This window comes from Sphingopyxis indica, assembly GCF_900188185.1.
GTDB classification, from domain to species: domain Bacteria; phylum Pseudomonadota; class Alphaproteobacteria; order Sphingomonadales; family Sphingomonadaceae; genus Sphingopyxis; species Sphingopyxis indica.
Genome location: NZ_FZPA01000009.1, coordinates 1 through 54,632 on the forward strand (window position 1 = coordinate 1; position 54,632 = coordinate 54,632).

Below are 54,632 nucleotides of genomic sequence, written 5' to 3' on the forward strand. Positions count from 1 at the left end.
ACAAAGGCCAGCAGGCAAAGAAGATCGAGCGCCGCGTGAAGCGCCGCCGAAAGAAACAGGATTAGGAGAATGGGGAGTCAAGTATATAATTCCCATCCCGAATGGATGGCCGAATGGGCCGAGGCCGAGGGGCTGCCGAAAGACCTCGCCCGGCTGCGCGAGCACGAGAAATTCCGCACCGCGATCCGCGAAGCGGTCGACCGGGTCAACGGCCAGCTGTCGGTGATCGAAAAGGTGCGCAAGTTCGACTTCGCCGACGAAGCCTTCAGCATCGAGAATGAGCAGATGACGCCGTCGATGAAAATTCGTCGGCACATCCTGCGCGACGTCTATGCCGACAAGATCGCGGCGCTCTATCGGGGGTAGGGGCCGTCCGGGACGGGCTATTTGCGGGCGATGTCGGCTTTCGGGCGATTGCGGCCGTTCCTAAGCCCCTCCTCTTCAGAGGAGGGGTTGGGGGTGGTGGCGCGCGACAGCGCGCAAGACTTCGAGCACCACCCCGCTGCGACTAACGCGCAAAGCGCGTAAGTCTCGCTGCCCCTCCTCTGAAGAGGAGGGGTTTGGTCAAACGTCCGCTACCCACCCCAAAGCCGACACAAGGCAAACCGCTGTCCGGCGGAGGAAGACCGGCACTTGATCAATGACGGGCGGGGATGCGACCCGAAGAGCTCGGCGCAAACCGGAACCCCGCCCGTCGCCGAGCCATGGGCTCAGCCAGCGTCCCCCGCCGGTTTGCGATAGGGGACGAAGTCGCCAAAGACGCAGGTCGGGCCGCGGATGCCGCTCGACCGGTCGACCAGATGGAAAAAGTCGCCGTTGCACACCTGCGACCCATATTGCTCGATCACCATGATGTCGCTGTCGCGCGCAAGGCCGGGGCAGCTGCCTTTCAGGTCGTTGCGATAGACGAGGTTTCCGCCCGAGCGATAGAGGAGAATATTGTCCGACACGCGGATCACGTCGTTCGAGCGATAGCTGGGCAGGCAAGTTTCGGGCTTGCCTGCGACCTTGCCGGCCAGCTGCTTGTCGAGCGTCTCCGCCTGTTTGGGCGTCAGTGCCGCGGCGCCGGCCTCGGCGGTGCCCGACGGCGCGCAGCCGGTGAGGAACGGGGCTGAAGCCGCCAGCAGGGCGGCGGTGCAGAGGAATGTCGGCCTGGCCATGATCATACTCCTTGCAGTCTGACGTTCGTTAGACGGACTCCGATGAACGCAGCCTTACGCGGCCGCTCACGCCGCGTCCTTGAGCGCGCGGATGCGTCCGAGTTCGGCGGCGCTCGGCGCGCGGAGGAAGGGGTTCGTCGCGCGTTCGGCGCCGATCGTCGTCGGCACTGTCGCTTCGCCGGCTGCGCGCGCGGCCTCGACCTCGGCAAGTCGCGCCGCCAGCGCCGCATTGTCCGGTTCGACCGTCACCGCGAAGCGCGCGTTCGACAGCGTATATTCGTGCGCGCAATAGACGCGCGTCGCATCGTCGAGCGTGCCGAGCCGCTGCATATTCGCGAACATCTGGTCCGCGGTGCCCTCGAACAGCCGGCCGCAGCCCATCGCGAACATCGTGTCGCCGACGAAGATCGCGCCGTCGCCCGCGAAATAATAGGCGATATGGCCCGCGGTGTGCGCGGGCACGTCCCACACCTCGGCGACGTGCGCGCCGAGCGTCACCGTGTCGCCGCCCCCGACCAGCCGGTCGGCGGTCGGGATGCGTTCGCGCTCGGCGGCGGGCGCGATGATCTCGCAGCCGGTCTTCGCCTTGATGTCGGCGTTGCCGCCCGTGTGGTCGGGGTGCCAGTGGGTGTTCCAGATCGCGGTGATCGGCCAGCCGCGTGCCTCCGCCTCGGCCAGCACCGGATCGGCGACCGCGGGATCGACAACCATCGTCTCGAAGCTGCCCGGATCGTGAACCAGCCAGACATAATTGTCGCTGAGCACGGGGATGCGGACGATCTCGAGCTTGGCCACGTCGGGTCTCCTCTCTGCGCCGGCCTCCGCGTTTCCCGATGGAGTCGTTCGCGCGCGCCGCGATTATGCCGCGCGTCCGGCGTTCTGGCTACCAGCTACCCGTATTCGGCATCGAGGCCCAGGGTTCGGCGGGGTCGAGATAGCCGTCCTGCAGCAACTCGACCGAAATGCCGTCGGGCGAGCGCACGAAGGCCATATGTCCGTCGCGCGGCGGGCGGTTGATCGTCACCCCGGCGTCCATCAGCCGCTGGCAGGTGTCATAGATATTCTCGACCCGATAGGCGAGATGGCCGAAATTGCGTCCGCCGGAATAGGTTTCGGGCGCGCTGCCGTCCTCGGGCGGCCAATTATAGGTCAGCTCGACCTCGGCGACGCCTTCCTGTCCGGGCGGGGCGAGGAAGATCAGCGTGAAGCGGCCGCCTTCATTGTCGAAACGGCGCACCTCTTCGAGCCCGATCAGCTTGAAGAAGTCGATCGTGGCGTCGGGATCCGACACGCGGATCATCGTGTGGAGATATTTGGTCATGGAGCTATATTAGGCGCGAAGGCCGCACCCTTCAAATGCTTCGAACAAAGATACGAATTCATCGGGGACCGGCGCCGGCGCGCCGCGCGCTTCGCCGACATGGACGTTCACCAGCAGCCCGCCCGCGCGCAGATCCTCGCGCCCCTTGCCGTGCAGTTCGAACAAATAGGTCATCGACGAGCGGCCGACGCGCGATGCGCGCACGCAAATGTCGATCTCTTCGTCGAGCAGGATCGGCGCCTTGTAATCGACCTCGGCCCGCGCGACGTGAAACTCGGGGCTTGCATGGTGCGGCCAGCGATCATGGACGCCCGCCGCGCGCCAATATTCGGTGATGCCGATGTCGAAATATTCGAGGTAGCGGCTGTTGAAGACGACGGCCTGCGCGTCGATTTCGGCGTAGCGCACGCGCTTGGTGACATGGAAACGAAAGTCGTTCCGGGCCATGGATGATCCTCTGGTTCAGCTAAGCGGCGTCGCGAGGCGCGCGACGGTGTCGATGAGCAGCGCGATGTCGCTCTCGCGCGAGAGCCGGTGGTCGCCGCCCTTGACGAGCGTGACCTGCACATCCGCGCTCGCGAGCGCGGCCGCCAGCGTCAGGCTGATTTCGGGCGGGACGTCGCCATCCTCCTGCCCGTGGAGCAGGCGCACGGGGCAGGCGAGCGGGATTTCGGTGCCGAGCAGGCGGTTTGCTTCGCCCGACTGCCAGAAGCGCCGCGTCGTGACATAGGGCTGGTCGCTATAGGGCGTCGCTTCGCTGAGTTCGCCTTCGGCCTCGATGATCGCCTTTTCCTCGCTCGTGAAGCCCCAGTCGGTGAAGTCGGGCGCCGCGGCAATGCCGACGAGCCCCGCGACGCGCGCCGGCCCGTCGCGCTGCACAAGCGCCAGCGCGGCGAGCAGCATCAGCCAGCCGCCGAGTGACGATCCGACGAGCAGCACCGGACCTTCGGCCTTCGCGTCGATCAGGTCCAGAATGTCGCCGCGCCAGTCGAGCAGGCTCTGTTCGGCGAACAGCCCCTCCGACGATCCGCAGCCGGCATAATCGAGCAGCAGGCAGGCGCGCCCCTCGGCCGCCGCCCAGGCGAAGAGCGCGGTCGCCTTGCCGCCCTCCATGTCGGACATATAGCCGGGCAGAAAGACGATCGTCGGCCCGCTGCCCGCGACATGGCGATAGGCGAGCCGCGGTCGGCCCGGCCGCTCGAGATAGGCGGGAGGCGTTATATCGGCCACGGCGCGGTCAGATGACCCAGTCGACGGTCTGCATTTGCGCGACCGCCCGCCCTTTGGCGCGGCGCTGTTCGACCATGATCCGGTTGAGCCGCTGGATCGTGTCGCTGCCGGTGGTGATGCACCAGCCGGGGACGAGCGCATGGACGAGCGCGCACAGCCCGCCCCAGATCATCGTCAGGCCGAAGCGCGAGGCGACCCCGAAATGCTCGAGGTAATTTTCATCGACGCTCTTTGGATGGTCGACGAACAGGCGCTTGAACATGGCGGCTCCTTTCCGGTTGCCGCCGCCCTAGCGGGGAGGGGCGATTCCGGCAAGGGAGGCTGCCGGGCTGTGGCGGGGCGCGTCGGACATGGCGCGACTTTAGTCGTGGCTCCCACCGCCGCCAATGATCGTTTTTGTACCATGCCGCAGCCGCCAGTTGGCAAGATGCGCCGCCGCGAGGCTGAGCGCGCCGGCCGAGGTGAACCAGCGGTCGGCGGCTTCGGGATCGAGCGTGCCGAGCCAGCCTGCGTGACCGGCGAGACCGAGGCCGAGCAGAATCAGTCCGCCCGCCGCGAGCAGCGCCGGTCCTGCCCGCCGGTGCCGCCGCCAGCCGCCCGTCATGGCAACGAATGCCGCGGGCGTGGCGAGCAGCAGGATCGCGGCGTGGATCCACTCGGGCAGCGACAGCCAGGCGGCGAGCGCGGGCGCGAGCAGCAACAGCAGCGGCAGCGCGAGGCAATGGACCAGGCAGGCGAAGGACAGGCCGACGCCGACCGCGTCGAACAGGCGCGCGCGGGAGGAGGGGAGGCACATGCGACAGGGGCTTTCCGAAAGAGGATCGCCCGCCCAGATAATGATATAGTGTATCATTGCAAGGGGTGACTGCGAAACCACCCCTTGCCGCTCCTGTCGCATACTGGCAAAGGGGCGCAGTTTTAGCCCGCCAGAAAGGCCCCTTTTTCGATGTCCGAGATGATCCGCGTCACCCTTCCCGATGGCTCTGCCCGAGAAGTCGCGCGCGGCACCACCCCGGCGCAGATTGCCGCCGACATCGGACCCGGCCTTGCCAAGGCCGCCCTCGCGGCGAAGGTCGACGGCGAGGTCCGCGACATCCTGCGCCCGCTCGAGGCCGACACCAACCTCGCGCTGATAACGAGCCGCGACGAGGCCGAGGCGCTCGAGCTCGTTCGCCACGACTATGCGCATATCCTCGCCGAAGCGGTGCAGGCGTTGTGGCCGGGAACGCAGATCACCTTCGGTCCCGCGACCGACGACGGCTTCTATTACGATGTGAAGGCGCCCGAGAGCCGCGATCCCTTTTCGATGGACGACCTGCCCGCGATCGAAGAGAGGATGCGCGAGATCATCCGCGCCGACAAGCCGCTGCGCCGCGAGGTGTGGAGCCGCGACGCGCTGATCGCCAAATGGGAAAAGGACGGCGAGGTCTTCAAGGCCGAATGGGCAAAGGAATTGCCCGAGGGCGAGGAACTCAGCGTCTATTGGTCGGGTGATGACTGGCTCGACATGTGCCGCGGCCCGCACCTCGCGAGCACGGGCAAGGTCGACCCGCAGGCCTTCAAGCTGATGCGCGTCGCGGGCGCCTATTGGCGCGGCGACCAAAGGAATGCGCAGCTGACGCGCATCTATGGCACCGGCTGGCTGAACAAGAAGCAGCTCGACGCGCATCTTCACCGGCTGGAGGAGGCCGCGAAGCGCGACCATCGCAAGCTCGGGCGCGAAATGGACCTGTTCCACTTGCAGGAAGAGGCGCATGGGTCGGTGTTCTGGCACCCGCACGGCTATATCGTCTGGCGCGAGCTCGAAGCCTATATGCGCCGCGCGATCGACGGTGCGGGTTACAAGGAGGTCAAGACGCCGCAGGTGATGGACGCGCGCCAGTGGGAGGCGTCGGGCCACTGGGGCAAATATCGCGAAAATATGTTCGTCATCCCCGACGAGGTGCCGAATATCGAGGACGAAGGCCCGCTCGTCTCCGACGCCGCCGAATGGATGGCGCTCAAGCCGATGAATTGCCCCGCGCACGTCCTGATCTTCCGCCAGGGGATCAAGTCGTATCGCGACCTGCCGCTGCGCATCTACGAAAATGGCTGCTGCCACCGCAACGAGCCGCACGGCGCGCTCCACGGGCTGATGCGCGTGCGCCAGTTCACGCAGGACGATGCGCATATCTTCTGCCGCGAGGACCAGATCGTCGAGGAGGTGCAGGCCTTCTGCAAGCTCGCCGACCGCATCTATCGCGACATGGGTTTCGACGGCTATGCGATCAAGCTCGCCCTGCGCCCCGACAAGCGCTTCGGCAGCGACGAGATGTGGGACCAGGCCGAGGCCGAGCTGCGCGACGCGGTCGTCCGCGCGGGGCTCGCGACCGAGGACTATGGCTGGGAGGAACTGCCGGGCGAGGGCGCCTTCTATGCGCCCAAGCTCGAATGGCATCTGACCGACGCGATCGGCCGGACGTGGCAGGTCGGGACGATCCAGTCCGACCGCGTCCTTCCCGACCGCCTCGACGCCTCCTATGTGGGTGAAGATGGCGAGCGTCACCGCCCGGTGATGCTCCACCGCGCGATTTTCGGCAGCTACGAACGCTTCATCGGCATTTTGATCGAACATTTCGCCGGCCGCTTCCCGACCTGGCTTGCGCCGGTGCAGGCGGTGGTCGCGACGATCGTCAGCGACGCCGACGATTATGCAAAGGATGCGGCGGCACGGCTCGAAGCCGCGGGCATTCGCGTCGAAACCGACCTGCGCAACGAAAAGATCAACTACAAGGTGCGCGAACACAGCCTCGCCAAAGTCCCCTATCTGCTCGTCGTCGGCAAGCGCGAGGCCGACGAAGGCACGGTCGCGATCCGCACGCTCGGGCAGGAAGGGCAGCGCATCATGCCGCTCGCCGAAGCGATCGCGATGCTGAAGGGCGAGGCGACCCCGCCCGATCTGCGCGAGCCGTGAGTCTGCCCGGCATAGGCCGGCACGCGGCGGGCGAGGCATTGCCGCGTCACCGCCATGCCGAACCCTATGTCGCGGTGGTGCTGAGTGGCGGTTATGTCGAGGCGGGGGATCAGGGTCGGATCGACGCCGACGCGGGCACCGTCGTCGTCCACGACCGCTGGACGGCGCACCGCGACCTGTTCGGGCGGCGCGGGGCCGAGGTGCTCAACCTGCCGTTCGTCGTCGGCATGAGACCGGGGGCGGGGCGGCTCGCCGATCCCGATTTCGCCGTGCGCTTGTGCGAGCGCGATCCGGTCGCGGCGGCGCGTCATGTGCGCGACCATATCGTGCCGATCGTTTCGCCCGTCGACGACTGGCCCGACCTGCTCGCTGCGGCGCTGCGCGATGACCCCGATCTTCGATTGACCGATTGGGCGCGCGGCGCGGCGCTCGACCCCGCGTCGGTCAGCCGCGGCTTTGCTCGAGCCTATGGCGTGACGCCGAAGCGCTTCCGGCTCGAGGCGCGGGTGCGGCGCGCGCTTGCGGCGCTCGATGGCTGGCAGGGAAGCCTCGCCGATCTCGCCGCGGCAGAGGGCTTTGCCGACCAGGCGCATATGACGCGCGCCGTCGCTATAATGACCGGCATGCCCCCAGCGGCGATCCGGGCAAAGTCCGTTCAAGCGGGAAACTCCGCCAACCGTTAAGCCGCGGGGCATGGATCGCCGCTTCTTTCTCGCCGCTTCGCTCGGCAGTCTCGCTCTTCCCGCGCTCGTCCGGGCGCAGGAGGTTTCGCAACGCACGCGCTGGAAGGTCCGCGCCTCCGAAGGCTTCGACGCGCTCGCCTTCCTCGGCCCGCTCGCCGGGCGCGAACTCTATCTGAAATATTATCAAAACGACGCCGAGGCGTTCGCGCCGCGCCTGTCGGAGCCGCTGCGCGCCGACATCAAGGCGCTGTGGCAGGAAGCGGAGGATTCGGGCTTCGGACTGCTCGGTCCCGGTCTGTCGGTCTTCTTCTCGGGGAACGACGACAGCAGCATGGCGGCGCTGATCGAGTCGGCGGCCGCGCCCGAGGCGCGATTGCTCGCGTCCTATAGGGGCAGCGACAAATGGGATGAAAAGGACTGGCGCTGGTTCCTCGGCGTCGCGCCGCGGCTGAAGATGATCTTCGAGGCGATGCAGGGCGCCGGTTTTGCCGCCTTCCGCGCGGAACGCATCGGCGATCTCGATCGGCGGATCGTGCAGCTTCAGAGCGATCTTGGCGCCTATGATGTCATTCACTGGCACGAAAAGCTGACCGGCCGGACCTTCGATCCCGAAATCGAGGTCGTCCTGCTGCAATTCTGCAAGCCGCACGGGATCAGCGTGCAGGGGCAGACCTTCCTTCAGGCGGCCGACTGGAACACGCCGATCACCGTGCGGGTCGCGGCGCACGAGATGCTGCATCCGCCGGTGCCGATGGACGGCGCGGCGGCGATCGCCGCACTCGCGGTGCTGGCGCGCGATCCGCTGATCCCCCGCATCGTCCGCGAACATGACCCGCAATGGGGCTATACGACGCTCGAAGGCCTGCTCAACGAGGATATGGCGCAGGCGCTCGACCAGCTGATCAGCGAGGCGCTGGGCGTCGGTCGCAATCCCGCCGACCGCTGGCGCAAGGCCGACGACGGCATCCATGTGCTCGCGGGGGCGATCTATGGCATGTTGCGCGACGATCATTGGATCGACACCGGCGGGTCGATCGAGGATTGGCTCGCGGCGGCGGTGAAGGCGGGGCGCTTCGCGCCGCCGCGGCTCCATGCGGTCGCGGCGCGGGTGCTCGAACGGCCGATCGACGCGCTCTGGCCGCTGCCGGCCTGATCTCTCCGCTGGCCGTCGCGCCTATCCTTCGGTATCGGGCGCGGACCACCAGGTGAGGGGACGTCCGATCGCCAGCCACAGTCTTCTCGGCGTTGCGCCGCTCACGCTCCTCGGCGCAGCAGCGATGACCTTTGCCGCGGCCTATGTGCGCGGGCTTACCGGCTTCGGCATGGCGATCATCCTTGTGCCGCTGCTCGGCCTGATTATCCCGCCCGCACAAGCGGTGGTGCTCGGCATTCTGCTGCAATTGCTGATCGGCCCCGTCGGGATCGGATTGATCCACGCCGACGCCGACCGCGCGACGGCGATCCCGATCGGCCTGACCGCGATGGCTACGACGCCGTTCGGGATGGCGGTGCTCGACGTGACGCGGCCCGATGTCGCGCGGCTGCTGATTACCGCGGTCGCCGTCGGCGCCTTCGTCGCGGTGTTGCTGCCCAAGCAGCCCGAGGGGCACAGGCCCGGCCGCGGGGCGGTGTTTGGCACCGGGATCGCTTCGGGCCTGCTCACCGGCTTTGCCGCGATGCCGGGGCCGCCGGTCGTGCCCTTCTATCTGCGCCGCTCGCTCGACCCGAAGGTGTCGCGCGCGTCTATGCTGCTCATCTTCTTCCTGACCGCGATCGCCGGGACGCTCGCGGCGTTATGGGTCGGAATTGCGACCGCCAGGCTGTTCCTGTTCGCGCTGCTGCTATTTCCGCCCATGTGGCTCGGCAACCGCGTCGGCGGCGGCCATTTCGGGCGCGTGCCGCCGCATGTCTGGCAGGCGATGGTGGCGGTCGTGCTCGGGTTGGCCGCGATCTCCGCAGTCGTGCGGCTGATCGACTAGAGGCTCCGCAGCGCGCGCGCCGGGCGCGCCGACAGGAGCGGCCAGCTTCCCGCGATCCCGATCATGAAGGACAGGCCGGCGCCGCCGAGCAGGGTCAGGCCGACGACCAGCGGGTCGGGGGCGAAGGTGAAGTCGAATATCTGCGTCACGACATACCACGCCGCCGCGAGCCCCAGCCCGAGCGACAGCAGCGCAAGGATCGCCGCGAGCAGGCCATATTCGACCCCCTGCGCCCCCAAAATCTGCCCGCGCGTTGCGCCGAGCAGCTTCAGGATCACGCTGTCATAGACGCGGCGTTCGCGGCTCGCGGCAATCGCGCCGATAAGCACCGCGATGCCGGCGAGGATCGCGATGCTCGCCGCGGCCGCGATGGCCTGGCTCATCTGGGTGAGCAGCGTCGTGACCTGCGATACGACATCACGCACCTGGATCAGCGAGGCGGAGGGAAAGGCGCGCGGGAGGCTGCGCGCGAGTTCGGCCTCGGCCGCCGGGGTCACCGCGACCGTCGCGACCATATTGTGCGGCGCTGCGGCGAAGGTGCCGGGGGAGAAGACGAGGACATAGTTGAGCCCGAAATTGTCCCACTCGACGGTGCGGAAGGAGGCGATTTTCGCCTGCACCTCGACCCCCAGCACATTGACCGTCAGCGTGTCGCCGATCCTGAGACCCAGCGTCTGTGCGACGTCCCGTTCGACGCTGACGAGCGGCGGCCCCTTGTAATCGGCGGGCCACCACGCGCCGCCGACGAGCGTGCTGCCCTTGGGCAGATCGGGGCTATAGGTCAGGCCGCGGTCGCCGCGCAGCACCCACGCGCCCTCGGGCAGCGTTTCGAGCTGATCGACGCGCTGGCCGCCAAATTCGGTGATGCTGCCGCGCAGCGCGGGGATCATATTGACCTCGGCCTTCGCATCCGCCTGCGCGACCAGTGCGCGGAACTGCGCCGCACGGTCGCGGGGAATGTCGAGGATGAAGAAGCTCGGCGCACGCTGCGGCACGGTGCGCGCGATCTCGGCGGTGATGCTCGTCTGGACGGCGGCGAGGGTCACGAACAGGGTGAGGCCAAGGCCGAGTGCGACGACGAGCGCCCCGGTCGCCGCGCCGGGGCGGTGGAGGTTGGCGAGCGCGAGACGCAGCAAAGGCCGCTTCGGCCGCGGCAGGCGGCTGGCGATGCGCCGCACCAGCCATCCGAGCCCGACGAGGATTATGAGCAAGCCCGCCGCCGCGCCGACGAAGCCGAGCGCGAACAGCGGCTCGCGCGCCGTCCCGACCGCGAGCGCGACGATCGCCGCAAGTGCAACGCCGACGGCGACCACCGTTCGCCGCTCGGGGCGTGCCATGCCGTCGACGGTGGCGCGGAACAGCCCCGCCGCGGGCACCTGCCGCGCCGCGGCGAGCGGAGGCAGGGCGAAGACGACGGCGATCAGCAGGCCATAGGCCGCGCTGACGGCGAGCGGCAGCGGATAGACGGCGAGACCGGGTTTCACGGGGAGCACATCGCCCGCAATCGCGGTGATGATCGACGGCGCGAACGCCCCGACCGCGAGCCCGGCGACGATCGCCGCCGCCGCGACCGCCAGAATCTGCAGCGCATAGATGCGCATCACGGTCGCGCTGTCGGCGCCGAGTATCTTGAGCGTGGCCAGGCCCGGCCGCTTGCCGGCAAGATAGCTCGCGACGCCATTGCCGACCCCGATCCCGGCGATCACCAGCGCCGCGAGCCCGACGAGCGCGAGGAATTGCCCCATGCGCTCGATGAAGCGCCGCGTCCCCGGCGCGCCGTTGCTCCGGTCGTTGACGTCCCAGCCGGCATCGGGAAATTCGGCCGAAAGGCGCTTGCCGACCGCGGCAGGGTCGGCACTCGCGGGCAGGCGGATGCGATATTTGCTTTCATAGAGGCTGCCGGGCTGGATGAGTTCGGTCGCCGGCAGGTCGCCCATCCCGATGATCGCGACCGGCCCCAGCGTGAAGCCTTCGCCGAGCCGGTCGGGCTCGTCGGCGATGATGCCGTCCACGACGAACATTTTTTCGCCGAACTTCACGCGCGATCCGACCTTCAGCGCCAATCGCGAGGCGAGGTCGGCGCCGATCCACACGCGCCCGGGCGGGGGCGGACCGCGCCGCGTTCCGCTCTCCAGCCGTATCGTGCCATAAAGCGGATAGGCGGCATCGACCGCCTTCAGCTCGGCGAGCAGCGCGTCGCCGCCGGGCACGGCTGCCATCGCGCGCATCCGCACCGTCGCCGATGCCGTTCCCGCGCGGCGGAAGGCCGCCATTTCAGCGGGCGTAGCCTCGCGCTGCGGCAGTTCGAATTCGACGTCGCCACCGAGGATCGTCTGCCCGCGCGTTTCGAGTTCGGAAGTGATCCCGCGGGTCAGGCTGCCGATCGCGGCGAGCGTTGCGACGCCGAGGAACAGGCACACCGCGAGCAACCGCAGCCCGCGGATGCGCGTCGCAAGATCGCGGCGGGCGATGCGCCAGAGCGTCGCGAGCGGGAGCATCAGATCCTCCCACCGTGGCGCAGGGCAATCGCATCTGAGATTTCTGCGCGTCGATATTTCCCCTCCCGCTTGCGGGAGGGGCAGCGAGACTTGCGAGCTTGCTCGCTAGTCGCAGCGGGGTGGGCCATAGCGACGTCGTTGCCCACCCCCAACCCCTCCCGCAAGCGGGAGGGGGGAGGCACCGTCGCATGCATATGCGATTGCCCTCTCCCCCAGGGGAAGGATTGTACGGCGCCGTTCACGCCCGCTCCTCGATCCGTCCGTCGTGCATCGTGACGACGCGGTCGCAATGTTCGGCGAGCTCGGGGTCGTGGGTGATGATGAGCAGCGTCGCGCCGAGCGCGGCGCGGCGCGCGAAGATCAGCTCGATGATCGCATGGCCGGTCGCGGTGTCGAGATTGCCGGTCGGCTCGTCGGCAAAGATGATCGCCGGTTCACTCGCCATCGCGCGGGCGATCGCGACACGCTGCTGCTCGCCGCCCGAAAGCTGCGCGGGATAATGGGTGAGGCGATGGCCGAGGCCGACCGCCTCCAGCTCCGCCGCCGCGCGTGCGAACGGATCGCCATGCCCGGCAAGCTCGAGCGGCACCGCGACATTTTCGAGCGCGGTCATCGTCGGGAGCAGGTGAAAGGCCTGGAGCACGATGCCGATCCGCCCGCGGCGCGCGCGCGCGAGGGCGTCCTCGTCCATCGCGCCGAAATCGAGGTCCGCGACCCGGATGCTGCCTCCGTTCGCGCGCTCGAGCCCCGCAAGCACCGCCATCAGCGAGCTTTTGCCCGATCCCGACGGGCCGAGCAGCGCGACCGAGGTGCCCGCCGCAACCTCGAGGTCGACCCCGCGCAAAATTTCGACCGGGGCCTTGTCGCTCCCCAGCGTCAGCGTCACATTATGGGCGGCGATCGCCAGGCTCGGCGAAGGTCGGGGCGCGTCGGACAAGGAAGGAACCCTTTGGATATGAAAACCGCCGGATGGCGTTCGGCCTTCATATATGGTTGCGCCGTGGCGCTTTGCCAACCACTCGCTGCCTGTGGAAGCGCCGAGGCGCCCGCGGCGAAGCGCGAAGGGGCCGAAACCAGGGCGCCGATCGCGGACGATGCGCCACTTGTCATCGCCTTCGGCGACAGCCTCTATGCGGGTTATCAACTCGGTCCGAAGGAGGGGCTCGCCCCGCAGCTTCAGGCGGCGCTCGCCGCCGACGGCGTCCCCGCGCGGGTGCAGAATGCCGGCGTATCGGGCGACACGACCGCGGCGGGGCGCCAGCGGCTGAACTTCGTTCTCGACAATGCGAAGGCGAAGCCCGCGCTCGTGCTGCTCGGGCTCGGCGGCAACGACATGCTGCGCGGCATCGACGCCGATCAGACGCGCGCCAACCTCGACGCAATGCTCGCCGAACTCAAGCGGCGCGACATTCCGGTATTGCTCACCGGCATGGTCGCCGCGCCCAATCTCGGCGCCGATTACGCCCGGAAATTCAATCCGATCTACGCCGAACTTGCGGCCAAATATGATGCGAGCCTCTATCCCTTCATCCTCGACGATGTCGTCACCGATCCGTCGCTGATGCTCGGCGACCATATGCACCCCAATGCCAAGGGCGTGGCGGTGATCGCGAAAGGCCTCGCGCCGCTGGTCGAGGAACAATTGCCGGACAGCGAATAGATCATGATGATTTGGCGTTGATCCCCTGGCGTCATTGCGAGCGGAGCGAAGCAATCCAGGGCCCGCTTAAACCGCTCTGGATTGCTTCGCTCCGCTCGCAATGACGAGGTTGGGCTATCGCGCGTCTCAGCCTTCGATATTCGGCCGGTAGCGCCGGCTGCCGCGCAGCGTCTCGCCGCTGTCCATCTCGACGTCGAAGTCGCCGCTCTTTTGCGTGACGACGCGGCGGATCGCGGCCTTGCGGGCGAGCCGGCTCCGGTGGATGCGCGCGAAGCCCGCGCCCGCCAGCTCGGCCTCGATCGCGCTCAGCGTTGTGCGGTGGAGCAGGCGCTGGCCCTTCCATGCGATCTCGACATAATTGCCCGCCGCTGCGACATGCTCGATCTCGTCGACGGGCAGGTGATGGGTGACGGAGCCGTCGCCGACGGCGAGCATCTGCCGCTGCGGCGGGGCGGGCGCCGCCGCCGCATAGCGCGCGACGAGCCACTGGACGAGGAAGAGGATGAAAACAAGCTCGACATAGGCCGACACATCCTTGCGCATTTCATAGAGCAGCGGGCTGCCGTCCGGCGAAGTGAAATGATAGGTATTGCCGGTCGCCCACCACGTCGCGGTGCGAAAGGCGACCATCAGCGCAATATGGCCGAGCGAAACGGGGATCGCGAGCAGCGCGTGGATCGCCGCAGTGGCGGCGAGCCCGAAGCGCGGCGGGCGGATATGGCGCACGCTGAACCAGCAGGGGATCATCATCACCGCCCAGGCGACGAGGCTGCATCCCTCGAGCAGCCATGCGATCGTCGGCGAGGTGGCGAGGCCCGCACCCTGCCGGTCGGCGATATAGGAATAGACGTTGGCGGCGATGCGCACGAGGCCGAAGAGGAACATCGCCGCGAGCAGCAGCGCGGTCAGCGCCCGCGCGCTGAGTCCACTCGTCCCGGCTTCGCCGCCGCTCGTCCCTGACCGCTGCTCGTCCGTCACATCGGCTCCGCATCTCGTCCCGCTGCAATGGTTTCAAGGCGATCCTTTGACCAGTTTCGGGTTCCTGCACAACGCCGTTCGTCCTGAGGAGCCATTGAGCTCGTCGAAATGGCGTCTCGAAGGACCAAAACGCTATACCGGGGTCCTTCGAGACGGGTCTTCGACTTCGCTCAGCCCCTCCTCAGGATGAACGGGGCAAGACGGAGATTCGCCGCGATGAACACGAACCGGCACTACGGAATGGACTGGCTCAGGATCGGCGCCTTCGCGCTGCTGATCTTCTATCATATCGGCATGTATTTCGTGCCGTGGGGGTGGCACGTCAAAACGCCGCACCCGATGGACTGGGTGCAGATCCCGATGATGGCGACGAACAGCTGGCGCCTGCCCTTGCTGTTTCTCGTCTCGGGCTATGCCAGCGCGGCCTTGTTCGCCAAGCTCGGCGGCGTCGGCCCCTTCCTGCGCTCGCGCAGCGCGCGGCTGCTCATCCCGCTCGCCTTCGGCATGATCGCGATCATCCCGGTGCAGCCGTGGATCGAACTCGTCACCCAGCATGACTATGCGGGCGGCTTCCTTCATTTCTGGAGCCGCGACTATTTCGGCTTCGGGACGCTCGAAGGAATCGTGCTGCCGACGTGGCAGCATCTGTGGTTCGTCGTCTATCTCTTTGTTTATACGCTGCTTGCGGCCATGGTGCTCGCCGCGATCCCCGAGCGTGCCCGCGTTGCTATCGCCGACGGCGCGGCGCGGCTGCTCGCCGGCTGGGGAATGCTGTTCGTTCCGCTCGCGGCATGGCTGACCATTCTTTTCGCTTTCCCTGGCTATCGCGAGACGCACGCGCTGTTCGACGACGGGCCGAACCATCTTCACTATCTCGTCCCCTTCTTCATCGGCTGGCTGCTGCGCGTCCGGCCGGCGCTGTTCGATACCGTCGCGCGCTGCTGGCCGGTCGCGGCGGTCGTCGCCATCGCGGCCTATGGCTATGTCGCGTGGGCGCTGTGGGCCGCGCCGGGCGAGGGGCCGCCGCCCGAAGGCGTGGTCACGCTCTTCATGGCGATACGGCTGGTGCAGGGATGGGCGGCGATCGTCGCGCTCGTCGGGGTCGCCGACCGCTTCGCGAACCGCGATCATCCCGGGCGCGCGATGCTCGCCGAGGCGGTCTTTCCCTTCTATATCATCCACCAGACGATCATCGTGCTCGTCGGCTATTGGCTGCTGCTCGGCGGCGTCGGGCCGCTCGCATCCTTCCTGGTCCTCGTCGCGGCGACCATCGCGGGCTGCTGGGCCTTCTATCTCGGCGGCCGGCGCGTCGGCTGGTTGCGCCCGCTGATCGGGCTGCAACGCAAGGCGCGTGACAGGCCGACGGCTTTGTGCCAGCCTTCGGCAAATATTTCGGGAGGATGACATGGGTTCGATCAAGGCAATAGCGGCGATCGTCGGGGTGGCGGCGATCCTGATGGGCGGCCTTTGGATCTTGCAAGGTCTCGACATCGTGCGCTGGCCGTCGAGCAGCTTCATGCTCGGCGACACCACATGGACGCGCAACGGCGTCGTTCTTGCCGTCGTCGGCGTGGTGCTGATCTGGTTTTCGCGCCGGCCCTGACGGGCGGCGGCCGCGATCACCGCACCTTGGTATCAGACCGGGCCAGCGCGGGGAGCGCGTCGCCGTCGACTCGCATCACTGTCCACTCGTCCATCACCTTCGCGCCGAGACTTTTGTAGAAGCCGATCGAGGGCTCGTTCCAGTCGAGCACCGACCATTCGAGCCGTGCGCAGTCGCGTGTCACGCAGAGCTTCGCCAGATGCGCGAGCAGCGCCTTGCCGAGCCCGGCGCCGCGCGCGTCGGGACGCACGAACAGATCCTCGAGGTAAATGCCGGGCTTGCCCTCGAAGGTCGAAAAATTGTGGAAGAAGAGCGCGAAACCCTGCGGCGTCCCGTCGATCTCGCCGATCACCACCTCGGCATAGGGCCGCGCGCCGAAGAGATTTTCGCCGAGTGCCGCTTCGTCGAAGCGGACCGCGTGCAGCAATTTCTCATACTCCGCAAGTTCGCGGATAAAGGCGGCGATGAGCGGAAGGTCGGCGGGCGCCGCAGGACGGATCGAGAGGGTCATGTCGGCGCTGTGTCGGGTTGAGTGCGTCATGTCAAACTTCGACCGTTACGGGACATTCTTCCTCGTCACCCCGGACTTGATCCGGGGTCCATGGGCGCGGCGCCGGTGGGATGGATCCCGGATCAAGTCCGGGATGACGAAGAAAGCAAATGTCCGCTCCCCACGTCCGCGGGGTTGGTTATCCAGCGGGGACGGTGACTCACGCCGCCTTGCCGTGCAGAGTATCCATGCTCACCGCGCTGCCCGCCTCGATCTCGGCGGCCTTCGCTTCGACGAGCCTCACGATATGGCCGATCATGTCGGCGTCCTCAACATGGTGGTCGGTGACGCCCGACAGATAGACCATATGCTTGCCGTTGCCGCCGCCGGTGATGCCGATGTCGGTTTCGCGCGCTTCGCCGGGGCCGTTGACGACGCAGCCCAGAACCGAGAGCGACATCGGCGTCTTGATGTGCTGAAGCGCATCCTCGAGCTTTTGCACCGTGCGGATCACGTCGAAGCCCTGCCGCGCGCAGCTGGGGCAGGACACGACGCGGACGCCGCGGGTGCGGAGGCCCAGTGATTTCAGGATTTCATAGCCGACGCGCACTTCTTCCTCGGGCTCGGCCGACAGGCTGACGCGGATCGTGTCGCCAATCCCGGCCCAGAGGAGGTTGCCGATGCCGAGCGCGCTCTTCACCGTGCCGCCGATCAACCCGCCCGCCTCGGTGACGCCGAGGTGGAGCGGGCAATCGACCGCTTCGGCGAGCTGCATGTAAGAGGCGACGGCAAGAAAGACGTCGCTGGCCTTCACCGCGACCTTATATTCGTGGAAATCATGGTCCTGTAAGAGCTTGATATGGTCGAGCGCGCTTTCGACGAGCGCCTCGGGGCAGGGTTCGCCATATTTTTCGAGCAGGTCCTTTTCGAGCGATCCCGCGTTGACGCCGATGCGGATCGCGCAGCCATTGGCCTTGGCCGCGCGGACGACCTCACCGACGCGCTCCGACGAGCCGATGTTGCCCGGATTGATGCGCAGGCAGGCGGCACCGGCATCGGCGGCTTCGAGCGCGCGCTTATAATGGAAATGGATGTCGGCGATGATCGGAATGCGCGCCGCGCGGACGATCTTGCCCAATGCGGCAGTGCTGTCGGTGTCGGGGCACGAGACGCGGATCAGGTCGGCGCCGGCCTCCTCGCAGCGGCGGATCTGGTCGATCGTCGCCACCGGATCGCTCGTCGGCGTGTTGGTCATCGTCTGCACCGTGATCGGCGCGCCGCCGCCGACGGGAACGCTGCCGACCATGATCCGGCGGCTTGTCCGCCGCGCAATGTCGCGCCAGGGGCGCAGGCCGGGATTGTGATCGCTCATATTGCATGCCAGATAAAAGAGGAGCCGTGGCCGCTCTTTAGACGTCCGGCCGTCGCTTGGCAAAGGCCATGCGGGCGGGGGACCGTCCCGATTTCGAGAGGAGTTTCCATGCAGTTTCCGGTCAAGGCGTGTTTCGGCGCGCTGCTTGCCCTGTCGTTCGTTCCCGCCGCCGCATCGGCGCAGGGTGTTCCGAGCGGCCCGCTTTCGGTGTCGGGCGGCATCAATGTCGTATCCGACTATCGCTTCCGCGGCATTTCGCGGTCGGAGGAAAAGGTCGAGCTGCAGTCGAGCATAACCGTGACCCATATCAGCGGACTCTATGCGGGGGCCTGGGGGTCGGGGCTGCCCGACAGCCCGCGCTATGGCCAGTATGAACTCGACCTCTACGGCGGCTATGCCACCGAAATCGCTCCGGGCACGTCGATCGACGTCGGTGCGACCTATTATGTCTATCCGGGCAATCGCGACCGGGCCGGGCCGAGCGACTATATCGAAGCGGTGGGCCGGCTATCGCACGATCTGGGCCCGGTCTCGGCGACCGCGATGCTCGCCTATGCGCCGAAGCAGGTATCGCTCGGCGACGACGACAATCTCTATCTGAATCTCGACCTGTCGTCGGGTATTCCGAACACTCCGGTCACCTTGACCGCGTCGGCCGGCTACACCGACGGCGCGCTGGGCGCTGCGGCCGCCGACCGCAATTATCTCGACTGGTCGCTCGGCGCGCGCATCATACACGGGCCGGTGACGTTGTCGGCGCGCTATGTCGATACCGACATCCGCAAGACGGGGGTGAAGGCGGTCGATACGCTTTACGATCCGACCCTGGTTTTCGGTATCGGCCTTCTTTTCTAGTATTTTGAAATAATATTGCCGGTGTAACCGGTTTAGCGAAAGGTAGTTGTTGCAAATTTGTCACATAGCCCATTATTTGGGCAGCTTATGGAACTTTTCCCATTGTGCGGTGCGGCAACTTTGTGAAAGAGGAGGGCTCGTCTGACAGGACCGAGCCCGAAAAAGAGGCCGGCCATCAGGCAGCAGGCAGGGACGATCCGTTTATTTGTTCAGAGGATCTGTCCATGAAGAATTTCTCCCGCGCGTGCCTCGGCATGCTTCTCGCCGCCGCCGCGGTTCCGACGGCCGCCCATGCCCAGGAAGAAGAAGACAGCAGCGGTATCTCCATTTCGGGCACCGCGACCGTCGTCAGCGACTATCGCTTCCGCGGCTTCAGCCAGTCGAACGAGGAAGCCGCGATCCAGGGCGGCTTCACGATCAGCCACGACAGCGGCCTCTATATCGGGACCTGGGGGTCGAGCATCGGCTTTGCCAACGGCACCGAAATCGACGTCGTCGGCGGCTATTCGCACGAGCTTGTTCCGGGCCTGACCGCCGACATCGGCGCGACCCTCTATCTCTATCCCGGCACCGCGGACAGCTCGATCATCGAGCCCTATCTCGCGATGTCGGGCGATATCGGTCCCGCGTCGATCAAGACGGCGATTGCCTGGGCGCCGAGCGGGCAGGATTCGCTCGGAGACGACAGCGGCGTCTATATCTACACCGACGCCGGCGTGGCGATCCCGAGCACGCCGTTCAGCCTCAACGGCCATATCGGCTTCGCCAAAAGCGACAGCTTCCTCGGCGGCGCCGACGGCAGCGTCGTCGACTATTCGATCGGCGTATCGGCGAGCTGGAAGGCGCTCACGGGCAGTGTCGCCTATGTGAACACCGATGCGCCCAAGGCGCTCGGCTACAAGGAAAGCGTCGGCGCCGACGGCGCGGTCATCTTTTCGCTCGGCGTCTCCTTCTGACGCCGGGCCCGGGGCGGCTTCTGGGGGGAGGCCGCCCCGTCCTATTGTCGTCATTGCGAGCGCAGCGAAGCGATCCAGCGCGTGCGTAAACCGCTCTGGATTGCTTCGCTGCGCTCGCAATGACGATTCAGACTATCGCCAGCGCAGATTGTCCCGCCCCAGGTCGGCGAGGCTCCTTGCGCCCATCAGCTTCATGCCCCGCTCGATCTCGGCGCGCAGCAGCGCGACCGCACGATCGACCCCCGCCTCGCCCGCGGCGGCCAGCGCATAAAGATAGAGCCGTCCGCCCGAACAGGCCTTGGCGCCGACCGACAGCGCTTTCAGCACATGCGTGCCGCGGGTGATGCCGCCGTCGCAGATCACCTCGAGCTTGTCGCCGACCGCATCGACGATGTCGGCGAGCGCGTCGAAAGGCGCGATGCTCCCGTCGAGCTGGCGCCCGCCATGGTTCGACACCATGATCGCCGTCGCGCCGATGTCGGCCGCGCGCTTCGCATCCTCGACCGCGGCGATCCCTTTCAGGCAGAAGGGGCCGTCCCATATTTTGCGGATCGCCTCGGCGCGCTTCCAGTCGAGGCTCTGGTCGAGCATCGAGGTGAAATAGTCGGCGACCGATTTGGGGACGCTCGATCCTTCGGACACATGCGTCGCAAGATTCGGCAGGCTGAATTTTTCGCGCAGGATGTAGTTCAATCCCCAGCCGGGCTTGGCCGCATAGCTCAGCATATTGCGCGCGGTGAAGCGCGGCGGCGAGGTAAAGCCCGAGCGCAGGCAGCGTTCGCGATTGCCACCGACGATCGTGTCGACGGTGAGCGCCACCGCATCGAACCTCGCGTCGCGCGCGGCTTCCAGCATCGCGCGATTCAGCCCTTCGTCCTTGTGGACGTAAAGTTGGAACAGCTTCGGCCCATCGGTGAGCGCTCCCGCTTCGGCGAGGCCGATCGTCGCGAGGCTCGATATGCCGGCGACCGTCCCCGCCTTCGCCGCCGCGCGCAGCACCGCGCGCTCGCCCTGCCAGTGGAACAGCCGCTGGAGCGCCGTGGGGGAAAGGAACAGCGGCATCGCGATTTCACGCCCGAACAAGGTCGTGCGCATGTCAACCGTCTCGACACCCGCGAGCACGCGCGGGACGAGGTCGCAGGCATCGAACGCCGCGCGATTGCGGCGGCGCGTCACCTCGTCGTCGGCGGCGCCGTCGATATAGTCGAACACCGGCCACGGCAGCCGCCGCTTCGCGAGCGCGCGGAAATCGTCGATATTATGGCAGTCGGTCAGGCGCACCCAAATCCCCCCGTTCGAAATAGATATCCTCTCCCATAGGGAGAGGTGGCGGCGCTTGCCAGCTTGCTGGCTAGAGCAAATTGCGCGAAATCTGAATCATCCGCATCCCCGAGCGAAGACGAGGGGCTCGTTCGAGCGGAGCGAGAACCGCAGCGTCGCCGCCTCGACTTCGCTCGGGGAGACGGTGCAGATTTCCGGCACGATGCTCTAGCAAAGCCGGGTGAGGGGATGCCAGAAGCGCATGTCTTTAGCGCTGTGCCCCTCTCCCGCTGCGACCAGGCGGCAAAGCCGCCAAGTCTCGTTGCCCTCTCCCAAGGGGAGAGGAGATCAGGCGACCAGCCGCGAGAGCGCCCATCGCGGCTCGACCGGGCGGCTCGCCTCCTCGACATGCGCGGCGACGCGTGCGCCGATTGCCGGGGCGAGCGCAAAGGCACGGCCGGCGCCGCCGCCGACGAGCCAGACGCGCGGGTGGCCGGGCAGGCGGTCGAGCAGCAGGTCGCCGGTCGCCGTGCGGCAATCGTGCGTCGCCGCGCTCGCGACGACCGGCGCATCGGCAAGGCGGGGAAGGCGGGCCGCGACCCATTGCCGCACCTCGGCAAGCGCGCGGTCATCGGCGCGGCGGTCGAAGCTGTCGGGATCGACGCTCGCATCGGGCGTGCTCTTCCGTACGCGCACGCCGACGCCCTCGACATCGGGAAGCAGGTTGAAGCCATAGGCGCGGTCGACGAGCGCGGGCATTGCGGGCGGCCGGAATTGCGTGTCGCCCTGCCCGGGGCCGAAGTGGAAGATATTGTGGCGCACCGCCGACAGATGCTGCGGGGTCAAAAGCTGCGGGAAGAGCTCGGTCAGCCATGCGCCGCTCGCATAGACGAGGCTGTCCGCGCTGCCGCCGTCGGGAAGGACATAGCGGTCGCGGCGCTTGTCGCGCAGCGGCGCGGGCATCACCATATCCTCGGGCGTGACCTGCGCGTCGAGAATCGTTTCGAGCACGCCGCGGCGTCCGGCGAGCATCGCCCCCTTTTCGGCGACCAGCGCCGCTTCTTCGGGCCGCCATGCGACCTGCGTGTAGCGCGGGCGGAGTGCCTCGCCGGTCAGCCGCTCGCTGCCGCGCATCGCGGCGAAATTGTCGGTCGCGGCGAGCGTCGTCACCGCTTCGCACGGGGCAAGGATCGGCAGGCTCGCGGTGTCCGAAAGCCGCTCCCACGCCGCGCGGCTCTCTTCGACCAGCCCCGCATAGAGCGCGTCGCCGCCCTGCACAGGATCGAGCATCATCGACGGCAGGTTCGACGCCGCGCGGCCGTTGCCCGCGCCATAGGCGTCGAACAGCCGCACGCTCAGCCCCTTGCGGACGAGGTGCCACGCGGTCCATGCGCCGAGCGCGCCGGCGCCGACAACCGCGACATCGACGTGGCGTTCGGGCGCCTTGGCGCCCTTGCGCCGGCGCGAGCGGCGCGGATCGGGCGGATCGTTCCGTTTCGGCTTTTTCGCTCCGCCGAGCGCCAGTGCCGCCGGGGCGGTCGCCATCGCTGCGAGCAGGCGGCGGCGATCCATTCAGCTGCCCTTGCGCTTGTAATAGCGATAGCCGCCGATCCAGGTTTCGCGCGGGGCCATGCCGCGGATCTCGCTCGGGCTCGCGAGCAGCGGGTCGGCATCGAGGATCAGGAAGTCGGCGCGCATCCCGGGCATCAGCGTGCCGATGCGGTCCTCGGCGAAGCCCGCGAAGGCGGCGCTGCGGGTGAAGCCGTCGAGCGCGGTCTCGCGGCTCACCGTTTCCTCCGGGTGCCAGCCGCCGAAAGGCTGGCCCTGCGCGTCGGTGCGCGAGATGGCGGCGGCGATGCCGGGGAAGGGGTTCGCGCTCTCGACCGGCACGTCCGACCCGAAGGCGAGGCGCACGCCCGCGGTCTCCATGCTGCGCCAGGCATAGGCGCCCTTGAGCCGCTCGGGGCCGAGCCGCGCTTCGGCCATCAGCCGGTCCGACGGCTGGTGGATCGGCTGCATCGAGGCGACGACGCCGAGCTGCTTGAAGCGCGGGATGTCGATGGGATCGACGATCTGCGCATGTTCGATGCGCCAGCGGCGCTCGCCGGGCAGGTCGGCGTTGAGGTCGGTGATCGCGTCGAGCGCTTCGGCATTGGCGGCATCGCCGATCGCGTGGATCGCGACCTGGAACCCGTCCATCGACGCGCGCACCATCTTGTTGCGCAGCTGCGCCGGCGTGAGCAAAGGCAGGCCTTTCTGCCCCGGCGCGTCGGCATAGGGCGCCTTCAGCCACGCGCCGCGCGACCCCAGCGCGCCGTCGAGATAGAGTTTCACCCCGACCATGCGCAGCTTGTCGTCATAGAGCCAGGGGGTCGGTCCCGGCCCGCCGATCAGCGCCATATTGTCGACGTCATGGCCATAGCTGATGATACGGATGGCAAGCTGATGCTTGTCGCCGGCGCGGCGATAGCTTTGCCAGTCGTCGATCGTCGTGCCCATGTCGGCGATGGTCGTGATCCCCTGTTCGAGCAGCTTTTGCTGCGCGAGCAGGAAGGCGCGGTCGCGGTCGCGCGCGAGCGGCTTCGGCACCGCAGCGGCAATCAGATTTGTGGCAGCATCGACGAACACGCCGCTCGGCTGACCATTCGCCATTTCGATGCGGCCGCCCTCGGGTGCCTTGCTCGCAGCGGTGACGCGCGCGGCGCGCATCGCGGCGCTGTTCGCCCAGCCCGCATGGCCATCGACGCGCTCGAGCCACACCGGGCGGTCGGGGACGGCGGCGTCGAGGTCGGCGGCGTTCGGAAAGCGGCCGAGCCCCCAGGCTTCCTGGTTCCAGCCGCGCCCGATGATCCACGGCAGCTCGGGATTGTCGGCGGCATATCTGCGGATCGCGGCGAGCGCCTCGTCGAGCGATTTCGTTTCGCTGAGGTCGAGCGTCATCAGCGAAAAGCCGAGTCCCATGACGTGACCATGCGCGTCGATCAGCCCCGGAATCAGCGTCTTGCCCTTCGCGTCCTCCTTGAAGTCGGGGCGCTCGGGGCGCTTGTCCTTGCGGTCGAGCAGCTTCGCGACCTTGCCGTCCTTGTCGATGACGAGCCCGGTGAAGCGAACGAGCTTGCCGTCCTTGTCGAGCGTGATGCCGTTGACATTGTCGATCAGCGTGTCGGCATGCGCGGGGGCGGCGAAGAGCAGGGCGAGCGAAGCACAAAGCGCGGCGCGGATCACTTCGGCAGCCTCGTCACCAGCGAGCTGGTGTCCTTTCTCCCGCCACCGGCCTTCTGCACCTCGGCATAAAATTGATCGACGAGCGCCGCGACCGGCAGCGTCGCGCCATTGGCCCGTGCTTCCTCGAGCGCGAGGCCCAGATCCTTGCGCATCCAGTCGACCGCGAAGCCGAAATCGAACGCGTCCTTCGCCATCGTGTCCCAGCGGTTGAGCATCTGCCAGCTCGCCGCCGCGCCGCCCGACACCGCCTCGAACACCTTGTCGGTGTCGAGCTTTGACGCCTGGGCAAAGCGCAGCGCTTCGGAGAGGCCTTGCAGCACCCCGGCGATCGCGATCTGGTTGACCATCTTCGTCGTCTGCCCGGCGCCCGGGCCGCCGATATGGACGATCCGCGCGGCATAGGCGCGCATTACCGGCTCGGCGGCGGTAAAGGCCGCATCGCTGCCGCCGCACATGATCGACAGCTTGCCCGCCTGCGCGCCCGATTCGCCGCCCGACACCGGCGCATCGACGCTCAGCAGCCCGCGCGCCCCCGCCTCATCGGCGAGCCGCCGCGCGATTCGCGCCGAGACGGTCGTATGATCGACGAAAACCGCACCAGCCTTCATCGCATCGAACGCGCCATTCGTCCCCAGCGTCACTTCGGCAAGGTCGTCATCGTTGCCGACGCAGGCGAGCACGGCGTCGGCCTCCTTCGCCGCCTCGGCGGGCGTCGCCGCGGCGTTGCCGCCATATTTTGCCGCCCATGCGTCGGCTTTGGCGCGGGTGCGGTTAAAGACGGTGACGCTGTGGCCGGCCTTGACGAGATGTCCTGCCATCGGACCGCCCATGATGCCGGTGCCGATGAAGGCGATGCGCAATTTTTCTTCGCTCATGGGGCGGTCCATAGCATTGTTTGCTTCGCGCGCCAGATGGGGTAGGGCGCCTGTCGCTATGACAGACCTTGCCACCCCCATGCTCGCCGCCGATTTTCCGGCGATCACTCTCGACGACGTGCGCGCGGCGGCAGAGCGAATTAACGGCGCGGTGGTGCGCACCCCGACGCTCAAGTCGCAGACGCTGTCCGAAATGGTCGGCGCCGAGGTGTGGCTGAAGTTCGAAAATCTGCAATTTACCGCGGCATACAAGGAGCGCGGCGCGCTCAACGCGCTGCTGCTGCTGGACGATGCGGCGCGCGCGCGCGGCGTGATCGCGGCGTCGGCGGGCAATCACGCGCAGGGCCTCGCCTATCATGGCAAGCGCCTCGGCATCCCCGTCACGATCGTGATGCCCAAGACCACGCCGCAGGTGAAAGTCTCGCAGACCGCGAGCCACGGCGCCGAGATCGTGCTGTTCGGCGAAAAGTTCGACGACGCCTACGCCCATGCGCGCGAGCTGGAAAAAGAGCGTGGACTCACCTTCGTCCATCCCTTCGACCATCCGCACGTCGCGGCGGGGCAGGGGACGGTCGCGCTCGAAATGCTGGAGGATGTGCCCGAACTCGACACGCTGATCGTCCCGATCGGCGGCGGCGGGTTGCTCACCGGCATGGGCACCGCGGCGCGCGGGATCAAGAACGACATGCGCCTCGTCGGCGTGCAGGCCGAGCTTTACCCGTCGATGTATGCCGAACTGAACGGGGTCGACATGGCGTGCGAGGGCGACACGCTGGCCGAGGGCATCGCGGTCAAGGAGCCGGGCGCCTATACGCGCAAGGTCGTCGCCGAGCTCAACGACGACATCGTGCTCGTCGCCGAACGCCATCTCGAGCGCGCGGTCAGCCTGCTGCTCCAGATCGAAAAAACGGTGGTCGAGGGTGCGGGCGCCGCGGGTCTCGCGGCGATGCTCGCGCATCCCGAGGAATTTGCCGGGCGCAAGGTCGGGCTCGTCCTGACCGGCGGCAATATCGACACGCGGCTGCTCGCCAATGTGCTGCTGCGCGACCTCGCGCGATCGGGCCGCATCGCGCGGCTGCGCATCCGGTTGCAGGACCGCCCCGGCGCGCTGTTCAAGGTGATGAAGCTGTTCGACGAGAAGCAGGTCAATATCATCGAAATCTATCACCAGCGCATCTTCACGACGCTCCCCGCCAAGGGGCTGATCACCGACATTGAATGCGAGGCGCGCGACCGCGAGCATCTCGACAGCCTCGTCGCGGCGCTCCGCGATGCGGGCTATATGGTGACGACGGTCGAGCTGGCTTAAGTTCCCCTCCCGCTTGCGGGAGGGGCAGCGAGGGTTGGCAGCTTGCTGCCTAGCCGCAGCGGGGTGGGCAGACCGGCCTTGCTGCATGCCCACCCCGCTGCGACTAGCGAACAAGTTCGCAAGTCTCACTGCCCCTCCCGCTTGCGGGAGGGGATTGCTATGGTCGGCCGATGAAAGACTTCACCCTCTCCCTCACCGCCACGCCCGAAAGCATCGACGAGCTCGGTCACGTCAACAATGCCGTGTGGGTCCAGTGGATTCAGCAGGTCGCGACCGGCCATTGGGACGCCGCCGCGCCGCAGGCGCACAAGGACGCCTATATCTGGGTCGTGGTGCGGCACGAGATCGACTATCTGCGCGCGCTCGGCCCCGGCGAGACGGCAATCGCGCGGACATGGGTTGCCGACAAGCCGCACGGCGCGAAGTTCGACCGCTTCATGGAATTCACCGGTGCCGACGGCAGGGTCCACGTCCGCGCACGCACGGTCTGGGCGCTGCTCGACAAGGCGAGCGGCCGGCCGCTTCGCGTAAGCGATGAAATTGTTGCGCCTTTTCTCGATAGCGATCCGGCGGGTGGTTCGATGGACAAGGCCCCCTCGCTCCGCTAACTTGGCCACGGTCTCCGGGGAGTATCGGCGATGGCTTCCTTACCGCAACTGAACCGCTTTTTCCTGACCGACGCAGGACTCGAAACCGATATCCTGTTCAACAAGGGCATCGACTTGCCCCATTTTTCGTCGGTTACCCTGTTTGCATCGGACGAGAGCCTCGACGTGCTCGACGCTTATTATCGGGGTTTCCTCGACCTTGCGCGGCGGATGGGGACGGGGCTGGTGCTCGAAAGCGCGACCTGGCGCGCGAGCCCCGACTGGGCAGAGCCCTTGGGTTTGTCGCTCGCCGAGCTCGACCGGCTGAACGGGTCCGCGATCGAATTGCTCCGCGGACTGCGCGCCGAATATGCCGATGTGCCGACCGTCATCAGCGGCTGTATCGGTCCGCGCGGCGACGGCTACGATCCGGGCAGGATCATGCTCCCCGACGAGGCGCAGGCTTATCATGCGCATCAGGCGGGGGTGCTGGCCGCGGCGGGCGCCGACATGCTGGCGGCGATCACGATGACCACCATCCCCGAAGCGGTCGGCATTGCGAATGCGGCAAAGGCGCTCGGCTTGCCGGTCGCGATCAGCTTTACCGTCGAGACCGACGGGCGGCTGCCCACGGGCGACGCGCTTGGCGACGCGATCGCAGCGGTCGATGCCGCGACCGAGGATTACCCGGCCTATTATATGATCAACTGCGCCCATCCGACGCATTTCGACGGCATCCTCGATGCGGACGCAGCATGGACGGCGCGGATCGGCGGGGTGCGCGCGAACGCTTCGTGCCTCAGCCACGCCGAACTCGATGCGATGACCGAACTCGACATCGGCGACCCCGCAGACCTCGCGGCCCGGCATCGCGCGCTGATCGAACGCTTCCCGCGGATTCGGGTCGTCGGCGGCTGCTGCGGCACCGACCTGCGCCACGTCACCGCCATCGCGGAAGCGTGCCTTGCTCCCTGACCTTCAGGCGTAGCCGACCCAGCCGCGCCAGGTGAAGGCGGTGTAAAAGGCTTCGACCCCGGTGAAGCCAGCCGCGCGCAGCACGGCTTCGTCTTCCTCGGGGCTCAGCATTGCCACATGCGTCGCGACCGCCTCGCGGCCCTTGGCGACCTGCTCGGGGTCGCCGCCCGACGCCACGGCGAAGGCCGCATAGCGGTCGAGCCAGCGGTCGCGTTCGTCGGCACCCTGGGGAAAGCTGCCGTGCGCGGCGACGAAGGGCGCGCCGGGCTTGAGGCGCGCCCGGATCCCGGCTGCGGTGCGGACACGCTCGTCGCGCTGGAGGAAATGGAGGGTGAGGAGGCAGGTCGCGCCGTCGAAGGGGCCGGCGGGGGCGTCGTCGATATAGCCCTCGACCATGTCGGCACGGCCGGCGTCCGCCCCCATGACTTCGGCGGCGAGGTCGAGCATGGGGCCCGCGGGATCGACGCCGGTGAAGCGCCAGCCCGGATAGGCGTCGGCCATCGCCTTCATCTCGCTGCCGCCGCCCGCGCCGAGTACGAGAATATGCGCGTCGGCCGGCACGCGCTCGGCGAGCAGCAGTCCCGTCATCCGGTGCAGCCCGTCGAGGCCGGGGACGAAGCGGCGCGGGCCTTCGCTATAGCGCGCGACCGCGGCGGGGTCCTTGAAGCTGTCGAGGAAATATTGGACGCCTTCAGCCATGACCATGCTCCTGCGAGGGGGTGGCGCGCGCCGCCATGCGGCGGTGGAAATCGGCGGCGAGCTCGGCAAGCGTCACCGCCTCGAAACGTGCGAGCAACAGCGCTTCGGCGTCGCGGAAGCTCGCGTCGAGCGCGGCGTTGACCGCCTGTTCGACGAGGCAGCCGGGGGCATCGGTGCGATTGCCCATCGCCATCAGCCGCGGGCGCCCGATCGCGTCATAGATGTCGCGCATCGTGATTCCGGACGGCTCGCGGGCGATCGTCCAGCCGCCGCCATGCCCCTTTTCGCTATGCACCAATCCCGCCTGTCGCAGCCCGCCGAGGATGCGGCGGACGACGACGGCGTTGGTCCGCATCGCCCCGGCGAGCTGTTCGGAGGTCAACGGTCCCCCGTCCTCCGCCATGTGGAGAAGGACGTGAAGCACGCCCGAAAGTCGGCTGTCGCGTTTCATGTAACTTTAATTAGTGCGAGAAGCGAAGGAGTCAACCCGCACTTGATCGCGGCGCGCGGCGGTGATAGCGCCGCGATCGTGATGACCACCGACCGATCCCTGCGATTCAAGGCCTATTGGCGCTCCTTTATCTAGGAGCGGCGTGGCATCATCCTGTGACCATCGCCGCCGTGTTCGGACAGGCGAATGGTCATCATCACACCACTACCCCCCCGGTCACGGCGTGCGCATTTTGAAGAAGACGCGACATGACCGATACTCTGCTTGCCCTGTCGACCGACCATATCCGCATCACGCCCCTGCTGGCGGACGATGCGCGCGCCCTGTCTGCGATCACCGATGAATCGGTGACGTCCCAGGTCCATTTCCTCCCCACCCCCTTCACCGAAAGCGACGCGCGCGCGCTGATCGCCGGATCGGGCGGCGGCGATGTGTTCCACGCCGTGCGCGACCGGCGCGATGCGGCGCTGCTGGGAGTGATCGGCGTCCACCGCCGCCCCGGCCCGGAATATGAGGTCGGATATTGGTTCGCCGCCGCGGCGCGGGGCAGGGGGCTGGCGACCGAGGCGGTCGGCGCGATGGTGGCGTCGCTCGCCGCGTCGCGGCCGGACTGCGCGATCGTCGCCGAATGCCGCCCCGCCAACCAGCGGTCGCGCGCGCTGCTGCTGCGGCTGGGTTTCGCGGCGACGGGCGAGGCGGGGCACCGGCCCGGACGGATGCGCTTCCGGTGGCGCGCCGAGCCCGATTACCGCTTCGACGTCTGTTGAACGCCGAAGCGGAAGACACCGCTGGCGACGCTGCGCAGTCCGCTTTCGAAGACGTCGTAGCGCGCGATTTCCCGAAGCCGGCCCAGCGGCAGCGGGCGGCGCCACGGATCGCCGACGAGGATGTCGATCCCGGCGCCGAGGCAGCCGTCGAGGAAGTTGGTTACACGCTCGGCGAGCTCGTCGGTGTAGAAGAGATCGCCGACCAGCACGGTGTCCGCGTCGGGCAGCGGCAGTGCCGCGACGTCGGCGCGCTGCACCGCGATGTTGACGCCGTTCAGTTCGGCGTTGAGCCGCAGCGCAGCGACCGCGTGGCGGCCGGTCTCCACGGCGGTGATGCGGCGCGCACCCGCCTTCGCCGCGGCGATTCCGACCAGCCCCGATCCGGCGCCGAGGTCGAGGATGCGGCGGCCGCGCACGGTTTCGGGCCGGTCGAGGATATGGCGCGCGAGCGCAAGCCCGCCCGCCCAGCGATGCGCCCAATAGGGTGCATCCGCCGCCTCGTCATCCTGCGTCAGCCGGCCGATACAGCTCGACGGCACCGCGCTGTGCAGCCGGATTTCGGGAATGCCGGGGACCGGGGCGATGGGCAGGTTGGCGCGAATGAAGCCCGCGATTTCGGCGTCGGTCATCGCTCGGCGGAGGCGTCCTCGCCGACCTCTTCGGTCAGCGCCTTGGCGATCGCGGCGACCGAGGTCGAGGCATAGGCAAAGCCCATATGGCCGCAATCGACCTCGATCTGGCGGTCGCTTTCGTGCGGCAGCCCGCGCGCGCTGTTCACCGCGATCACGCCGTCATGCTTCGACCAGAGCGCGAAGGTCGGCATTTCGGGACGCGGCGCGGGGTGGAAGTCGATCGGGGGATTGTCGACCGGATGACGCGCGATCAGATGATAGAGGCGCCACGCGCGATTGGCGCGGCGGCTGCCCGAAAAGGGCGAGCCGAGCGTGACGACGCGCGCGACCTTGTCGGGGTGGTGCTTGGCATATTCGCGGGCATAGATGCCGCCGAGGCTCCAGCCGACGAGCGCGGGCGCGCGCCCGGTGCGGTCGATGATCCAATCGACGCGGCCGTCGATGCGGTCGATGATGTCGGCGGTCGCGCCGCGGTTGAAGCCGAGGCCCCAGGCGTAGCAGCGAAAGCCGGCGCGGCGCAGGTCGGCGCGCAGGCCCTTCGTGGCCCAGTCGCCCGACAGAAAGCCGGGCAGCACCATGACGGGGGGATAGGGGCTGTCGGGATTGGGCTCGGGCGGCATCGGCCGGATGCGCCCGCCGATCGCGCGGACGAGCGCCCCTGCCTCGCGCCACAACAGCCCGAGGCGCGGCGGCGCGTCGGGATCGGGCACGCGCGCCGGCCATTCGGCGCGGCGGGAGAGGAAGGCGCGGATCATCCGTCCTTGGGAACCAGCTTCACCAGCCTGCCGTCCTTGCCGTCGGTGAGCAGCCAGACCGAGCCGTCCTCATTGACCTCGACCTCGCGGATGCGCTCCCCGAAGTCCCAGCGGTCGGATTTGTGCAGCGCCTCGCCGTCGATCGCCATGCGGATCAGACCTTCGCCCGACAGCGCCCCCATCAGCAGGCTGTTCTGCCAGCCCGGATAAAGGGTGCCGCCATACCAGGCGAGCCCGGCGGGGGAGATCGACGGGTTCCACCACAGTTTCGGGGCATTGAACTCGGGACGTGTCGGATGATCGGGGATGTCCTTGCCGTCATAATGATCGCCGTTGGAAACGACCGGATAGCCGTAATTGCCGCCGCGCTCGACGAGGTTGACCTCGTCGCCGCCCCTCGGCCCCATCTCCTGCTGCCACAGCTTGCCGGTGCCGTCGAACGCCAGCCCCAGCAGGTTGCGGTGGCCGAGCGACCAGATTTGCGCAGTGACGCCGCCCTTTTCGGCAAAGGGATTATCGGCGGGAACGCTGCCGTCGGGCTTCAGGCGGATCAGCTTGCCCAGATTCTTGGTCATGTCCTGCGCGGGGTCGAATTTCTGCCGCTCGCCCGAGGCGATGAACAGATATTGCCCGTCGGGGGAGAAGGTGAGGCGGTGCGAAAAATGGCCGCGCCCCGGCACCTTGGGGTCCTGTTTCCAGATGATGTCGAGACCTTCGAGGCGCGGCGCGGCGCCTTGCGCGAGCTTCGCCTTGCCGACGACCGCGCCAAAGGTATCGCTGCCGCCCGCCTCGACCCAGCTCAGATAGACGGTGCCGGTCGCGGCGAAATCGGGTGCGAGGATCACGTCGCCGAAGCCGCCCTGTCCGCCATAGGCGACCGCGGGCGCGCCCGCGACATCGAGGATCGGGCCATCGGCTTGCCAGAGTTTGAGCTTGCCTGCCTTTTCGGTGACGAGCGCCTGCTTGCCGCCCGGAAGGAAGGTCATCGCCCACGGCTCGTCGAAGCTGGCGACCTCCTCGACGGTGAAGGGCGCATCGGCGAGCGGCGCAGCGGGCTGCGCGCCCGAGGCGTCGAGCGCGGCAGTGTCGCCGGGCGCGGCTTCGCTCGGCGAACTGCCCGAGCAGGCGGCGACGGCAAGGGCCGCCGAAAGCGCAAAGGTCGAAAGGGTTTTCATGGGGAGAGGCTCGCCTTGTTGTGGAATGCGGGCACTTTGCCGTGCCATCCCGTCAAAGTCGAGGGTGTCTGTCGGCAGGGCGAGGGCCGCGACGCTACAGCAAGAGGACCTCCGAAAGAAAAGCTGTGTGCTCCCGCGGAGGCGGGAGCCCGTCATCCGGCGGCGCTATTTCGAGCTGGCAGGAGATGGGTCCCTGCGTTGGCGCTACGCGCCGCCTTCGGCTCCGCGGGGACACACAATCGCCAGGAAAAAATCTTCATATCTCAGCGCTCGGCTTCGCGCCGCGCGGCGATTTCCTCGACACTGTCCATGATCGCGCTGACCGCCTCGCTGGCCGGAGCGGCATCGGAGCGTTTCTGCGAGAATTGGCCGCGGCTCATAATCTCTTCGAGCGCGGTGCGCGCGCGCGACACCCGGCTCTTCATCGTGCCGAGCGCGCAGTCGCAGATCTGCGCCGCTTCCTCATAGGACATGCCGCCGGCGCCGACGAGGATCAGCGCCTCGCGCTGGTCCTGCGGCAATTCCATCAGCCCGCGTTGAAGGTCGGCCATGTCGCCCGAATCCTCCTGCGCCGCGGGGGTCGACAGCGTGCGCTCGACGACGCCCTCGTCATACTCGCCCTTGAACTTGTTGCGGCGCATCTGCGAGAGGAAGGTGTTGCGGAGGATAACGAAGGTCCACGCCTTGATCGAGGTGCCGCGCTCGAAGCGGTCGCGCGAGGCCCACGCCTTGACCATCGTGTCCTGCGTCAGATCGTCGGCAAGATCGGGATTGCCGCACAGGCTGCGGCCATAGGCGCGCAGGTGCGGAATGACGTCGGCAAGCAACGCCTTGAATTCGCTGTCGGAAAGATTGTCTTCCTCTTTCGGCTGCGTCGCAGCTTGGGGGCGGGTCATCCGGGGCTTTTCTGATCGAGCTGGGACAAAAGGTCGAGCATGCGGTCGGGCAGGTCCTCCGCAACGATTTTGCCATAGATCATGCGCAGCTTCGCGCTCACCGGCTCCGGCGATTGGCGGCCGGTCAGTGCGCGATGCCATTGGTCGCCGCCGACGCCGGGAAAACTTCCTTGCCGCCGGTGCGCCGCTTCCGCGATCGGGAGCAAGCTGAGCTTTCCGTTCATTCCGTCGTCGCCATGCGTTGCCATGCCGAAGCAACGACAGAAGGGCACGCAAGTTCCCCGGCCATGCATTTTTTGGCGCCGGTGCGTTGCCTGAAAGACACAGCGGCCCTCTGATCCATGCTTGCGGCCCATCGTCACTGCCGCCGTTTCGTGCCCCGGCGCCGACCTCGCGCGGTTGGCGGCCGGCGAGAGGGGAGGGCGGGCGGCGCGAGCCCTTCTCTCACCGCCGTCCGCCCCACTTCTGCTTTGCTTTGGCCGCGACCAGCCGCTAAGCGATATGAAGATGAACAGTTTTTCCCCGACGCCGCTCCAGCGTCCGGATCGACGCAGGGTATGACGAGCGACACAGGCCCCCAGCAGCTCGACGATGCGAGCTTCAAGCGCGAACTTGCCGCGATGCTGCCGCATTTGCGCGCGTTCGGGCGCAGCCTCACCGGCAATGCCGATCTCGCCGACGATCTGGTTCAGGAAACGATGCTGAAGGCGTGGAAGGCGCGCGCGCAATATGTGCCGGGGCCGTCGAGCATGAAAAGCTGGGCCTTCGTCATCCTGCGCAACTGTTTCCTGTCGCAGATGCGGCGCAAGAAATTCACCGCCGACTATGACGAGCTCGCCGCCGAACGGCTGCTCGTCGCCCCCGACGATCAGGACGACAGCCTGCACCTCGCCGATGTGCAGCGCGGGTTGATGCTGCTGCCCGTCGATCAGCGCGAGGCGCTGGTGCTGATCGGCGCGGGCGGGCTCAGCTATGAAGAGGGCGCGGCGATCTGTGGCTGCGCGGTCGGCACGATGAAAAGCCGCGTATCGCGCGCGCGCGCGGCGCTGCACGAGATTTTGGAGGGCGGCGACATGCCGCTGCGCAGCGACGACGAACTGCCCGCAAGCGAAACCTTTCGCGCGATCATGGACCGCGTCGACGACCTGACCGCGAACGGCCCCGGCGGCGACTGATAGGCGCGCTAGGCCGCGAGTTCGGGCGTGAAGAGCAGGCTCTGGCTGATCGCCGCGCGCACCGTGTTTTCGCGGAACGGTTTCGAAATCAGGAAGGTCGGCTCGACGCGGTTGCCGGTGAGCAGCCGTTCGGGGAAGGCGGTGATGAAGATCACCGGAACGGGCGCCACGCCCAATATCTCCTGCACCGCGTCGATCCCCGACGATCCGTCGGCGAGCTGAATGTCGGCGAGCACGAGGCCCGCTTCGGTCTTTTCGAACGCCGCGACCGCATCGGCGTGCGTCGCGGCGATGCCCGCGACGCTGTGCCCCAGCGCCTCGACGATCTGTTCGAGTTCGAGCGCGATCAGTGGCTCGTCCTCGATGATCAGGACCGAGGTGCGCGATTCGCGGTCGAGGTCGGCGACCGCCTCGTCGAGCAGCGTCGCGACCGTCGCATCGTCGGTGCCGGTGATCAGCGCCGCTTCCTCGATCGAAAAGCCTTCGAGCGCGGTCAGCAGCAGAATTTGCCGTCCGAGCGGCGTGATGCGCGCGAGCCGGCGGTTCGCGGCGCGGACGAGCGCATCCTCTTCATCGTCGCCGCCGCCTTCGTCGATGAAGGCGCTTTCCCAGATGCGGTGAAAGGCGCGGTAGAGGTCGATGCGGGTGCCGTGCCCGGAGGCGAATTCGTCGGGCGCCGCGACGACCACTTCGAGCAGCGTGTGGACGAAATTGTCGCCATGCTGCTGGCTTCCCGTCAGCGCGCGCGCATAGCGGCGCAGAAACGGCAGGTGGCCGCGGATTTCATCGCCCAGGCTCATGCGGGTTCCTCCCTCTTAAAATCATCATACGCGGCTTCGCTGCGCCGGGTTCCTTTTTTGAGACAATAATGAAAATCGGGGGCTGCAACTTGTTGCGGGGCGGTGCGTAAAAGACGGTACGGGACGCACCGGGGGCCGAAGGCGGACATGGGCCAAACGGCACCAGTCGCGCGCCTGTCGGGCTGCCAGGCTTTTGTAGGGACCAATTTCATGGCACAGCGGCCCGGGAAAAATCGCGATGCCGCGGCATCGAGGGGCGAGGGGCGGAATGTGGCAGATGGCGGGGACAGGGATGCGGACTTCAACGAGCGGCGGCGGCTGACGACGCTTCGCGACTACCATATTCTCGACACCAGGCCCGAACCGGCCTTCGATCGGGTCACCAAGCTGGTGGCCGATCTGTTCGAGGTGCCGATCGCGCTGATTTCGTTCGTCGACGACCGCCGGCTGTGGTTCAAATCGGCGTACGGACTCGACGCGCCCGAAAAGCCGCGCGACATCAGCTTCTGTCAGCAGATGATCGCCGGCGACCAGCCGCTCGTCGTCGCCGACGCCGCCGAAGACGCGCGGTTTCGGGGCAATGTGCTGGTGACCGGCGATCCCTATGTCCGCTTCTATGCCGGCGTGCCGCTGCGCGCGCACAACGGCCTCATTCTCGGCTCGCTGTGCATCATCGACACGAAGCCGCGCGCAGCCTTCGGGCCGCGCGAGCTTGCGCGGCTAGAGGATTTCGCCGCCATCATCATGGGCGAGGCCGAACTACGCCGCGCCGCGGTCGAGCGCGACGAGGCGCGGCAAATGCTCGAGCGCGCGCTCGACTTTTCGTGCATCGCGTCGTGGCAGTTCGACCCGCGGACCGACGATTTGCGCTGGCGCGGCGCGACCGCCGAACTGTGGGGCGCCGATTTCGAAACCGCGCTGTCGACCGGCGCGGGTTTTTTCGCGCGCGTCCATCCCGACGACCGCGAAGCGGTGCGCCGCATACTCGACGAATCGATCGACAGCGGCGACCCCTATGCGACCGAATATCGCATCAACCATCCCGAGCGGGGCGTGCGCTGGATCAGCGCGCGCGGCGATTGGGACGTGCGCGCGAACGACGCGATGCTGACGGGGATCTGCGTCGACATCACCGAACAGAAGAGCCGGCAGGAAACCGCCAATCTGTTGATGCGCGAGCTGCACCACCGGATGCGCAACCTATTCGCGACGGTCAGCGCGATCATCTCGCTGACCCGCCATTCGGCGGGCGATGTCGAGGATTATGTCGAGCGCATCAACAGCCGCCTCGATGCGCTCAACCGGGCGCAGAATGTCCTCCTCGGCGCCAATTTCATGACCGGGTCGATGCACGCGCTGATGCGCGAGGTCGAGGCCGGCTTTCCGCGCGTGCGCTGGGCCGGGCCCGATCTGGTGCTGCCCGAAAATGCGCTCGTCGCGATGGCGTTGCTGTTCAACGAACTCGCGACCAACGCGGTCAAGCACGGTGCGCTGTCGAACGACAGCGGGCGCGTCGACGTAAGGTGGACGCAGGACGAGGGTGACGCCGAGGATCGCAAGTTCCGGCTGAGCTGGCGCGAGAGCGGCGGCACGGGCATGGTCGTCGCGCCCGACCGAACCAGCTTCGGCACCTTGCTGATGGAGCGCAGCGTGCGCAACAATCTGGGCGGGACGATCGAGCGCCATTGGGAACCGACGGGCCTGGTCGTCGATATCGCGTTGCCCGCACGGTGGCGCGAAGCATAGGGGGTAGGCGCCGGCGCGCCTATGCAAAGAATAAATTCCCTCTTCGGAAGGAGGGGCTTGGTTGCAGGAATATTTGCTTTCACGGCCTTGCAACCGCTAAGCGCGATACCGAGTTAGTGACCCCATAGTTCAGACAGAAAACGGAGACTGCCATGACCATCGCCTTTCCGCCGCTGCCCTACGCCGACGACGCGCTGGCGCCGCATATTTCGGCCGAAACGCTGCAGACGCATCATGGCAAGCATCACAAGACCTATGTCGACAAGGTGAATGCCGCGATCGAGGGCACCGATCTTGCCGGCAAGAGCCTCGAGGACATCATCCGCCACGCCGAAAGCGCGGGCAACAAGGGCCTGTTCAACAACAGCGCGCAGTCGTGGAACCATGCCTTCTACTGGAACAGCATGGCGCCCAAGAAGACCGCGCCTTCGGGCGATCTCGCCGCGGCGATCGACCGCGACTTCGGCTCGCTCGACGATCTGAAAAAGAAGCTCAAGGACACCGCGATCAACCATTTCGCGTCGGGCTGGGCGTGGCTCGTCGCGCAGGACGGCAAGCTGTCGGTCACCGACACCCACGACGCCGGCACCGAAGCGACGAAGGGTGTCAAGCCGCTGCTCGTCGTCGATGTGTGGGAACATGCCTATTATATCGACCGCAAGAACGTCCGCCCCGACTATGTCAATGCGGTGGTCGACGAGCTGCTCAACTGGGACTTCGCCGCCGAGAACCTCGCGCGCGACGGCAGCTGGACCTATCCGGGCTGATCTTCCGCTATCAGAAAGCGTGTATCCCCGCGAAGGCGGGGATCCATCTCCTGCCGGTTAAAAATAGCGCCGGCGGGAGATGGGCTCCCGCCTTCGCGGGAGCACATGTTTTTCGGGTTCGCGATACTCTGTAATGTCCTATCGCCCCGGCGCGCCTTCGCCTATACGCCGCCGGCATGACGATCAGCCTCTTCGAACTCTTCAAAATCGGCGTCGGCCCTTCGAGCTCGCACACCGTCGGCCCGATGGTCGCGGGGCGGCGTTTCGGCCTCTGGCTCGACGAGCACCGGCTGCTCGACCGCACCGCGCATGTCGAGGCCGATCTTTACGGCTCGCTCGCGCTGACCGGAAAGGGGCACGCCTCCGACACCGCGCTCGTCGCGGGGCTCGCGGGTGAAATCCCCGCCGAAACCAGCCTGACGGCGATCGAGGCGCATTGGGCGCGCGCCGAAGCCGAGGGCGCGCTCTATCTGCTCGGGCGCCGCCGTGTGCGTTTCCAGCCCAAGCGCGACCTCCGCTTCCTCACCCGCCAGCGCCAGCCCTTCCACACCAATGCGCTATCGTTCACCGCGCGCGACGATGCGGGCGAGATTCTGGCGAAGCGCATGTATTTCTCGATCGGCGGCGGCTTCGTCGTCGACGAGGAGGAAGCGGGACGCAACAGCCGCGGCGGCGAGGACGAGGTGGAGCTGCCCTATCCCTTCACCTCGGGCGCCGACCTGATCGACATGGGCGCCGCGTCGGGCAAGAGCTTTGGCGAGATGATGCTCGACAACGAGCTCGCGCACCGCAGCCTCGCCGAGGTCGAGGCGGGGATCGACGCGATCGCGGCGGCGATGGATGCCTCGATCGATTCGGGCTGTTGCAGCACGGGCACCCTGCCCGGCGGGCTCAAGGTCCGCCGCCGCGCGCCGCAGATCGCCGCCGACATTCGCGAACGGCACGAGGCGAACCTGTCCGAACCGCTCGCGATGATGGACTGGATCAACCTGTGGGCGATGGCGGTGAACGAGGAGAATGCCGCCGGCGGCCGCGTCGTCACCGCGCCGACCAACGGCGCCGCCGGGATCATCCCCGCGGTGATCCGCTATTACAAGCGCGGCTGCCGCGGCGATGCGAAGGGTGTGCGCACCTTCCTCCTCACCGCCGCCGCGATCGGCGCCTTGTACAAGCGCAACGCCAGCATCTCGGGCGCCGAGGTCGGCTGTCAGGGCGAGGTCGGCGTCGCCTGCTCGATGGCGGCGGCGGGCCTGACCGCGGCGCTCGGCGGAACCAACGCGCAGGTCGAGAACGCCGCCGAGATCGGCATGGAGCACAACCTCGGTCTCACCTGCGACCCGATCGGCGGACTGGTGCAGATCCCGTGCATCGAGCGCAACGCGATGGGCGCGATCAAGGCGATCGACGCCAGCCGCATCGCGATGATCGGCGACGGCACGCATGTCGTCAGCCTCGACACGGTGATCGCGACGATGCTGCAAACGGGCCGCGACATGCGCGATAAGTATAAGGAAACGTCGAAGGGCGGGTTGGCGGTCAGCGTGGTGGAGTGTTGAACTCGCCAAAGTAGATAGGGAGAACTCTGTGCGGCTACCTTTCAGGAACCATCTCTCAACGCCCCTGACGATTTTCATCGAACCTATATGCGATCAATATGATGTTCCCGCGGGTGGCGAAGCCGTCGTGACGCTAGAAGATGGCTACCCGCATTCGATCGATGTCCATCCGGATAATTGGGTGTCGATCTGGAACGAGGGGCCGGAGTTCGCGACAGTTGAACTCTTCGATGAGCATCAATTCTCATTTCCAGTAAAAAGGCGAGGACTAGAGGCGGGGCCGTAGTTTGGCTCAAATCCGCTGCAAAGCCCCCCGGCAATTCCTCGCGCAGCTTGTCGATCAGCAGCCGCACCTTCGGCAGCAGATGGCGGCGCTGCGGATAGACCGCCCAGATCGGTTCTTCCTGCGGCCGCAGTGCGTCGAGGAGCGAGACGAGCGCGCCGCTTTGCAGATGCGGCGTCACATGGAAATCGGGAAGCTGGCAGGCGCCAGCGTTTTAGCCACCTTCGTCACCCTGAACTTGTTTGGCGATTACTCCCTTCGCATCCGTATTCCGGATATCGTCATTGCGAGCGAAGCGAAGCAATCCAGAGCGGTTTACGCACACTCTGGATTGCTTCGCTTCGCTCGCAATGACGGGGCATACGGATGCAATAGGGATAATCGCCAACTTGTTTCAGGGTTCGTGGCCTGCCGTTTCCTTCGGCGTCGTGTTCTTTTGTTTCACACAAAGACACGAAGAGGAAGGCGTGGGCCGCTATGTCCCACTTCTCCGTCAACGCCGCGGCTGGCCGCACTGTCCGAATCAAAAGCCGCTTCGCGGCCGATGCGACATCTTTGTGTCTTTGTGTGAAAATAGCTGGCGTCGCCTTGACGGGCAAGCGCCGGGTCATGGATGCTGAAACGCGTTCAGCATGACGAAGGTTGGGAATGCGACCCTCGCATCTTGCATTGCCGCCCCATTTGCCTGATTGGAGCGCCCGAGAAGGAGACCGCCCATGAAGACCCGCGCCGCCGTTGCGTTCGAAGCGAAGAAGCCGCTCGAAATCGTCGAACTCGATCTGGAAGGCCCGAAGGCGGGCGAGGTGCTGGTCGAGATCATGGCGACCGGCATCTGCCATACCGACGCCTATACGCTGGGCGGCTTCGACAGCGAGGGCATCTTCCCGAGCGTGCTGGGGCATGAGGGCGCGGGCGTCGTGCGTGAGGTCGGCGCGGGCGTCACCAGCGTCGTCCCCGGCGATCATGTGATTCCGCTCTACACCCCCGAATGCCGCCAGTGCAAAAGCTGCCTTTCGGGCAAGACCAACCTCTGCACCGCGATCCGCGCGACGCAGGGCAAGGGACTGATGCCCGACGGCACGACGCGTTTCAGCTACAAGGGCCAGCCGATCTTTCACTATATGGGCTGTTCGACCTTCTCGAACTTCACCGTGCTGCCCGAGATCGCGGTGGCGAAAATCCGCGAGGACGCGCCGTTCCAGTCGAGCTGCTACATCGGCTGCGGCGTGACCACCGGCGTGGGCGCGGTGATCAACACCGCCAAGGTGCAGGTCGGCGACAATGTCGTCGTCTTCGGGCTTGGCGGCATCGGGCTCAACGTGATTCAGGGCGCGCGGCTTGCCGGGGCGAACAAGATCATCGGCGTCGACATCAATCCGGCGCGCGAAGAATGGGGCCGCAAGTTCGGCATGACCGAATTTTTGAACTCGAAAGGCATGAGCCGCGAGGATGTCGTCGCGGCGATCGTCCGAATGACCGACGGCGGCGCCGATTACACCTTCGACGCGACGGGCAATACCGAAGTGATGCGGACGGCGCTCGAGGCCTGCCACCGCGGCTGGGGCACCTCGATCATCATCGGCGTCGCCGAGGCGGGCAAGGAGATTGCGACGCGGCCGTTCCAGCTCGTCACCGGCCGCAACTGGCGCGGCACCGCGTTCGGCGGCGCCAAGGGCCGCACCGACGTGCCGAAGATCGTCGACATGTATATGCAGGGCAAGATCGAGATCGACCCGATGATCACCCACGTCATGGGGCTGGAAGACATCAACAAGGGCTTCGACCTGATGCACGCGGGCGAGAGCATCCGCAGCGTCGTCGTTTACTGACGCGGAGAGGGACACGCCATGTTCAGCCATGTGACCCTGGGGTCGAACGACATCGCCGCGAGCAAGCGCTTTTACGACGCGATCCTCGGCGTGCTCGGCGCGCCCGAGGGGGTGATCGACGAGCGCGGGCGGCTTATCTATATGCACGTCGGCGGCCGGCTGGTGATCACGCGGCCGGTCGATGGCAAGGCGGCGGCGTGCGGAAACGGCCACACGCTCGGCTTTCTCGCATCGACGCCCGCGGCGGTCGATGCGTGGCACGCCGCGGGGGTCGCGAACGGCGGCACCACCGCCGAAGACCCGCCGGGCGTCCGCAACGCGACCGAGGGGCGGGTCGTCTATCTCGCCTATCTGCGCGATCCCGACGGCAACAAACTCTGCGGCTTTCACAAGATTTCGGGCTGACATGGCCGGAGATCGCGGGCCCGCCTATGTGCTGACCTTCAGCTGCGTCGATGCCGTGGGTATCGTCGCGGCGGTGACGGGGCTGCTCGCACAGCGCGACGGCTTCATCCTCGATAGCCAGCAATATGCCGACCTCGATTCGGGGCGCTTCTTCATGCGCGTCGCATTTCGCGGTGCGGGGCCGCGCTTCCCCGAAGGGCTGGACGCGGTGCGCGCCGCCTTTGCGCCGGTCGTCACCCGCTTCCATATGGACGCACGGATCAGCGACGCGGGCGCCAAGCCGCGCTTCGTCATCGCGGTGTCGCAGGGCAGCCACTGCCTCAACGACCTCTTGCACCGCTGGTCGACCGGCAACCTTGCGATCGACATCGTCGGCGTCGTGTCGAACCATCAGCATCTGCGCCGCCTGACCGAATGGCACGGGTTGCCGTTCCACTATCTGCCCGTCGACAAGGACAATCGCGAGAGCCAGGAAGCCGCGATCCTGAAGGTGATGGCCGAGGGCGAGGCCGACTATCTGGTGCTCGCGCGCTATATGCAGATATTGTCGGAGGAGCTGTCGGCGAGCCTTGCGGGCCGCTGCATCAACATCCATCACAGCTTTCTGCCGGGTTTCAAGGGCGCGAAGCCCTATCACCGTGCGCACGAGCGCGGGGTCAAGCTGATCGGCGCGACCGCGCATTTCGTCACCAGCGATCTCGACGAAGGGCCGATCATCGAACAGGCGGTCGAGCGCGTCGATCATCGCGACTCGGTCGAGGCGCTGATCCGTATCGGCCGCGACATCGAGGCACAGGTGCTCGCGCGCGCGGTGCGCTGGGTCGCCGAACAGCGGGTGCTGATCGACGGACGCAAGACGGTGGTCTTTCGCTAGGCTATCGAACAATATAAGTCCCGAATTGCAACGAATCAGGAGGAGGCAGAGGCGATGTACAGTCACAATATGGTCGGGTCGAACGACCTCGACGCATCGAAGAAATTCTATGACGCGACCTTTCAGGCGATCGGCGGCAAGCCGGGGATCGTCGACGACAAGGGGCGCCTGATCTACATGCACAATGGCGGGCTGTTCCTCGTCACCGCACCGATCGACGGCCAGCCGGCGACGGTCGGCAACGGCTGCACGATCGGCTTTGCGATGGACGGCCCCGAGCAGGCCGACGCATGGCACAAGGCCGGCGTCGAGAATGGCGGCACCGCGATCGAAGATCCGCCGGGTATTCGCGAAGGCGGTTTCGGCCAGCTCTATCTCGCCTATCTGCGCGATCCGTCGGGCAACAAGCTTTGCGCGCTGCACCGCGTCGTCTGAGCGCGCCAGCGGGATGATGCGCGGCGAAGACGGATTGCTGGCGGACCTCGATGCGCTCGCCATCCCCTTTGCCGCGCACGAGCATGTCGCGGTGTTCACCGTTGCCGAGAGCGACGCGGTGAACGCCGCGATCCCCGGCGCGCATACCAAGAATCTGTTCCTCAAGGATGCGGGCGGCGCCTTCTGGCTCGTCACCGTGCCGGGCGAAAGCCGCGTCGACCTGAAGGCACTGCCCGCCGCGATCGGCTGCAAGCGCGTGAGCTTCGGCAGGGCCGACGACATGCAGCGGCTGCTCGGCATCGCGCCCGGCTCGGTGACGCCGCTCGCCGCGATCAACGCCGCGCCGGGAAGCATCACGGTGGTGCTCGACGCAGGGCTCGCCGCGGCGCCGCGCGTCAACGTCCATCCGCTGCGCAACACCGGCACGCTCGGCCTGCCCGGCGCCGCCATACTGGACCTGCTGCGCCATTGGGGCCATGATCCCAAGACCGCCCCCATCCCGATGCAGGACAGCGCATGACCCTCGAAACTCTCTCGACCAACCGCAGCCACGGCGGCACCCAGGGCGTCTATCGGCACAAGAGCGCGACGACCGGCACCGACATGAGCTTCGCGATTTTCGTCCCCGACAATCCGGAGGGCGCGAAGCTGCCCGTGCTCTGGTATCTGTCGGGGCTGACCTGCACCCACGCCAATGTCATGGAAAAGGGCGAATATCGCGCTGCCTGCGCGCAGCATGGCGTCATCTTCGTCGCGCCCGACACCAGCCCGCGCGGCGAGGGCGTGCCCGACGACCCCGACGGCGCATGGGACTTCGGGCTCGGCGCGGGCTTCTACGTCGATGCGACCGCGGAGCCGTGGGCGGCGAACTACCGTATGCGCTCCTATGTCGAGGACGAGCTGCCGTCGCTGATCCTGCGCGACTTTCCCGCGGCCGACATGACGCGGCAGGGGATCAGCGGCCATTCGATGGGCGGCCATGGTGCGCTCACCGTCGCGCTGCGCACCCCCGACCGCTTCCGCTCGGTCTCGGCCTTTGCGCCGATCGTCGCGCCGATGCACTGCCCGTGGGGCGAAAAGGCGCTGTCGAACTATCTCGGCGAGGATCGCGAGGCGTGGGCCGCCTATGACGCCTGTGCGCTGATCGCCGGCGGCGCGCGCCTGCCCGACCTGCTCGTCGACCAGGGCGAGGCCGATAGCTTCCTCGAAGAACAGCTCAAGACGCATCTGCTGGCCGAGGCTTGCGAAAAGGCCGGGCAGAAAGCGACGATCCGGATGCAGCCCGGATACGACCACAGCTATTATTTCATCTCGACCTTCATGGCCGAGCATGTCGGCTGGCACGCCGAGCGGTTGAAGGCTTGACCAGAAAAAGCCCCTCCTCTTCAGAGGAGGGGTTTGGGGTGGTGGCGAGCTTGGGACAAGCTCGCTCGGGCATCGAGCCCGACCGAGCTTCACCACCCCCGTCCCCTCCTCTGAAGAGGAGGGGCTTGGAGCCTTACGGCACCAGCAACGTCGATCCCGTCGTCCGCCCCGCCTCCAGATCTTCGTGCGCCCGCGCCGCCTCGCGCAGCGGATAGCGCTGGCCGATCGTCACCTCGACCGCGCCGCTGCCGATCATTTCGAACACCCGCGCCGCGCCCGCCGCGCGCTCGCCGGGGTCGAGATAATAGTCGAACAATGTCGGGCGCGTGACGAACTGCGAACCGTGCTGCGCGAGTATGCCCAGGTTGACGCCGCTTACCGGGCCGCCGGCATTGCCATAGCTGACGATCAGCCCGCGCCGCGCGGTGGCCTTCAGCGAAACCTCCCACGTCGCCATGCCGATGCCGTCGAAGGTCACCGGCACGCCCTGGCCGTCGGTGATTTCGCGGACGTGCGCAGCGACATCCTCCTCCTTGTAGCGGATGACATGGTCGGCGCCGGCTTCGCGCGCGGCATGTCCCTTGGCTTCGGTGCTGACGGTGCCGATCACCGTCGCGCCGACCGCCTTCAGCCACTGGACGAGGATCAGCCCGACCCCGCCCGCGGCGGCATGGACGAGCACCGGCCAGCCCGCCTCGACCTTCGCACAGCGCTCGACGAGCGCCTCGACGGTGCATCCCTTGAGCAGCGCCGCGGCGGCGGTCTCGTCCTCGATGTCGGCGGGGAGCTTGAACAGCGAGGACGCCTTGACGAAGCGCGCGCTCGCATAGGCGCTGCGCTCGGGGCCGAAGGTCGCGACGCGGTCGCCGGGCTCGAGTGCATGGACGCCTTCGCCGACCGACAGGACCTCACCCGCGGCCTCCATCCCGAGCCCGCCCGGCAGCTCGACGGGATAGGTGCCGTCGCGGTGATAGGTGTCGATATAGTTGAGCCCCACCGCGGTCTGGCGGACGAGCACCTGCCCGGGGCCGGGGGTGCCGAGCGCAACCTCGCGCCATTCGATGACCTCTGGACCGCCCTGCTTTTCGATATATGCCTGGATCGCCTGCATCTGCCGTCTCCTGCCGCCGCCAATCTGGAGCGTGGGGCGGGGCGGTGCAAGGGCGATTGCGGCCTGTATGGGACGTCATTGCGAGGAGCCGAAGGCGACGCGGCAATCCAGAAGCCAGCTTGAACCGCCCTGGATTGCTTCGCTCCGCTCGCAATGACGGTTCAAGCCAATGCTATTCCCTTTACCCCTGCCGGCCCTTCTTGCCCTTGGCATAGGGCTTCGCCTTGAAACCGCCGCCGGGCTTGCCCTGTCCATGGGGTTTGCGCGGGCCGTCGCCGCGCGGGCCGCCCTTGAACGGCCGCTTGTCGCGCCGCGGCGGATAGCTGCTGCCCTCGGGCGCGGGGGTGATGGTGACGCCGCTGTCGTCTTCGCCGCCGTCGCGGCCCGCGGTGCGCTCGACCGCCTCGGCGAAGCGGTCGGCGATGGCGAGCGGGATGTTGAACAGCGTCTCGTTCGGCCCGATGCGGATCGCCCCGATCTCGTTTTTCGTCACATGGCCGCGGCGGCAGAGCAAAGGCAGGATCCAGCGCGGATCGGCATTCTGGCGCCGCCCCACGTCGAGCCGGAACCAGACGCTGTCGTCGAAGCCTTCGCGGCGCGGGGTCCGGTCGGGACGCTCGCCGCGTTCGCCGCGTGCCGGCGGGCCATTGTCGATCAGTTCCTCGGGGGGCGGCATGGTCGCGCGGTGCGCGCGGACGAGGCTCGCGGCGATGTCCTCGGGCGAGCGCTCGGCGAGCAGCCGCTGCGCGAGTTCGAGGTCGTCGGCCTCATGCTCGACGGGGGCAAGCAGCGCCTCGATCAGCCGCTCCTGATCGCGCGCGCGCACATCGGCGGCGGTCGGCGCCGGCATCCATTGCGCTTCGATCTTCGCGCCGCGCAGCATCGCATCGACGCGGCGACGGCGCGGATAGGGGACGATCAGCACCGCCGTCCCTTTTTTCCCCGCGCGCCCGGTGCGGCCCGAGCGGTGCTGGAGCGTTTCGGCATCGCGCGGGATTTCGACATGGACGACGAGGCTCAGACTCGGCAGGTCGATCCCGCGCGCCGCGACGTCGGTTGCGACGCACACGCGCGCGCGGCGATCGCGCAGCGCCTGCAGCGCATGGTTGCGCTCGTTCTGGCTATGCTCGCCCGACAGCGCGACCGCCGCGAAGCCGCGGTTGACCAGCCGCGCGTGCAGGCGGCGGACGTTGTCGCGGGTCGCACAGAACAGCATCGCGGTATCGGCTTCGTGCAGGCGAAGCAGGTTGATCACCGCGCCTTCGATATCGGCGGGCGCGACGGTGACGACCTGATAGGCGATGTCGCCATGCCCGCGCGTGTCGCCGACGGTCGAAATGCGCAGCGCGTCCTTCTGATAGCGTTTGGCGAGCTGGGCGATCGGCTTGGGAATTGTTGCCGAAAACAACAGGGTGCGGCGCGTTGCGGGGGTCGCGTCGAGGATTTCTTCGAGGTCCTCGCGAAAGCCCATGTCGAGCATCTCGTCGGCCTCGTCGAGCACCGCGACGCGCAGCGCCGCAAGGTCGAGCGCGCCGCGCTCCAGATGGTCGCGCAGACGTCCGGGCGTTCCGACGACGATATGCACGCCCTGATTGAGCGCGCGTCGCTCGCGGCTGGCGTCCATGCCGCCGACGCAGGTAGCGATGCGCGCGCCGGCTTGCGCATAGAGCCAGCCGAGTTCGCGGCTGACCTGCAAGGCCAGCTCGCGCGTCGGCGCGACGATCAGCGCCAGCGGAGCGCTCGCAAAGGGCAGGCGCCCGTCCGCGAGCAGTTCGTCCGCCATCGCGAGACCGAAGGCGACGGTCTTGCCCGACCCGGTCTGCGCCGACACGAGCAGGTCGCGGCCGTGCGCCTCGGCCTCGGTGACCTGCGCCTGCACGGGAGTGAGCGCTTCATAGCCGCGCGCGGTGAGGGCGTCCGAAAGGACGGGTGAAAGATGGTCGAAAGTCATTTTGTTCTTCTTTTCCGTGGCGGATTATGCCCGCCAATTTCTGTTCGTCACCCCGGACTCGATCCGGGGTCCATAATCCAAAGGGAGAGCATTGGCGCATGGATGCCGGATCAAGTCCGGCATGACGATCGGTTAACCCATTTTCCTAAAGCGCCCGTCCCGCCGCATATCCGCTGGCCCAGGCCCATTGAAAATTATAGCCGCCCAGCCACCCGGTGACGTCCACGGCTTCGCCGACCGCATAGAGGCCTGCGACGCTTTTGGCCATCATTGTTTGCGATGACAGGCCGGCGGTCGAAATGCCGCCCGCGGTAACCTCCGCCTTGGCAAAGCCTTCGGTGCCGTTCGGATGAAAGGTCCAGCGCTTCAGCCGCGTCTCGGCGCCGGCGAGCTTGCGGTCCGCCTGCGCGCCGAGTTCGCCGGGCAGCGTCAGGCGCTCGGCGAGCGTCTGCGCGAGCCGGTCGGGCAGGACGCCGCCGAGCGCGGCGGCAAGCGTCGCGCGCGGCCGCGACCGCTTCGCTTCGACCAGCCAGCCGGGCGCGGCATCGGGCAGGAAGTCGATCGTCACCGGCTCGCCGTGGCGCCAATAGCTGCTCGCCTGCAGGATCGCGGGGCCGGAAAGCCCGCGGTGGGTGAACAGCGCCGCCTCGCGAAACGCCGCCTTGCCCGCGCGCGCCTCGACCGGCGTCGCGACCCCTGACAGCTCACGAAAGAGCACATCCTCACCGCCGAGCGTCAGCGGCACCAGCGCGGGGCGCGGCTCGACGACTTTCAGCCCGAAATGCCGCGCGAGGTCATAGGCGAAGCCGCTCGCGCCCATCTTGGGGATCGACGGCCCGCCGGTTGCGATCACCAGATTGGGCGCGGCGAAGGCGCGGTCGCCAAAGGTCACGCGGAACAGGCCATCGCCATGCTCGACGCCGCGCACCGGCGCGCCGCAGCGCACGTCGACCCCGCCCTTCGCCGCTTCGTCGAGCAGCATCGCGACGACCGCCTTCGCCGATCGGTCGCAGAACAGCTGCCCCAGCGTCTTTTCGTGCCACGCGATGCCATAGGCGTCGACGAGCGCGATGAAATCGGCCGGCGTGTAGCGCGCGAGCGCCGATTTGGCGAAATGCGGGTTCGCCGACAGATAGCGCTCGGGAACGGTGTGGATATTGGTGAAGTTGCAGCGCCCGCCGCCCGAGATCAATATCTTCTTGCCCACCTGCTCGGCATGGTCGAGCAGCAGCACGCGCCGCCCGCGCTGCCCGGCGACGGCCGCGCACATCAACCCGGCCGCGCCGGCACCCAGCACGATGGCGTCGTAGTCGTTCGTCGTCATCGTATCGTCAGTGCAGCTTCGCGATCGACAGGCCGTCCTGCTTGGCGCGCACCTTCACCGATTCCTCGCTGCGGGTCAGCGCCTTGGCGATCGCTTTGAGCGCCATGCCCTTTTTCGCGAGCATGTGCAGCTTCTGCACCTCGGCGGGCGTCCAAGGCTGCTTGTGGCGTTCGAACCGGTCCTTCATGCCTGCACCTTCGCATCGGCCACAGCGGCGAGAATTTCGATCGCATCCTCGCGGCCCTGAAATGCCACCATATCGCCTGCCTCGGCGCGCATCAGCGCGCGGCCGAGCGGCGCGGTGAAGGCGATCAGTCCGGCGGCGGGATCGGCCTCGTCGTGTCCGACGATCGTCGCCGCGCGCTCGGCGCCGTTCAGCGCATAGCGCACCGCGCTGCCGACCCCGACGACGCCGTTTTCCGGCGCGGCCTGCACCTCTGCGGTCGCGTGGCGCGTCGCGACATAGCGCTGGCGGCGCTGTAATTTCTTGCGCGCCTCGACATCGGCTTCGGCGGCGATCGCGGCTTCGAGCGCGGCAAGTTCTTCGCCAAGCAGGCGGAGGCCGCGCGGCGTGACCAGATTCGCACCCGGCGGGATCGGCCATTCGAAGACCGGCTCCATATGCTCGTCATCGCTTTCGCGGCGGAACGCTACGCTCACTATTCTCTCGCTTTCGGGGAGGGGAGCCGCCTTGTGCCAGCCGAAGGTGGCGACAAGATGGCGCGCGTAACCTTTGCCGCCGCGGCGCCGAATGACGGACGATGCCACCCTCATCCTGCCTCTCGCGCTCCGCCGCCGCCCCCGCTAGGGTGCGCGTCCGATGAGCATCGACGAGCCTTCGCTGGCGCGGCTGATGGCGGCGGCGCAGCGCGGCGACCGCGCCGCCTATCGCGCGCTGCTCGCCGATTGCCGCCGCTGGCTGACGCGCTATTTCGCGCGCCGCATCGCGCCGCACGCGGTCGACGATCTGGTGCAGGAAACGCTCGTCTCGCTGCACCGCAAGCGCGCGACATGGGACAGCGGCCGCGCCTTCCTGCCGTGGCTCGCGGCGATCGCGCGCTATCGCTGGATCGACATGCTGCGGCGGCAGAAGGACGAAGCCGAGCTCGGCGAAGGCGACGCCGCGGTCGCGGCCGGGGACGAGGCGGTCAACGCGCGGCTCAGCCTCGAACGCCTGCTCGGCCTGCTTCCGGCGGGGCAGGCGCAGGCGATCACACTGGTCAAGATCGAGGGTGCCTCGATCGCCGAGGCGTCGCGGATCACGGGGCAGAGCGAATCGCTCGTCAAGGTGAATATCCATCGCGGGCTCAGGAAGCTCGCGGGGCTGGTGGAAAGCGAATGAGATGAAGAATGCGTCGATCGACGAGCTGATCGAGGGGCTGGCCGACGACCTGGGCCCGGTGCGCCCGCGCCGGATCGCGCGCGGCTGGCTGCTTGTCGGCGCGGGCTGGCTCGCGGCCGCGGTGCTGCTCCTCCGGGCCTTCGGGATGCGCCACGATGTCGCCGCGATGCCCGAAATGTCGATGCTGTGCTTCTGGCTCATCGCCGCGGTCGCGGTCGCGGCGATCGGCAGCGCGCTGCGCATGGGACTGCCCGGCGTCGGGCGCGACTATAGCGGCTGGCGCTGGGCGGGGCTCGCGGCGCTCGCGTTGCCGGTCGCGGCGCTGTTCGTCGCGATGGGCGATGGCCGTGCGGCGGCGCAGGCGATGCACGACGACGGGCGCTGCCTGTTCGTCGGCTTGCTCGCCGGGCTCGGCGTCGGCGGCGCACTCTTTGCGTGGCTGCGCGCGGGGGCACCGACCTCGCCGACCCGTGCCGGCTGGGTCATCGGGCTCGCCGCGGGCGCGTCGGGCGCGACCGTCACGGCGCTGCATTGCCCGGTCGACAATATCGTCCATATCGCATTGTGGCACGGCGGCGCGGTGCTGATCGCGACGCTGGCCGGCCGCCTCGCGCTGCCGCGATGGCTGCGCTGGTAGGACCGCTTCGCGCTGGACAGATTCCGATTGTGTGTTATCTATCTAACACACAAGGAGATCGACGATGCGAATCTGGACGACAATGGCGATTTTACCGCTGGTGCTGGCGAGCGCGACCGGTTGCAGCGGCAAGGACAATAGCGGCGCGACGCGCCCCGCCGACATGGGCCCGGCGACGACGAAAGCATATGCGCTCGACGGTTTCACCGGGGTCGAGATGGCGGGCCCCTATGACGTCACCATCCGCCACGGCGATGCCTTCTCGATCCAGGCGAAGGGGCCGCAGGCCGAACTCGATCAGCTCGAAATCGAACGCCACGGCGCGACGCTGTCGATCGGCCGCAAGCGGAGTAGCTGGAGCTTCGGCGATCATGACGAGGTTTCGATCGCCATCACCATGCCCAAGGTCGAAAAGCTGAAGCTCACCGGATCGGGCTCGATCGACGCCGACAGCGTCGAGGGCGATGCGGCCGAGGCGGCGGTCACCGGATCGGGCGACCTCAAGATCGCGAAGCTGACCGCAACCAGCGCCAAACTCACCATGTCGGGATCGGGCGAGCTGGAAGTGTCCGGCGGCAAGATCGGTTCGGGCGACGTCGGCGTCACCGGATCGGGTGACATCGAAGCCGGCGGGCTCGTTGCCGATACGCTCGACGTTTCGGTGACCGGCTCGGGCAATGTCGAGGCGCAGGCAATCAGGACGGCCGACGTCCGGGTGCTCGGATCGGGCGACGTCAAGATCGGCGGCGGCGCGAGCTGCTCGACGAGCAAGACCGGTTCGGGCGACATCGTCTGCGGCTGATCGCGCGCTGGCGCAGGCGCGGCAGGCGGGCTAGGACAGGGCATGACCATGCTCCACCGATACGCCGCGCTCGCGGTGGCCTTCGCACTCGGCGCCGCACCCGCTTCGGCGGCCGAGAAGCGTTACGGGCTGACCAGCTTCGAAACGATCGAGGTCGATGCCGATGTCGCGGTGATCGTGACTGCGCGCGCGCCGGTCAGCGCGGTCGCGACGGGATCGCAGGATGCCCTCGACCGGTTGAGCGTCGAATCGCAGGGTGGCAAGCTGGTGATCAAGATGCGCCGATTTGCCGGTGACGAAGAGCGCGCGAAGGGCGACCGCTCGGCGACCGTGCGCGTCAACGCCGCCAATCTGCGCGCGGCGATGGTCGCGGGTGCGGGGTCGCTCGAAATCGACACGTTGCGCGGCGACCGCGTCGATATCGGGCTGCACGGACCGGGGCGGCTGGTGGTCGGAAAGATCGACGCCGACCGGCTTTCGGTGGCGATGATCGGCAACGGCACGATGACGCTCAGCGGCGCGGCCAAGCGCGGCGAAATATTGCTGTCGGGCGCGGGCGCGGTCGATGCGGGCGGGCTCGCCATCGACAATCTGACGAGCGACAGCGAAGGCGCGGGCGACCATCGCTTCCGCGCGGTCAAGAGCGCGAACATCACCGCGCGCGGGGCCGGAAAGACCGTCGTGCTCGGCCGGCCGACCTGCACTGTGCGCAACGTCGGCAGCGGCACCGTGGAGTGCGGGATCGAACGTTAGCGGCTGTCCTCTTTCATTGTAGCGTGCGTGCTCCCGCGAAGGCGGGAGCCCATCTCCTGCGGGTGCCATTTCGAACCGGCAGGAGATGGGTCCCCGCCTTCGCGGGGACACACGAACTCACTTTGTTCGAAGACAGTCATACCTCTGGTTCAGTGCGCCGCGGTCCCCAATCCATCGACCTTCTTGGACTGTTTCGCGACCAGTCCCGGGAAGAAGCGCGCGAGGCGCGACAGGCGCTTTGCCATCTTGCCGACGGGCACATGCACCTTGTCGCCATGGACCGCGTCCCACGCCGCTTTGGCGACGTCCTCGACGGGCGAAATCTCGAACCCGCTGGCCGCCAGACGGCTCCGCGCGGGCTCGTTGCTGTCGGCGCTGACCTGATCGAGCAGCGGCGTGTCGATGAAGCCCGGCATCAGCGAGCGGACCTTGATGCCATATTTGGCGAATTCGATTTCCAGCGCTTCGGTCAGCCCGCGCACCGCGAATTTGGTCGCCGAATAGACCGCGAGCCCGCCGACGCCATAAAAACCCGACGCCGACCCGGTGTTGAGGATCGCCGAACCCGGCGTCGCGCGCAGCAGCGGCAGCGCCATGTAGATGCCGTTGACCACGCCGCCGAAGTTGATCGCGATCAGCCGGTCGGCCTCGGCAGGCGGCATATCGACGAACTGGCCGCCCGACCCGATCCCCGCGTTGTTGAACAGCACGTCGAGCCGCCCGCCGCTCGCTTTCGCAAATTCGGCGAGCGCCGCCTGCCACTGGTCGCGGTCGCGCACGTCCATGACATGACGCGACGAGGCGCCTTCGGGAAGCAGCGCGGCGGTTTCGTCGATCCCCTGCACGTTGACGTCGGCGACGCCGACGAACCAGCCCTGATCCGCGAAATGGCGTGCGGTGGCGCGCCCGATTCCCGATCCGCCACCGGTGATGAAAATCGCCTTGCGCGCCATGCTGCATCCTCCCTTACATTCGTGTCAGCGAGACAAAATGCGATGGCGCGTCAAAGGTCAAGCGGCAATCGCGGCTTGGCAAGGCCCGCGAAGGCTGGCTATCAACGCCGCATGAATCGTCTGCGTTCGCTGCTCGCCGCCCTTGTCGCCATCGTCCTCGCCGCTGCCGCTCCGGCACAGGCGAAGGTCGTCGTCAGCTTTTACAGCCATGACTTCGGCGAGCGCTTTCCGCACGGCTTCGTCACGCTCAAGGGGCGGGTCGATTCGACGGGTCAGACGGTCAATTACAATTACGGCTTCACCGCGCGTTCGGTGACGCCGGCGATCCTGCTCGGCGCGGTGAAGGGCTATGTGCAGAGCAAGGAAGAGAAATATGTGACGAAAAGCGACCGGCAGTTCAGCGTGACCGTCGACGACGCGACCTATGGCCGGCTGCTGACCAAGGTTCGCGAATGGCAGGATCGCAAGCAGCCAAGCTATGATCTGGGATCGGCGAACTGCGTTCACTTCCTGATGGAAATGGCGGCGACCGCGGGGCTGAAGGTCAATCGCAACAGCGAATATTTCAAGAAGCCCAAGAGCTTCCTCTTGGAGGTCAAGCGACTGAATCCGGGGCTTGAATAAGGGGGGGGACGATGCTGACGATGATGTTGTTGCTGGCGATGCAAGGCGCGCCGGCCCGGGGGGACGAGACCGAAACGGGGCCCGCGCCCGCGACCAACCCCGGAAGTTGGGTCACGAGTTACGATTATCCGGCGAGCGCGATGCGCGAGGAGCGTGAAGGGACGGCGGGGTTCCGGTTGACGATCGGAACCGACGGCCTGCCCACCCGCTGCGAAATCACCGCGCCGAGCGGCCATGCCGACCTCGACGCCGAAACCTGCCGATTGATTATGGAACGTGCGCGCTTCACGCCGGGGCGCAACGCGCGCGGCGAAGCGGTCGGCGGAACCTATAGCAACCGGATACGTTGGCAGATTCCCGAAGGAAGCGATCATGCGGTGGAGGTCGCGGGCTTCGGACTCGATACGGTACAGGAAAGCTGGCCGCGCGGCGCGATTCCCGACGACGCCTTCACGCGGATCGATCCCGCCGCTCATTATCCGCCGGCCGCGCTCGCCGCGCGCGAGCAAGGCACCGTCCATATGGAGTTAGCCGTCGATAGCGCCGGACGGGTTTC

General features: G+C 67.2%; 60 protein-coding genes and 1 pseudogene (1 of these 61 running past the window's edge). 30 read left to right on the forward strand and 31 right to left on the reverse strand.

Annotated elements, in window-relative coordinates; translation table 11 throughout:
• The first annotated feature begins 69 nt into the window (after positions 1-69).
• Positions 70-366, forward strand: a complete 297-nt coding sequence (locus CHB69_RS12425) for a hypothetical protein (RefSeq protein ID WP_245836756.1) — start codon at positions 70-72, stop codon at positions 364-366.
• Positions 367-710: 344 nt separating this feature from the next.
• Here CHB69_RS12425 and CHB69_RS12430 read toward each other — a convergent pair whose 3' ends face one another.
• The 7 genes from CHB69_RS12430 to CHB69_RS12460 form a co-directional block, all read right to left on the reverse strand.
• Positions 711-1,160 carry a hypothetical protein gene (locus CHB69_RS12430; RefSeq protein WP_245836757.1) on the reverse strand — a complete coding sequence of 150 codons (450 nt, stop codon included), beginning with the start codon at positions 1,158-1,160 and terminating at the stop codon, positions 711-713.
• Between the two features lie 66 nt (positions 1,161-1,226).
• Entirely contained in the window at positions 1,227-1,955 is a 729-nt protein-coding gene (gloB, locus tag CHB69_RS12435) for a hydroxyacylglutathione hydrolase (protein ID WP_089216334.1), read from the reverse strand.
• A gap of 88 nt (positions 1,956-2,043) precedes the next feature.
• Entirely contained in the window at positions 2,044-2,481 is a 438-nt protein-coding gene (locus CHB69_RS12440; RefSeq protein ID WP_089216335.1) for a VOC family protein, read from the reverse strand.
• Positions 2,482-2,490: 9 nt separating this feature from the next.
• Positions 2,491-2,928 carry an acyl-CoA thioesterase gene (locus CHB69_RS12445; protein ID WP_089216336.1) on the reverse strand — a complete coding sequence of 146 codons (438 nt, stop codon included), beginning with the start codon at positions 2,926-2,928 and terminating at the stop codon, positions 2,491-2,493.
• A gap of 15 nt (positions 2,929-2,943) precedes the next feature.
• The gene (locus CHB69_RS12450) at positions 2,944-3,711 is read right to left on the reverse strand and encodes an alpha/beta fold hydrolase (protein WP_089216337.1); all 768 of its coding nucleotides are present in this window, start codon (positions 3,709-3,711) and stop codon (positions 2,944-2,946) included.
• Between the two features lie 7 nt (positions 3,712-3,718).
• Positions 3,719-3,973, reverse strand: a complete 255-nt coding sequence (locus tag CHB69_RS12455) for a DUF6356 family protein (protein WP_089216338.1) — start codon at positions 3,971-3,973, stop codon at positions 3,719-3,721.
• A 99-nt stretch (positions 3,974-4,072) separates the two neighbouring features.
• The gene (locus CHB69_RS12460) at positions 4,073-4,507 is read right to left on the reverse strand and encodes a MerC domain-containing protein (protein ID WP_170935546.1); all 435 of its coding nucleotides are present in this window, start codon (positions 4,505-4,507) and stop codon (positions 4,073-4,075) included.
• Positions 4,508-4,657: 150 nt separating this feature from the next.
• On the opposite strand from CHB69_RS12460, the gene thrS reads away from it, so the two are divergent.
• Genes thrS through CHB69_RS12480 form a run of 4 tightly spaced genes read left to right on the forward strand, consistent with a single transcriptional unit; the run spans position 4,658 to position 9,326 of the window.
• Positions 4,658-6,664, forward strand: a complete 2,007-nt coding sequence (gene thrS / locus CHB69_RS12465; protein WP_089216340.1) for a threonine--tRNA ligase — start codon at positions 4,658-4,660, stop codon at positions 6,662-6,664.
• Positions 6,661-7,347 carry a helix-turn-helix domain-containing protein gene (locus CHB69_RS12470; RefSeq protein WP_089216341.1) on the forward strand — a complete coding sequence of 229 codons (687 nt, stop codon included), beginning with the start codon at positions 6,661-6,663 and terminating at the stop codon, positions 7,345-7,347. Before thrS ends, CHB69_RS12470 begins: the two co-directional genes overlap by 4 nt.
• Before the next feature lie 10 nt (positions 7,348-7,357).
• Complete coding sequence (locus tag CHB69_RS12475) at positions 7,358-8,500, forward strand: hypothetical protein (RefSeq protein WP_089216342.1); 1,143 nt, start codon at positions 7,358-7,360, stop codon at positions 8,498-8,500.
• A 52-nt stretch (positions 8,501-8,552) separates the two neighbouring features.
• Entirely contained in the window at positions 8,553-9,326 is a 774-nt protein-coding gene (locus CHB69_RS12480; protein WP_245836758.1) for a sulfite exporter TauE/SafE family protein, read from the forward strand.
• Here the strand turns inward: CHB69_RS12480 and CHB69_RS12485 are convergent.
• Positions 9,323-11,824, reverse strand: coding sequence for an ABC transporter permease (locus CHB69_RS12485; RefSeq protein ID WP_089216344.1), 2,502 nt, complete (start codon positions 11,822-11,824; stop codon positions 9,323-9,325). The two genes, CHB69_RS12480 and CHB69_RS12485, sit on opposite strands and share 4 nt — an antisense overlap.
• 238 nt (positions 11,825-12,062) lie before the next feature.
• A complete protein-coding gene (locus CHB69_RS12490) occupies positions 12,063-12,761 on the reverse strand; it encodes an ABC transporter ATP-binding protein (protein ID WP_089216345.1) in 699 nt (232 codons plus the stop codon).
• An 18-nt stretch (positions 12,762-12,779) separates the two neighbouring features.
• On the opposite strand from CHB69_RS12490, the gene CHB69_RS12495 reads away from it, so the two are divergent.
• Positions 12,780-13,484 carry an arylesterase gene (locus CHB69_RS12495; protein ID WP_089216346.1) on the forward strand — a complete coding sequence of 235 codons (705 nt, stop codon included), beginning with the start codon at positions 12,780-12,782 and terminating at the stop codon, positions 13,482-13,484.
• 126 nt (positions 13,485-13,610) lie between these two features.
• Here the strand turns inward: CHB69_RS12495 and CHB69_RS12500 are convergent, their stop codons facing one another.
• Positions 13,611-14,462, reverse strand: a complete 852-nt coding sequence (locus CHB69_RS12500; RefSeq protein ID WP_089216347.1) for a LytTR family DNA-binding domain-containing protein — start codon at positions 14,460-14,462, stop codon at positions 13,611-13,613.
• Positions 14,463-14,678: 216 nt separating this feature from the next.
• Here CHB69_RS12500 and CHB69_RS12505 point away from each other — a divergent pair, with 216 nt between their 5' ends.
• Together CHB69_RS12505 and CHB69_RS12510 are read left to right on the forward strand one after the other, a co-directional pair.
• The gene (locus CHB69_RS12505; RefSeq protein ID WP_089216348.1) at positions 14,679-15,866 is read left to right on the forward strand and encodes an acyltransferase family protein; all 1,188 of its coding nucleotides are present in this window, start codon (positions 14,679-14,681) and stop codon (positions 15,864-15,866) included.
• Between the two features lies 1 nt (position 15,867).
• Positions 15,868-16,065, forward strand: coding sequence for a hypothetical protein (locus CHB69_RS12510; RefSeq protein WP_089216349.1), 198 nt, complete (start codon positions 15,868-15,870; stop codon positions 16,063-16,065).
• Positions 16,066-16,081: 16 nt separating this feature from the next.
• Here CHB69_RS12510 and CHB69_RS12515 read toward each other — a convergent pair whose 3' ends face one another.
• Positions 16,082-16,576, reverse strand: coding sequence for a GNAT family N-acetyltransferase (locus tag CHB69_RS12515; RefSeq protein WP_089216350.1), 495 nt, complete (start codon positions 16,574-16,576; stop codon positions 16,082-16,084).
• 199 nt (positions 16,577-16,775) lie between these two features.
• The gene (gene ispG / locus CHB69_RS12520) at positions 16,776-17,927 is read right to left on the reverse strand and encodes a flavodoxin-dependent (E)-4-hydroxy-3-methylbut-2-enyl-diphosphate synthase (protein WP_089216351.1); all 1,152 of its coding nucleotides are present in this window, start codon (positions 17,925-17,927) and stop codon (positions 16,776-16,778) included.
• 108 nt (positions 17,928-18,035) lie between these two features.
• On the opposite strand from ispG, the gene CHB69_RS12525 reads away from it, so the two are divergent.
• The gene (locus CHB69_RS12525; protein ID WP_089216352.1) at positions 18,036-18,782 is read left to right on the forward strand and encodes a TorF family putative porin; all 747 of its coding nucleotides are present in this window, start codon (positions 18,036-18,038) and stop codon (positions 18,780-18,782) included.
• Between the two features lie 224 nt (positions 18,783-19,006).
• Positions 19,007-19,738: a TorF family putative porin gene (locus tag CHB69_RS12530; RefSeq protein ID WP_089216353.1), complete on the forward strand. Its 732-nt coding sequence runs from the start codon at positions 19,007-19,009 to the stop codon at positions 19,736-19,738.
• 132 nt (positions 19,739-19,870) lie between these two features.
• Here the strand turns inward: CHB69_RS12530 and CHB69_RS12535 are convergent, their stop codons facing one another.
• The 4 genes from CHB69_RS12535 to CHB69_RS12550 all read right to left on the reverse strand — a co-directional run bounded on the left by CHB69_RS12535 (position 19,871) and on the right by CHB69_RS12550 (position 25,098).
• A complete protein-coding gene (locus CHB69_RS12535) occupies positions 19,871-21,019 on the reverse strand; it encodes an alpha-hydroxy acid oxidase (protein WP_089216354.1) in 1,149 nt (382 codons plus the stop codon).
• Between the two features lie 327 nt (positions 21,020-21,346).
• Positions 21,347-22,570: an NAD(P)/FAD-dependent oxidoreductase gene (locus tag CHB69_RS12540; RefSeq protein ID WP_089216355.1), complete on the reverse strand. Its 1,224-nt coding sequence runs from the start codon at positions 22,568-22,570 to the stop codon at positions 21,347-21,349.
• A complete protein-coding gene (locus CHB69_RS12545) occupies positions 22,571-24,220 on the reverse strand; it encodes an amidohydrolase (protein ID WP_089216479.1) in 1,650 nt (549 codons plus the stop codon).
• Positions 24,220-25,098, reverse strand: coding sequence for an NAD(P)-dependent oxidoreductase (locus CHB69_RS12550; RefSeq protein ID WP_089216478.1), 879 nt, complete (start codon positions 25,096-25,098; stop codon positions 24,220-24,222). Before CHB69_RS12550 ends, CHB69_RS12545 begins: the two co-directional genes overlap by 1 nt.
• 58 nt (positions 25,099-25,156) lie before the next feature.
• Between CHB69_RS12550 and CHB69_RS12555 the strand changes: the two genes are divergently transcribed.
• The 3 genes from CHB69_RS12555 to CHB69_RS12565 all read left to right on the forward strand — a co-directional run bounded on the left by CHB69_RS12555 (position 25,157) and on the right by CHB69_RS12565 (position 27,969).
• Entirely contained in the window at positions 25,157-26,407 is a 1,251-nt protein-coding gene (locus CHB69_RS12555; RefSeq protein ID WP_089216356.1) for a threonine ammonia-lyase, read from the forward strand.
• Positions 26,408-26,577: 170 nt separating this feature from the next.
• On the forward strand, positions 26,578-27,015 hold the full coding sequence (locus CHB69_RS12560; protein ID WP_089216357.1) for an acyl-CoA thioesterase: 438 nt from the start codon (positions 26,578-26,580) through the stop codon (positions 27,013-27,015).
• A 30-nt stretch (positions 27,016-27,045) separates the two neighbouring features.
• Positions 27,046-27,969 (forward strand): homocysteine S-methyltransferase family protein, encoded by a 924-nt coding sequence (locus tag CHB69_RS12565; protein ID WP_089216358.1) that lies wholly within the window; start codon positions 27,046-27,048, stop codon positions 27,967-27,969.
• Between the two features lie 3 nt (positions 27,970-27,972).
• Here CHB69_RS12565 and CHB69_RS12570 read toward each other — a convergent pair whose 3' ends face one another.
• Entirely contained in the window at positions 27,973-28,668 is a 696-nt protein-coding gene (locus CHB69_RS12570; RefSeq protein ID WP_089216359.1) for a class I SAM-dependent methyltransferase, read from the reverse strand.
• Entirely contained in the window at positions 28,661-29,119 is a 459-nt protein-coding gene (locus CHB69_RS12575; RefSeq protein ID WP_089216360.1) for an RrF2 family transcriptional regulator, read from the reverse strand. The genes CHB69_RS12570 and CHB69_RS12575 overlap by 8 nt, the downstream gene beginning before the upstream one ends.
• Positions 29,120-29,367: 248 nt before the next feature.
• On the opposite strand from CHB69_RS12575, the gene CHB69_RS12580 reads away from it, so the two are divergent.
• Positions 29,368-29,886, forward strand: a complete 519-nt coding sequence (locus CHB69_RS12580; RefSeq protein ID WP_089216361.1) for a GNAT family N-acetyltransferase — start codon at positions 29,368-29,370, stop codon at positions 29,884-29,886.
• Here CHB69_RS12580 and CHB69_RS12585 read toward each other — a convergent pair.
• From CHB69_RS12585 to CHB69_RS12605, 5 genes are all read right to left on the reverse strand, one after another.
• Positions 29,865-30,515 carry a class I SAM-dependent methyltransferase gene (locus tag CHB69_RS12585; protein ID WP_089216362.1) on the reverse strand — a complete coding sequence of 217 codons (651 nt, stop codon included), beginning with the start codon at positions 30,513-30,515 and terminating at the stop codon, positions 29,865-29,867. The two genes, CHB69_RS12580 and CHB69_RS12585, sit on opposite strands and share 22 nt — an antisense overlap.
• Positions 30,512-31,273 carry an esterase/lipase family protein gene (locus tag CHB69_RS12590; RefSeq protein ID WP_089216363.1) on the reverse strand — a complete coding sequence of 254 codons (762 nt, stop codon included), beginning with the start codon at positions 31,271-31,273 and terminating at the stop codon, positions 30,512-30,514. The genes CHB69_RS12585 and CHB69_RS12590 overlap by 4 nt, the downstream gene beginning before the upstream one ends.
• Positions 31,270-32,448: a PQQ-dependent sugar dehydrogenase gene (locus CHB69_RS12595; protein ID WP_089216364.1), complete on the reverse strand. Its 1,179-nt coding sequence runs from the start codon at positions 32,446-32,448 to the stop codon at positions 31,270-31,272. Before CHB69_RS12595 ends, CHB69_RS12590 begins: the two co-directional genes overlap by 4 nt.
• Positions 32,449-32,711: 263 nt before the next feature.
• On the reverse strand, positions 32,712-33,344 hold the full coding sequence (locus tag CHB69_RS12600; RefSeq protein ID WP_089216365.1) for a sigma-70 family RNA polymerase sigma factor: 633 nt from the start codon (positions 33,342-33,344) through the stop codon (positions 32,712-32,714).
• On the reverse strand, positions 33,341-33,700 hold the full coding sequence (locus CHB69_RS12605) for a NepR family anti-sigma factor (RefSeq protein ID WP_141133984.1): 360 nt from the start codon (positions 33,698-33,700) through the stop codon (positions 33,341-33,343). The genes CHB69_RS12600 and CHB69_RS12605 overlap by 4 nt, the downstream gene beginning before the upstream one ends.
• A gap of 201 nt (positions 33,701-33,901) precedes the next feature.
• Between CHB69_RS12605 and CHB69_RS12610 the strand changes: the two genes are divergently transcribed.
• The gene (locus tag CHB69_RS12610; RefSeq protein WP_089216367.1) at positions 33,902-34,519 is read left to right on the forward strand and encodes a sigma-70 family RNA polymerase sigma factor; all 618 of its coding nucleotides are present in this window, start codon (positions 33,902-33,904) and stop codon (positions 34,517-34,519) included.
• 8 nt (positions 34,520-34,527) lie between these two features.
• Here the strand turns inward: CHB69_RS12610 and CHB69_RS12615 are convergent, their stop codons facing one another.
• On the reverse strand, positions 34,528-35,319 hold the full coding sequence (locus CHB69_RS12615) for a response regulator (protein ID WP_089216368.1): 792 nt from the start codon (positions 35,317-35,319) through the stop codon (positions 34,528-34,530).
• Positions 35,320-35,589: 270 nt separating this feature from the next.
• On the opposite strand from CHB69_RS12615, the gene CHB69_RS12620 reads away from it, so the two are divergent.
• The 3 genes from CHB69_RS12620 (at position 35,590) to CHB69_RS12630 (ending at position 39,388) form a co-directional block, all read left to right on the forward strand.
• A complete protein-coding gene (locus CHB69_RS12620; protein WP_245836759.1) occupies positions 35,590-37,065 on the forward strand; it encodes a GAF domain-containing protein in 1,476 nt (491 codons plus the stop codon).
• A 152-nt stretch (positions 37,066-37,217) separates the two neighbouring features.
• Entirely contained in the window at positions 37,218-37,832 is a 615-nt protein-coding gene (locus CHB69_RS12625; RefSeq protein ID WP_089216370.1) for a superoxide dismutase, read from the forward strand.
• Between the two features lie 176 nt (positions 37,833-38,008).
• Positions 38,009-39,388 carry an L-serine ammonia-lyase gene (locus CHB69_RS12630; RefSeq protein WP_089216371.1) on the forward strand — a complete coding sequence of 460 codons (1,380 nt, stop codon included), beginning with the start codon at positions 38,009-38,011 and terminating at the stop codon, positions 39,386-39,388.
• 83 nt (positions 39,389-39,471) lie between these two features.
• Here the strand turns inward: CHB69_RS12630 and CHB69_RS12635 are convergent.
• A pseudogene (locus tag CHB69_RS12635) lies at positions 39,472-39,870 on the reverse strand (LysR substrate-binding domain-containing protein); the annotation flags it as partial.
• Between the two features lie 517 nt (positions 39,871-40,387).
• Here CHB69_RS12635 and CHB69_RS12640 point away from each other — a divergent pair.
• The 6 genes from CHB69_RS12640 to fghA are packed head-to-tail and all read left to right on the forward strand — an operon-like array spanning position 40,388 to position 44,579.
• Positions 40,388-41,500 (forward strand): S-(hydroxymethyl)glutathione dehydrogenase/class III alcohol dehydrogenase, encoded by a 1,113-nt coding sequence (locus tag CHB69_RS12640; RefSeq protein ID WP_089216373.1) that lies wholly within the window; start codon positions 40,388-40,390, stop codon positions 41,498-41,500.
• An 18-nt stretch (positions 41,501-41,518) separates the two neighbouring features.
• Entirely contained in the window at positions 41,519-41,905 is a 387-nt protein-coding gene (locus CHB69_RS12645) for a VOC family protein (protein ID WP_089216374.1), read from the forward strand.
• 1 nt (position 41,906) lies between these two features.
• Positions 41,907-42,779 carry a formyltetrahydrofolate deformylase gene (purU, locus tag CHB69_RS12650; RefSeq protein WP_089216375.1) on the forward strand — a complete coding sequence of 291 codons (873 nt, stop codon included), beginning with the start codon at positions 41,907-41,909 and terminating at the stop codon, positions 42,777-42,779.
• A gap of 54 nt (positions 42,780-42,833) precedes the next feature.
• Positions 42,834-43,214 carry a VOC family protein gene (locus CHB69_RS12655; protein WP_089216376.1) on the forward strand — a complete coding sequence of 127 codons (381 nt, stop codon included), beginning with the start codon at positions 42,834-42,836 and terminating at the stop codon, positions 43,212-43,214.
• Between the two features lie 13 nt (positions 43,215-43,227).
• Entirely contained in the window at positions 43,228-43,734 is a 507-nt protein-coding gene (locus CHB69_RS12660) for a prolyl-tRNA synthetase associated domain-containing protein (protein WP_425442423.1), read from the forward strand.
• Complete coding sequence (gene fghA / locus CHB69_RS12665) at positions 43,731-44,579, forward strand: S-formylglutathione hydrolase (RefSeq protein ID WP_089216377.1); 849 nt, start codon at positions 43,731-43,733, stop codon at positions 44,577-44,579. Before CHB69_RS12660 ends, fghA begins: the two co-directional genes overlap by 4 nt.
• A gap of 133 nt (positions 44,580-44,712) precedes the next feature.
• Here fghA and CHB69_RS12670 read toward each other — a convergent pair whose 3' ends face one another.
• The 5 genes from CHB69_RS12670 to CHB69_RS12690 form a co-directional block, all read right to left on the reverse strand.
• Positions 44,713-45,690 (reverse strand): quinone oxidoreductase family protein, encoded by a 978-nt coding sequence (locus tag CHB69_RS12670; protein ID WP_089216378.1) that lies wholly within the window; start codon positions 45,688-45,690, stop codon positions 44,713-44,715.
• A gap of 181 nt (positions 45,691-45,871) precedes the next feature.
• Positions 45,872-47,641: a DEAD/DEAH box helicase gene (locus CHB69_RS12675; protein WP_089216379.1), complete on the reverse strand. Its 1,770-nt coding sequence runs from the start codon at positions 47,639-47,641 to the stop codon at positions 45,872-45,874.
• 145 nt (positions 47,642-47,786) lie between these two features.
• The gene (locus CHB69_RS12680; RefSeq protein WP_089216380.1) at positions 47,787-48,965 is read right to left on the reverse strand and encodes a BaiN/RdsA family NAD(P)/FAD-dependent oxidoreductase; all 1,179 of its coding nucleotides are present in this window, start codon (positions 48,963-48,965) and stop codon (positions 47,787-47,789) included.
• A gap of 7 nt (positions 48,966-48,972) precedes the next feature.
• On the reverse strand, positions 48,973-49,152 hold the full coding sequence (locus CHB69_RS12685) for a hypothetical protein (protein WP_089216381.1): 180 nt from the start codon (positions 49,150-49,152) through the stop codon (positions 48,973-48,975).
• The gene (locus CHB69_RS12690; RefSeq protein ID WP_089216481.1) at positions 49,149-49,625 is read right to left on the reverse strand and encodes a GreA/GreB family elongation factor; all 477 of its coding nucleotides are present in this window, start codon (positions 49,623-49,625) and stop codon (positions 49,149-49,151) included. Before CHB69_RS12690 ends, CHB69_RS12685 begins: the two co-directional genes overlap by 4 nt.
• A 160-nt stretch (positions 49,626-49,785) precedes the next feature.
• Here CHB69_RS12690 and CHB69_RS12695 point away from each other — a divergent pair, with 160 nt between their 5' ends.
• The 4 genes from CHB69_RS12695 to CHB69_RS12710 all read left to right on the forward strand — a co-directional run bounded on the left by CHB69_RS12695 (position 49,786) and on the right by CHB69_RS12710 (position 52,499).
• Positions 49,786-50,307 carry a sigma-70 family RNA polymerase sigma factor gene (locus tag CHB69_RS12695; protein ID WP_089216382.1) on the forward strand — a complete coding sequence of 174 codons (522 nt, stop codon included), beginning with the start codon at positions 49,786-49,788 and terminating at the stop codon, positions 50,305-50,307.
• 1 nt (position 50,308) lies between these two features.
• Positions 50,309-50,944 (forward strand): NrsF family protein, encoded by a 636-nt coding sequence (locus tag CHB69_RS12700; RefSeq protein ID WP_089216383.1) that lies wholly within the window; start codon positions 50,309-50,311, stop codon positions 50,942-50,944.
• A 64-nt stretch (positions 50,945-51,008) separates the two neighbouring features.
• Entirely contained in the window at positions 51,009-51,746 is a 738-nt protein-coding gene (locus tag CHB69_RS12705) for a head GIN domain-containing protein (RefSeq protein WP_089216384.1), read from the forward strand.
• A gap of 42 nt (positions 51,747-51,788) precedes the next feature.
• On the forward strand, positions 51,789-52,499 hold the full coding sequence (locus CHB69_RS12710; protein WP_089216385.1) for a head GIN domain-containing protein: 711 nt from the start codon (positions 51,789-51,791) through the stop codon (positions 52,497-52,499).
• A 149-nt stretch (positions 52,500-52,648) separates the two neighbouring features.
• On the opposite strand, the gene CHB69_RS12715 is transcribed toward CHB69_RS12710, so the two are convergent.
• Positions 52,649-53,452 carry an SDR family oxidoreductase gene (locus CHB69_RS12715; protein ID WP_089216386.1) on the reverse strand — a complete coding sequence of 268 codons (804 nt, stop codon included), beginning with the start codon at positions 53,450-53,452 and terminating at the stop codon, positions 52,649-52,651.
• A gap of 111 nt (positions 53,453-53,563) precedes the next feature.
• Here CHB69_RS12715 and CHB69_RS12720 point away from each other — a divergent pair, with 111 nt between their 5' ends.
• Positions 53,564-54,076 carry a hypothetical protein gene (locus tag CHB69_RS12720; RefSeq protein WP_089216387.1) on the forward strand — a complete coding sequence of 171 codons (513 nt, stop codon included), beginning with the start codon at positions 53,564-53,566 and terminating at the stop codon, positions 54,074-54,076.
• Between the two features lie 11 nt (positions 54,077-54,087).
• Positions 54,088-54,632: the 5' portion of a TonB family protein gene (locus tag CHB69_RS20165; RefSeq protein ID WP_170935549.1), read on the forward strand. 454 nt of this gene lie beyond the right edge of the window; only the first 545 of its 999 coding nucleotides appear in the window; the start codon lies at positions 54,088-54,090; its stop codon lies off the right edge, out of view.

Coding starts and splice junctions, on each gene's coding strand:
- CHB69_RS12425 (WP_245836756.1), top strand. CDS start 70: ATGGGGAGTCAAGTATATAATTCCCATCCCGAATGGATGGCCGAATGG.
- CHB69_RS12430 (WP_245836757.1), bottom strand. CDS start 1,160: ATGGCCAGGCCGACATTCCTCTGCACCGCCGCCCTGCTGGCGGCTTCA.
- CHB69_RS12440 (WP_089216335.1), bottom strand. CDS start 2,481: ATGACCAAATATCTCCACACGATGATCCGCGTGTCGGATCCCGACGCC.
- CHB69_RS12445 (WP_089216336.1), bottom strand. CDS start 2,928: ATGGCCCGGAACGACTTTCGTTTCCATGTCACCAAGCGCGTGCGCTAC.
- CHB69_RS12455 (WP_089216338.1), bottom strand. CDS start 3,973: ATGTTCAAGCGCCTGTTCGTCGACCATCCAAAGAGCGTCGATGAAAAT.
- CHB69_RS12460 (WP_170935546.1), bottom strand. CDS start 4,507: ATGTGCCTCCCCTCCTCCCGCGCGCGCCTGTTCGACGCGGTCGGCGTC.
- thrS (WP_089216340.1), top strand. CDS start 4,658: ATGTCCGAGATGATCCGCGTCACCCTTCCCGATGGCTCTGCCCGAGAA.
- CHB69_RS12475 (WP_089216342.1), top strand. CDS start 7,358: ATGGATCGCCGCTTCTTTCTCGCCGCTTCGCTCGGCAGTCTCGCTCTT.
- CHB69_RS12485 (WP_089216344.1), bottom strand. CDS start 11,824: ATGCTCCCGCTCGCGACGCTCTGGCGCATCGCCCGCCGCGATCTTGCG.
- CHB69_RS12495 (WP_089216346.1), top strand. CDS start 12,780: ATGAAAACCGCCGGATGGCGTTCGGCCTTCATATATGGTTGCGCCGTG.
- CHB69_RS12505 (WP_089216348.1), top strand. CDS start 14,679: ATGAACACGAACCGGCACTACGGAATGGACTGGCTCAGGATCGGCGCC.
- CHB69_RS12510 (WP_089216349.1), top strand. CDS start 15,868: ATGGGTTCGATCAAGGCAATAGCGGCGATCGTCGGGGTGGCGGCGATC.
- CHB69_RS12515 (WP_089216350.1), bottom strand. CDS start 16,576: ATGACCCTCTCGATCCGTCCTGCGGCGCCCGCCGACCTTCCGCTCATC.
- ispG (WP_089216351.1), bottom strand. CDS start 17,927: ATGAGCGATCACAATCCCGGCCTGCGCCCCTGGCGCGACATTGCGCGG.
- CHB69_RS12525 (WP_089216352.1), top strand. CDS start 18,036: ATGCAGTTTCCGGTCAAGGCGTGTTTCGGCGCGCTGCTTGCCCTGTCG.
- CHB69_RS12530 (WP_089216353.1), top strand. CDS start 19,007: ATGAAGAATTTCTCCCGCGCGTGCCTCGGCATGCTTCTCGCCGCCGCC.
- CHB69_RS12540 (WP_089216355.1), bottom strand. CDS start 22,570: ATGGATCGCCGCCGCCTGCTCGCAGCGATGGCGACCGCCCCGGCGGCA.
- CHB69_RS12550 (WP_089216478.1), bottom strand. CDS start 25,098: ATGAGCGAAGAAAAATTGCGCATCGCCTTCATCGGCACCGGCATCATG.
- CHB69_RS12555 (WP_089216356.1), top strand. CDS start 25,157: ATGACAGACCTTGCCACCCCCATGCTCGCCGCCGATTTTCCGGCGATC.
- CHB69_RS12560 (WP_089216357.1), top strand. CDS start 26,578: ATGAAAGACTTCACCCTCTCCCTCACCGCCACGCCCGAAAGCATCGAC.
- CHB69_RS12565 (WP_089216358.1), top strand. CDS start 27,046: ATGGCTTCCTTACCGCAACTGAACCGCTTTTTCCTGACCGACGCAGGA.
- CHB69_RS12570 (WP_089216359.1), bottom strand. CDS start 28,668: ATGGCTGAAGGCGTCCAATATTTCCTCGACAGCTTCAAGGACCCCGCC.
- CHB69_RS12575 (WP_089216360.1), bottom strand. CDS start 29,119: ATGAAACGCGACAGCCGACTTTCGGGCGTGCTTCACGTCCTTCTCCAC.
- CHB69_RS12580 (WP_089216361.1), top strand. CDS start 29,368: ATGACCGATACTCTGCTTGCCCTGTCGACCGACCATATCCGCATCACG.
- CHB69_RS12585 (WP_089216362.1), bottom strand. CDS start 30,515: ATGACCGACGCCGAAATCGCGGGCTTCATTCGCGCCAACCTGCCCATC.
- CHB69_RS12590 (WP_089216363.1), bottom strand. CDS start 31,273: ATGATCCGCGCCTTCCTCTCCCGCCGCGCCGAATGGCCGGCGCGCGTG.
- CHB69_RS12595 (WP_089216364.1), bottom strand. CDS start 32,448: ATGAAAACCCTTTCGACCTTTGCGCTTTCGGCGGCCCTTGCCGTCGCC.
- CHB69_RS12600 (WP_089216365.1), bottom strand. CDS start 33,344: ATGACCCGCCCCCAAGCTGCGACGCAGCCGAAAGAGGAAGACAATCTT.
- CHB69_RS12605 (WP_141133984.1), bottom strand. CDS start 33,700: ATGGGCCGCAAGCATGGATCAGAGGGCCGCTGTGTCTTTCAGGCAACG.
- CHB69_RS12610 (WP_089216367.1), top strand. CDS start 33,902: ATGACGAGCGACACAGGCCCCCAGCAGCTCGACGATGCGAGCTTCAAG.
- CHB69_RS12615 (WP_089216368.1), bottom strand. CDS start 35,319: ATGAGCCTGGGCGATGAAATCCGCGGCCACCTGCCGTTTCTGCGCCGC.
- CHB69_RS12625 (WP_089216370.1), top strand. CDS start 37,218: ATGACCATCGCCTTTCCGCCGCTGCCCTACGCCGACGACGCGCTGGCG.
- CHB69_RS12630 (WP_089216371.1), top strand. CDS start 38,009: ATGACGATCAGCCTCTTCGAACTCTTCAAAATCGGCGTCGGCCCTTCG.
- CHB69_RS12640 (WP_089216373.1), top strand. CDS start 40,388: ATGAAGACCCGCGCCGCCGTTGCGTTCGAAGCGAAGAAGCCGCTCGAA.
- CHB69_RS12645 (WP_089216374.1), top strand. CDS start 41,519: ATGTTCAGCCATGTGACCCTGGGGTCGAACGACATCGCCGCGAGCAAG.
- purU (WP_089216375.1), top strand. CDS start 41,907: ATGGCCGGAGATCGCGGGCCCGCCTATGTGCTGACCTTCAGCTGCGTC.
- CHB69_RS12655 (WP_089216376.1), top strand. CDS start 42,834: ATGTACAGTCACAATATGGTCGGGTCGAACGACCTCGACGCATCGAAG.
- CHB69_RS12660 (WP_425442423.1), top strand. CDS start 43,228: ATGATGCGCGGCGAAGACGGATTGCTGGCGGACCTCGATGCGCTCGCC.
- fghA (WP_089216377.1), top strand. CDS start 43,731: ATGACCCTCGAAACTCTCTCGACCAACCGCAGCCACGGCGGCACCCAG.
- CHB69_RS12670 (WP_089216378.1), bottom strand. CDS start 45,690: ATGCAGGCGATCCAGGCATATATCGAAAAGCAGGGCGGTCCAGAGGTC.
- CHB69_RS12675 (WP_089216379.1), bottom strand. CDS start 47,641: ATGACTTTCGACCATCTTTCACCCGTCCTTTCGGACGCCCTCACCGCG.
- CHB69_RS12680 (WP_089216380.1), bottom strand. CDS start 48,965: ATGACGACGAACGACTACGACGCCATCGTGCTGGGTGCCGGCGCGGCC.
- CHB69_RS12685 (WP_089216381.1), bottom strand. CDS start 49,152: ATGAAGGACCGGTTCGAACGCCACAAGCAGCCTTGGACGCCCGCCGAG.
- CHB69_RS12695 (WP_089216382.1), top strand. CDS start 49,786: ATGAGCATCGACGAGCCTTCGCTGGCGCGGCTGATGGCGGCGGCGCAG.
- CHB69_RS12700 (WP_089216383.1), top strand. CDS start 50,309: ATGAAGAATGCGTCGATCGACGAGCTGATCGAGGGGCTGGCCGACGAC.
- CHB69_RS12705 (WP_089216384.1), top strand. CDS start 51,009: ATGCGAATCTGGACGACAATGGCGATTTTACCGCTGGTGCTGGCGAGC.
- CHB69_RS12710 (WP_089216385.1), top strand. CDS start 51,789: ATGACCATGCTCCACCGATACGCCGCGCTCGCGGTGGCCTTCGCACTC.
- CHB69_RS12715 (WP_089216386.1), bottom strand. CDS start 53,452: ATGGCGCGCAAGGCGATTTTCATCACCGGTGGCGGATCGGGAATCGGG.
- CHB69_RS12720 (WP_089216387.1), top strand. CDS start 53,564: ATGAATCGTCTGCGTTCGCTGCTCGCCGCCCTTGTCGCCATCGTCCTC.